Below are 56,456 nucleotides of genomic sequence, written 5' to 3' on the forward strand. Positions count from 1 at the left end.
AAGAACACCGCTTGACTGCCTCCTGCGGTGATGGCAGACAGCCGAACCGGACTGTCCGCATTCTGGAACATGGTCAGAGTCAGACTCAGGCGGTTGCCGCCCATCATGCTGTACCGTTCAAACACCCGGACACTGCACCGAGCATCGCCCTCTTTGAAATCACTGCCTGCCTCCAAATCTGCAGACCAACTGCTGTCTGGAATTTCATTTTCCAGCTTCCGGAGCAACTTGTCAAAGTTTTTGTTTCGGATGGTCTTTTCAAAGATTGCCATAATGGTTCCTCCGTTCTGACAATAAAATTCAGTCCCTTAATCTTGATACGAGCAGAGCCACGGGAAAATTGCGGAGAAATCGCTTGAAGAGAGGAATTTTGTCTGATTTGATTATAGCATATCTTTTGGAAGAACAAAATACTTTATGTACGCCGCCCGCAGGCGGCAAAAATCAGTCCGGGGGAAATTCCAGTTCGGCAAACTCCGCATCGGTCAGCAGCTTCAGCTTTTCGATAACCCCCTCCGACAGTTCCCGCAGGGCAGTTTCATCGGGCATCAGGTAGCACTGCATGAGCCGCAGTTCGTGGACAAGCCCCATCCGGGTGCCGGTGTTGTAGAGCATCATCAGCATCAGTTCCTCATGGTTAAAGTTCATGTTCAGCCCTCACTTTCCGGCATACCGTGGGATTGCACTCCGGGGCATCGCACTTTTCCTTTAGATTCATCAGCACCGAAGGGCGTTCCGGCTTTGTATCCAGAAACCCCGGCAGTTCTTTGAAGCCGATGCTGTCCACATAATGCACAGACACCTCGCCATTGCGTTTAAGTGCGATCACATCGCTGACCGACAGGCTGTGCCCCTCAAAATCCTGCGGACGGGAGAGGTTGAACATCTGAAATAGTTCTTCCAAAACCTCGTTGTTCGGCACATCCTGCCACATGGCGGGCAGATCAGCATAGTAGGTGACCTCGTAATGCTCCGGGTCTGGCGTTTTGCCCCGACGATGCAGTTCCCGCATGGAAGCAAATCTTTCATCGAGGATTTTTTCGTCATGCCGCAGCTGCATCACCATATAAACATCGCACCCTGCGTTCAGAAACTTCTGCGGGATGTCCGTCATGGGTTCATCGTCAAAATTCTGGTTCCATTTTTGCTGCATCATCCACCTCACAGTTCCGGTGCAGAACGTGCAGAGGATTTTGGCGCAGACGTATCACTTGCCAGTTCTGCCAGCTTTTCCAGTGTGGAAGGGCGATGGTCTGCACCCAGTTCCTCGGCTTCCGCAACCTTATCCATGACGGCATCGTAGTCCTGCAACAGCCGCCGCCCCTTTTCCATGTGGTGTGCTTCCAGAATCTGCTCACGGGCTTCCTGAATGGTCAGTTCCGGGGCATCCAACTGCCCGCCGTCCATCACGGAAAAATCGCTGTGGTAAATGGTGTAGTCCCATCCATCCTCACAGGACTGGATGGCAAGATAACCTTTGCCACCCAGTTCCCATGCGGCCTGCTCGTCCTGTGTCTGAATTTCGGGGTAGAAGTCTGCATGGTTCCGCTCCATGACCTCGGCAAACTGGCAGATGTGGAACACATTGCCCAGACCGCCCATGTCAAAGTGATAATCATCCAGATGTTCCACCCGTGCCGTAAAACTGCGCCCATCCGGGTAATCCACCTGAATCACTCCGCCATCGGGAATGCGGTAGAGGTCGTCATAGTGGCTGTTGATGAGACGAATATCCTTCGGCAGCGTTTCCGGCTCCCAGATGCGCCGCCTGCCGATGCCCGCCTGCGGGATGTTTTCGAGGATCTTTACGCTTTCCTGTTGGATGGCCTTACGGTCATCGTCCGAAAGTTCAAACAGATACCAGTTCCGGGCGGCAGGGATGGTGTTTTGTCCATCTGGCGGCAGATTCTTTTCCGAGATCTGCCCACTTTCCAGCGGCTCGCCAGTTACCTTGTTATAAGTGGCAAAGCCGACCCCTGCACCGTTTTCCCGGAGATGCAGATAGCGTTCATCGTTGATAAGGTAGACCGCTTCTTTTATCTGCTCCATCAGCACCCACCTTCAAATTCCAGCGAAAACTTGCTGCGGCCATCGGCTTCACAGGACAGCAGCACGGTGGCATTGTAGGTCTTGCCCTTGGCACTCTTGCAGTCTTTCAGGCGGACCCGGCCATCCCGCAGCAGCTTATCTGCCACATGAGCGTCCAGATGCTTGCCCAGACGCTTAAAGAACGCATTGTCCTTCCACAGTACGAAACGGCACTCTCGGTTCTCGCAGAACCAGCCCTTTTCACGCTCCACAACATTTGCACCGCAGTTCGGGCAGATACCAATAATCTTGTTTTTCATAAGCGCATACTCCGACTCAGGATCGCACACAAGAATGTCGTCATCCGTGACGAGAAAAGCATTGCAAATTTCTCGCTTTGCGCTGAACGACTTGCCAGAGCCGGGAGTGCCCAGAATCAGACCGTTGGGGTTTTTCAGCTTTTTGCGATCCACCATGATAAGGTTGTTGGACAGGGCGTTCAGGCCATAATAGAGGGCTTCTTTGCCATTGTCGAACAGCTCCTGCGTAGTAAACGGCACAAAAATTGCCGTGCTGCTGGTGGTCAGTCCCCGCTGAATTTCGATTTGGCAGTCTGCCAGCGGCAGCGAGGACATAAGCCCCTGCTCCTGCTGAAAATCCAGCCGACACAGTTCACAGTTGTGCTTCTGGGCAATGCTGACCGCCTGAAACACGTTGGTTTCCAGTTCCTGCTCGGTCTTGCCGGTGTTCAGCACCAGAAAAGTGACAAGGAACATCCGCTCGTTTTGCGACTGTAATTCTTTCAGCAGGGCTTTTGCATCCCGCCCGTAAGTCGCCAAATCGGACGGCAACACGTCCATGTCGTATCCGGCGCGGACGGCTTTTTTCTGTTCCTCGATCTTTGATCTATCGAGTTCGGTAATCGTGTGCTTGATGGTTTTGATGGCCTTGTTCTGGTCAACGGACTGGATGTGCATGGTAACGATCTGGCTGGAATCCATGTCCAGAAAATCCTTCAAGAGCTGGTCGCTGAGGTCGGATGCCGTGATGGACAGGAAGCTGACCGCCCCGAAGATGCCGCCCATCTGAAAGGTCCGGCTGTTCTTAAACGCCAGCGCAGTGGGTGCAATGGCATCCTTTACGGACAGACCACTGGGCACAAGGTCTTTCCAGTTGAAGTGGAACTTGTTGGCACCGTCCATGTTCAGCATCCCGTGCATCAGCCGCAGACGCTCCGTACCGTCCAGCGGCTTTGCCAGAACGCCCAGTCTGTGGAAATTGTTCATCAGGTCGTTCTGGATGTGCTCCAACCGGGGTTTGACCTGCGCCATGCTGTCACCCTCGATGCCGTAGGTCAGGAATTTTGTCTTTGTCAGGCCGTTGTTGCCCTTGGAAAGCTGCTGCCGCAGCATCTGGCTGTACTCGGCACGAACATCGTCAAAACCATCCTGCTGATACGGGATACGGATGGACTTTTCAAAGTCTGCACTGTCCGTAGCAGTGTTCACAAAGGACAGTTCAAAGTGGATGGAGCTGTCGAAAAAGTTGAGAAAACTGCACCATTCCTCAAAGATGGCGGTCTTGTCCTCCTGCTGCGCCAACTGATAGTTGATATCCTGATACTGGATGGTGCGGGTGTAGTAGCCGGGGCGGACACGGCAGGTGCCGTCCTCAAACATCCGCTGAAACGGGATGCTCTCCTGTGCCGTGCGGGGCACTGTGGACTTGGGCGGCTTTTTGCCGTCCTTATTCTTTTTCAGAAACGGAATCACGGGTGTCATCTCCCTTCATAAGCAGTGCATAGTAGTTGCGGGTCTTGTACGGACGCACCTTCGGGCGAACAAAACGTGCCTGAAGGTAGTACCGCAGAATCTTTTCGGCGGGCTGTCCGTTTTTCTGGTACATCGCCAGAAAGAACATGGGCAGCATGACCGCCATCATGCCGAGGGTAGCGCCGGAATTGCCTGCGGTGTCCCGCAGAACAAAGAACAGCGGCACGCCCACAACTGCCGCTGCACCAAAACAGATAAGCTGCCGGGCGGTCAGATTAAAGGCTACTTTGGACTTCACCTTGCTGAAATCGCGCGGCACGGAAATATACGCTGCCAAAAAAACACCTCCAATCAGTGGGCACCCAGTATGCTCTTGGCCACAGAACTGGTCTTGAACAAACTGAAACAAAGAAGAATCGTATAGCCGACAATGCTCCAAATGGAGTTGATGGCATCCCCGGATATGGCGACGTTCTGAAGCAAAACTGCGTAGATCGCCACGCAGATCAAAATCAGGAAGCCCTGAAATCCCAGCGCAAACAGCGAGCGAAGATAATTCTGTCCCACATGGGATTGCTCATGGTTGCCCCATGTTGCCATCGGGATGGGAGCCAGACTGACGGCCATATAGATTTCAATCATTCTTCCGTAGACGATGACGAAAATCACAATGGACAGGATGCGCATGGTAATGCCAATGAAGAAGGACTGCAAGAACAGCCCGAACAGTGGGCCTACGTCCATCTGCATCATGCTGGATTGCAGCATGGAAAGCCCGATGTCGTTGACCCTTGTGTTGCCGGAAATAATGCCGCTGGAATTTGCCACCACCTGCTGCGTCACATCGAACACCGCCATGATGATGTCGAAGGTGTTGGAGATCATCCAGACCGAAATGGCAGTTTTGAAGATCCATTTCATCAGCAGCGCAGGTTCAAATTGTGCCATGTTATTGTGCTGGGTGATCATCTCGATTAGTTCATAACAGGCAATAAAGGTCAGGATGATGCCTGCAATGGGCAGCACCACATTCCGGGAGAGGGCCTCGATCATAGCGAAAACGCGCGGTTCAAAACTGGATGGTTTGGTGCCGACCTGCTGTGCGATGTTGCCCACTTGGGTGTTGACGTCATCGAACAGGCCGGAAAGATTGGACATGATCGCAGCTGTCAGCAGTGACTTGATCCAATCGGAGATTGCTTTGAGAACGGTTTCCACTCAGCGCCACCACCTTAAAAGAAATGGTTGATGAGGGTCTTGAGCAGGTTGAGAACAAAGATGAGGTTCGTCAAAAAATTCATAGAAACATCTCCTTTTTGATAGAACGTATGGCTTGAAAATTCGCTCCACAAGTACAAAAACCGTTAGCCACGGTGAGTTGGAGCAATATGTATGGGCGGCAGATGCCGCCCGCAGTTTTTAGCCGAACAGACCGCTCAGCAGGGGGATCAGGGTAATGCCGATCAGGGCGACACCACCGCCAGCCATGAGCTGCTTCATACCCTGACTCTTTGCGGAGGGGTTATCACCGCCGTAACCTTCCATGAGGTTCACAGCACCCCACACGCCCAGACCAGCACCCAGTGCCACGACCAGAGTCTTCAGAACGTCCACTGCACTGTTGAAAAATTCCATAGCTATATCTCCTTTGCTTTGAAAAAATGACTCCGCACACACCTGAAATCTGTTTGTTCCTATCCCGCAAGCTGCGGTGAGAGTTGATTTACTGGTGTATTTCTTGGGTCAGTAGATGATTTCGTTGAATTGAACGGTAGAAGGGATTAGCCGAACAGACCGCTCAGCAGCGGGATCAGGGTGATGCCGATGAGGGCAACGCCGCCGCCAGCCATCAGCTGCTTCATGCCCTGACTTTTTGCGGAGGGATTATCGCCGCCGTAGCCTTCCATGAGGTTGACAGTACCCCACACGCCCAGACCGGCACCCAGAGCAACGACCAGAGTCTTCAGAACATCCACTGCACTGTTGAAAAATTCCATAATTGCATCTCCTTTGTTTTGAAAAAGTGACCCTGCACACACCTGAAATCCAGTGATGAACTGCCGCAAACTGCGGCAAGCGCTGATTTGCTGGCGCGCCTTTTGGGCCAGGGTAAAAAATAACCGCTCGTCTTTGTCAGGCGGGCGGGAGTGAATCAACATCCACGAGGACGAACTGGTCATCCGAGTGGATTTTTTCTTTATGGCTCAGATATTTTTCAATATCCAGAGCGTTTTTGGGGTTGGCATCCGATGTTAATTTGTAGTTCGGATGCTGGGTCAAATCGTACTTGTCGCTCAAAAATGGGCGGACACCGCGCAGCTGCAGGATGCACTTGCCACCATCCAGAACAGCAAGCTCATCCCGGCTCATCAGCTCGTGGCCGAGTTTCTGGTAGTTGGTGCCATAGCTTGGGCTATTGCCGCGGGTATCGGAATTGTTGTAGCTGTCGATGGTTTCCTTGCCGAGTGCTTCGGCAAGATCTTTAAGGGTAGTAGGCTCGCTGCCACCCAGAAATATCTGGCTGTCCATGTTGCCCACGATGGTATCCGCATTATCCTTGTAGATGGCTTTCAACTGGCTTCTGGTTTGCAGCACAAGGCAGGCCGAAATCTCGCGGCTGCGGATACTCTTGGAAAAGTTGATGGTGTTGAAGAATTTTAGCTTGTAGCCGTGCTTTAACAGGGCTTCTCCACATTCCACGCCGATACTACCTTTCGGATCTGTAACTACGAATGATACCGGAAAATTCTTGGAATCACATTGCAGCAGATTCGGCTTGATAAAGAACCTTGTCTTACCGCTGCCGGAGCCGCCGACTACCAGCACATTTTTGTTTCGGGCATTCTTGGGGTCCGGCGGGCGGTTGGACATCATCAGGCGTTCTGTTTTGGTTAGGATGATGTTGTCGGCGAACTTTGGTGCCATGAACGGCTCAATGTCCTTCGGAGTTCCCCACCGGGCAGAGCCGTACTCCATGCCATCGATCTCGACCTGCTGCGGATACTGTCCCGGTGCAATTTTCAGCACCGACAGAGTGTTCTCGTTCTGTTCCATTATCGTCCTCCTTGAATTTGATGGTGATTTCCTGCCCGGCACGGGCGGCATTCAACAGAGCTGCCACAAAGAAGCCGAAAAAGGCACCAGCTTCAAAAATGATAAACGAATAAATAAAATTCATAACGAACCTCCTATTGATTGAACAGTGAGAAGAATCCTCTCAGGGAGGACGAGGAGCGCAAGACGCGGTAACGGTATGCTTAGTGGAAACATTGGCATGAGTATGCGGTGCGGTATCGGTAGAAAAACAGTCGTACAGAGCATCCCGCAGAGAATGGAAGCAACGAGCATGGTAGTCGTGCAGATGGAGAACCAGAATCTTCAAAACATCAACGGCAGAACAGTAAAAGTCCTCCGTGACTTCTGCGAAACTCTCATAGCAGGTCATTTCGGTATTCATGCAGCACCTCTCAGTCAATGCAGATGCAGGGCAGCTTCTGGTCATCTGCCATCAGGGTGATGCTGTGGCTTTCCAGATACTTCTGGAACAAGTAGACCTCATCAATGGTCAGCGAGATGACCTCGCCGTCCATGTTGGTGCGAACCAGAATCACCGAGCCGGTCAGGTAGTGCTTGCCGCCCATCTTCAGCACCTGCGCCGGATTGTAGCAGAGCAGCAGCGAGGTGTCAGGGAGGTTCAGGCAAGCATCGTCCTCCTCAAAGCAGGGCAGAATGCCGGGAGCCTCATCCAGCGTGATGACGGTCAGCTCCATATCCGGGGCAATGGCTGCGAGGTAGACCTCGCCGCCCCGGTTTGCCGCCAGTGCAGCGCAGATACGCACGTCAATGGTGATCTCCTCGGAGCGGATGGTGCGGGTAACGTTGTTTTTCATAGGCATTTTCTCCTTTTGATTGCAAAAGAAAAAGACCCCATCGGGTCCTTCGTTACGGTATAAGTTAGCGTTCATTCTGCCGCTGCTGTTTGCGTTGCCACTGATCCAGCAGCTTGATGATAGTGTCCTCCATCTGTTTCGGGGTGTAGCTGCGTGGGAAATACTTCCGCAGGGTGTCGTTTTTGATGACCACTTTGTCCAGTTCGTCCTTTTTTTCTTCTCCCATAACGGCAAAGGCAACGTCATACGAGAAGTGCCCTTCCTGCGCCAGCTTTTTGAGCCGCTGCGCTTGGGAAAGGGATGGAGCATTCTGGGTGTCTTGCATCGCTTCTAAAAAATCCCGCTGTTGGCTTTCGTCCAGATAGGACAACTCCACAGCGGGATTAAAAGCAATTTTCTTTTCGTCTACCATATCCAGCAGTTCCGGGATAAGGTTGGTCAGGCGGATAAAACGCTGGACTTGCTTATAACTTTCGCCTGTTCCTTCAGCAACAATCTCTGTACTGCGTTTCCCGAAATAATCTGGGACAACTTGTCCCACATTTTTGGGTCGTCCAACAGTTCGTTCGATTGCTTCCAGCTTCATCTTGTAAGCGAAAGCCCTTTCACTGGGCAGAATGTTCTCACGTTGGAGATTGCTGTCCACCATGAGCAAAACAGCGGCATCATCATCCATCTGACGGACGATAACGGGCAGGGCATCCAGCCCGGCAAGCTGTGCAGCGTGCTGGCGGCGGTGCCCGGAGATGATCTCGTAGCCACCTTCCGGGCGTGGGCGGGCAATCAGCGGAGACAGCACACCGTACTGTTCCACGCTTTCTACCGTGCGCTGCATGGACTCGTCATCCAAAACCTTAAAGGGGTGGTTTTTGAAAGGAAACAGCTCTCCGATGGGGATTTGCTGCACCTGTTCCCGCTGCTGCTCCTGCCGGGATTCCTCGGTGGAGAAAATGTCATCTGCCCCTTTCAGCGACACGTTTAAGCTGCCTTTCGGCATTCGCCATCACCTCCTCGGTCAGAGATTTATAGGCTTCTGCCACCTTGCCTTTGGGGTCATGCTGGAAGATGCTTTTGCCCACAGCACTGATTTCCGCAGCACGGACAGACCGGGGAATGGTCTGGTCGAACACCTTGATCTTGCTGCCGTAAGCACCCCGAATCAGATTGTCGATCTGCTGCCCATAGTTGGTGCGGCTGTCGGTCATAGTCAGCAGGATACCCTCAATTTTCAGCTTGGGGTTGATTTGCCGCCGAACCTTCTGGACGGTCTGCAAAAGCTGTTCCAAACCCTTTGCAGACAGGTACTGCGCCTGCACCGGAATCAGGGTGGTGTCCGCGGCTGCCAAGGCATTGACAGTCAGCATCTCAAGGGAAGGAGTGCAGTCCAGCAGAATAAAGTCGTATTCGTGCTTTGCACTGTCCAGCACCTGCTTGAGCATCTTTTCCCGGTTCATGCAGTTGACGAGAGACACTTCCAGCTCTGCCAGTTCGATGTTCGCCGGAATCAGGTCAACGCCCTCCGCATGATGCAAAACGCCTTCACCGGGCGGAATGCTCTGATCGTTCATGGCTTTTGCCATCAGGGTGGAAAGGGTCGTGGGCAGTTCATCGGGCTGCTGCCAGCCCATGCTAATGGTAAGTGACCCCTGTGGGTCAGCGTCCACCAGTAGGACCTTCTTGCCCTCCATTGCCAGCCCGATGCCCAGATTTTCACAGGTGGTGGTCTTGCCGGTGCCGCCTTTCTGATTGACGATGGCAATCGTGGTTGCTTTCTTTGAAATTTTCATCACCTCCGATTCGCTAGGTCGTGGTTTGTTTGGTTCTGGTAGGAAAGCTGCATCGTGGTGGGTGCATTGTACAGAGAAGCAAGCAGATATTGTTTCATATTACGGATCGGGCTGCTGTTCTCTGCAAGGCACTTCAGCACAAAGCGGATATGGTCGGCATTCAGCTTCATAAACCGGCTGCGCACCACTTCGGCGGGCTTGTCGTCCCCGGCAATGCGCAGCATCTTGCGATTGGTGGCGCAGGTGTCAACCAGCAGATCCACGATTTGATAGATTGTGTCCTCATCGTCCGGGCAGAGCCGGAGCAGGATGTCTAACTCCAAAGACTGCGAAAAATATTCTTCCAGTTGTTCGTGTTTGCTCATCCCATCATCTTCTTCGGAATAGAAGGGATAAGTTTCACTCTTTTCAGTACTATTCTCCTCAGTCTTATTACATCGTGATTTTGCAGGGTCTTGACTTGCGCTTTTGAAGCCTCCAGAATCGTGAAAATCACGATTCTGGAATATTGATTTTGACGATTCTGCCGAAAAGTTTTTCACATACACCAAACTTGGCCTGCCCAAGCCTCGACGTTTTCGTTCAATCAGACCAAATTCTTCAAGTTCCCGCAGCAGCTTGGTCGCTTTGTTGTCTGCGCAACACAATGCCCTCTTGACATCCTCAATTGTGAAGATGATAAACACCCGGCCCTGCTCGTCCAGCCAGCCATTTTTAGCAGACAGGCTCATGCGGTCGAGCAGGATACCGTACAGTGTTTTGGCATCGGTTGACAGGTTTTGGAAGCGTGACTCTAAAAAGAGTGCTTTCGGGATGCGGTAGAATGAGAAAAGCTCTCCGACTTGTCCGTAGAAGTAATCAAGGGGCATGCGACAGTACTGTGAAACGGTGGCGGTACGATGTTGACATTGTAGGAAGCCTCCTCGCAATAGATTTGTGGAAAATAAAAAGCGCAATTCCGATTTTGAAAATCAAAATTGCGCTTTTTAGCTTAATAAATAAGAAGAATTTAACCTGTTTGGTGTCGAAAGGGGGATAAAACATCTTGACAACACCTAGAAACAGGATGTAAACTATACATCGTCAATGAAACTCGTTTAAGCAACAGCGTTGCTTTTGGGTGAGAATGTGTCTTTCTCGAAATAAAGCGTTCTAACGCCAAATATCGTCCATCCTCGCACCTTTGCGTGGGGGTGCGTGAGTGCGTGGTTCGGGAGAGCGCTTGCATGGCATGCAAGAGGTCACCGGTTCGATCCCGGTATTCTCCACCAGATCAGAAAGGCATCACACATTGTGTGGTGCCTTTTTTGTTGTTGCCAAACGAGTGAGGGCTTAGCTCACCCAGGGGAGCGCCGTGCATGGACTGCAAGAGGGTCACCGTGATCAGAATCGGCCCGGTAATCTCCACCAAAAAAGCACTGTACTTCGTAGGAAGTATGGTGATTTTTTTTTATACAGACGCAGAAAAAGGCGGGAGCTTCCCACAAAAGGGAAAGCCACCGCCTTTGTTGATCATCGGATGAGCCAGCCGTAATCCTGTCTGCAATCTACCACATGATCTGCATAAACCGTATGATCTACGATCTGGAAGATAAGCATATAGCGTTTTTCAAACAAGATAAATCGGTAAGCATTTTTAGGAATGTATTCGCCTTTGAGCCATGGGCAGCGCTGCGGCATCTGCTCCAGAGATTTTGCAGCCTTTTCAAATTCCACTGTAAGCCGCTCTGCTGCTGCAGGGTTGACCTGTGCCAGAAATGCGGCGTGGGACACCAGCATCTGAGCAGCCCGTGCTGACACGATCACGCGGTATTTATTTTGCTGCTCCATGTCCGGCGGCCTCCTTGATCGCACTGCGCATCATGGAAGTGACCTCGTCGATCGAATAGCCCTCGCTTCCACGCATCCGGTCCTCTTCCACGGAAAGCAGCTCTTCGCGGAGCTTCAGCATTTTTTCACGGCGGTTGTAGGTTTCGATGTCCATGACGACCAAGTCACCCTCGCCGTTTTTGGTGAGAAAAATCGGCTCAGCGGTTTCTCTGCACAGATCGGCGATCTCGTTGTAGTTCTGACGAATCGCTGCAGATGGACGGATATTCATAAAAGCACCTCCTGCTCCTGAACGATCTATAATAGTAAAATTCTAATTATATTATATCCATATTGTGCAACGAAGTCAATGCGAACAGCTGTCACTTCGTTCTCCGGTTCGATCCCGGTATTCTCCACCAGATCAGAAAGGCATCACACATTGTGTGGTGCCTTTTTTGTTTTGCATTGCAGCAGGAAAACACACAAAAATTTCTGCCCACTGCCGCAACCTGCGCGAAACGGGCTGTTTTGTGCGCGAATGGCAGACCACGGAAGGCGGAACTTGTGCTATAATATAAAAAACAGGGAAGCAGAAGGAACAGGGGGTGCAGCAATGAACCTGCAGACGGCGATCGTGGAAGACAGCAAGCCGGATGCCGAACGGTTGAAACAGCTGCTGAAAAAGGCATTTGAAAATGAGAACATATCCTGCAGCTGTTTTGCCAGCGGAGATGAATTTTTGCGGGCCGGCGGGCGCGAAGGGTATCAGGTGGTGTTTCTGGACATCTGCATGGAGGGCACCAATGGCATTGAAACGGCGCAGCGGCTGCGTGCGGCCGACCCGGACTTGCTGATCGTGTTTGTGACATCCTCGCCGGAGTACGTGTGGGATGCCTTTCCGGTACATCCATTCGATTATCTGCTCAAGCCTTATAAGGAAGAAAAGTTTGAGCAGCTGGCAGGGGAGCTGCGGCGGGTGCTGTGCCGTCAGCAGCCGGAGCTGGAGGTGCGCATTGCTCGGCAGATCGTGCGGCTGCCGCTGACCAAGATCTACTATGCTACGGCACAGAACCATTATGTGCGTGTGGTCACGGATGACGGCGAGTGCCGGGCCACGGCAAATTTTGCACAGGTGCAGGAACAGCTTCAGACCCAGCCGGAATTTCTGGTGTGCAACCGCGGCGTGATCATCAACATGTCCAAGGTGCTGCGGTTTGAGGGCGACTGCATTGAAATGCTGGATGGGACTCATCTGCCGGTGCGGCAGAAGGACAAAAACAGCCTGCTTGCCCAATTTACGCAGTACCAGTTCCGTGGTATGCAGCGGGAATTCTGACCCGGAAAGGAGAGCGCTTGTGAATTTTGCATTGTTTGGACGTTTTTTTCTGGAATTTGCAATGATGTATCCGGCAGAATACCTCTGCCTTGCCTCGCTGCAGGAGCACTTGCGTGCACCGCGTAAAACTTATGCCATCGGTGCGTCGGCGATCACACTGATGGGTCTGGCTGGCGCAGCGGTGTGCTGCATGCTGGACATGGAAACGAACTTCCTGCTCATCCCGCTGCTCATCATCAGCTTCTGGCTGCTGCGCTGGCGCACCGACCGGGAAGTATCGATCAGCCAGACCATGTTTCTGTTCTCGGTGTCGGCAGTGATGATGTCTGTGTGCACCCTGCTTGCCATTGTGCTGAACGCGGAAGCTGAGCTGGACAATGCACAGCCGGTGTTTCTGCCCAGCACCTCGGTCATCTGCCTGACTCTCTCGGTGATACTCAGCGCCATCTTCCGTTTTACGGCAGTGCGCTGGAGCCGGTGGCTGCTGCAGGAGTACCACGGCGAAGCCTTCTGGGAGTCGGCATGGCCGCTGCCGGCACTGTACGCGGCGTTTCTGGTGTTCTGTATGCCGAAGGAGATCGGCGTCATCCTGATGAACCGCATCCGCATCATCGCGGTGCTGGCAGTGAGCATCTCGCTGCTGGGCATCTTTCTGCTGCTGTACGAGATGTACCGCGTGGCAAAGGAGTATGCCCGCAGCTCCCAGCTGGACCGCGAAAACCAACTGCTGGCCGTGGAGTCCCGCCGCTATATGGAGCTGCGCAGCTATCTGGAACAGACCCGCCACCTGCGGCACGATTTCCGCCAGCACCTGCATGTGATCTCCGGCCTGACCGAGGCCGGGCGGCTGGATGAACTGAAAAGCTACCTGAGCCAGTACGAGAGCGAACTCAGCGATGCCAGACCCACCCTGTGCGTCAACGCTGCGGTGGATGCGCTTGCCGGCCACTACGACTACGAGGCCCGGAAACAGGGCATCCAGATCGAATGGAAGCTGGAACTGCCCAAGCTCCTGCCCCTGCCGGAGGCCGACCTGTGCACCATTCTTGGCAACCTGCTGGAAAATGCGCTCCATGCCAGCCAGAAGCTGCCGCCGGAAGAACGGCAGATTAAGGTGCTGGCCCGGATGCTCAGCCCGGCCATGATGGGCCTGATGGTGGAGAACCGCTACGATGGCGTGCTGAAAAAGCAGGGCGGCGTTCTGCACTCCACCAAGCATGACGGACAGGGCATCGGCCTTGTTTCCGTCGAAACTGCCGTGCACAGGTATCACGGCAATCTGACGGTGGAAACGGGCGGCAACGTTTTCCGGGCCAATGTGCTGCTGAACCTGTAAAATATTCCTGCCTCAAGGCACCGGCTTTTTTGCACAAGCCGGTGCCTTTTGGTTGCACTTTTCCCGGGAGATCATGATACTTATTTATAAAAGAAAAGGCAGGAGGGGAGCATATGGCAGCAGAAAGCAAAACCGGCTGTTTCTTAAACTTTCCTAAGAAATCTTTATCCGGCCCGGCCCTCCCCGACGGGAGGGCTTTTTGCTGTCCGCACGACGCATACGGTCAAGTTGAAAAATGAATAAAATTTACACATGGAATGAGATGATTTTAGGCTGAATGAGCAAAGAATCGAAAGAAGTCCCATAATCATATTGACATAATGGGTAATAGGGTGTAAACTACGTGCATCGGGTCGAGCAAATCCGAAAATTGAGATCATTCAGGGAGGAAACGGCTATGATGTGTTGTTGCGCAATGTGTTGTTGTACCGCAAACGCTTCCCGGACCGGCCGCCCTGCAGTATGGTATGCCGTGTGAGCATATCTGCATATTCTGTGTAGGAACACGCAGAAGGATCTGTCGCTGACCGCCTGGGAGCTTACTTGAAAAGGGAGCTTCCGGGCGTTTTGTTTTGACCCGCAAATCAGGATACAAGGGAGGAATCCGGCAATGGACTGGAATGCGATCCAGCAATATTTGCCGCTCTACCAGAAGGCCGCTGTACTTACCGTGCGGCTGGGCGTTGCAGGCATCATTTTTGCCATCATCATTGGCCTTGCCTGCGCAGTGATCCAGTATGACAAGGTGCCCGTTCTGCGGCAGATCGTGGGTGTTTACATCCAGCTGTCCCGCAACACACCGCTGCTGGTGCAGCTGTTCTTCATTTATTATGGCCTGCCCAAGGTGGGCATCCGCACCAATGCCGAGATCTGCGGCATTGCCGGTCTGGCGTTTCTGGGCGGCAGCTACATGGCCGAAGCGTTCCGCAGCGGTCTGGAAGCCATTGAGCCCATCCAGACCGAGAGTGCCTACAGCCTTGGCATGAACCGCTGGCAGACCATGCGCTACATCATTCTGCCGCAGGCCATGTCCACCAGTATGCCGGCTTTCATGGCAAATGTGATCTTCCTGCTCAAGGAGACCAGCGTGTTCAGCGCCATCAGCCTGATGGACCTGATGTTCACGGCAAAGGACCTGATCGGCATGTACTCCAAAACCATCGAATGTCTGTTCCTGCTGGTGGTGTTCTACCTTATCATTCTGCTGCCGGTGTCCATTGTGGGCAGCCTGATCGAAAGGAGGCTGCGCTATGCTGGATTTGGGTCTTGATGTCCTGTTCAAGGGCAAAAACATGGCTCGCCTGCTGGGCGGCCTTGGCGTTGCACTCAAGATCAGCGCCGTCTCGGTGATCATCAGCCTGCCGCTGGGCATCCTGCTGGGCGTGCTCATGACCTCCCGCAACCCCGTTATCAAGGCGGTCCTGCGGCTGTATCTGGAGTTCGTCCGCATCATGCCGCAGATGGTGCTGCTGTTCCTCGTTTACTTCGGCACCACCCGTGCCTTTGGGTGGAACCTTTCCGGCGAGACGGCATCCATCATCGTGTTTGTGCTGTGGGGCACCGCAGAAATGAGCGACCTTGTGCGCGGTGCGCTGATCTCCATTCCGAAGCACCAGTATGAGAGCGCCGAGGCCCTTGGCATGAGCCGTGCGCAGACCTACTGGTACATCATCATTCCGCAGACGGTGCGCCGCCTGATCCCGCTGTCCATCAACCTGATTACCCGCATGATCAAGACCACCAGCCTTGTGCTGATGATCGGTGTGGTGGAAGTGATCAAGGTAGCACAGCAGATCATCGAGGCCAACCGCACCGCCAGCCCCAACGCAGCGTTTGGCATTTATCTCACGGTTTTCGTGTTATATTTCTTCGTATGCTGGCCCATCAGTCTGCTGGCATCCTATCTCGAAAAGAAATGGAAGTGACCGTACATGGCAGAACCTATTTTGACTGTTGAACATCTGATCAAGGCCTATGGCGAGACCCCCGTGCTGGATGATATCAGCTTTGCTGTCAAGCCCGGCGAGGTCATCGTGGTGGTCGGCCCTTCGGGCTGCGGCAAAAGCACCCTGCTGCGCTGTCTGAATGGTCTGGAGCCCACCCAGAGCGGCCGGGTGCGGCTGGGCAATGAGACCGTTGCCTACGGCGGTAAAAATCTGACTCAGCTGCGCCAGCGCATCGGCATGGTGTTCCAGAGCTACGAGCTGTTCCCGCACATGACGGTGCTGGACAATGTGCTTCTGGCACCCACCAAAGTGCAGAAGCGCCCCAAAGCGGAAGTGCAGCAGGAGGCCGAAGCTCTGCTGGACCGTGTGGGCCTGCTTGCCAAGAAAAACAGCTACCCGCGGGAGCTTTCCGGCGGACAGAAGCAGCGCGTTGCCATCGTGCGCGCACTGTGTATGCACCCGGAGATCCTTCTGTTTGACGAAGTGACCGCTGCCCTTGATCCGGAAATGGTGCGCGAGGTGCTGGACGTTATGCTGGACCTTGCCAAGCAGGGCAAGACCATGATCATCGTCACCCACGAAATGCAGTTTGCCCGTGCCATTGCCAACCGTGTCATCTTTCTGGATGGCGGCAAGATCGTGGAAGAAGCTGCACCGGCCGAGTTCTTTGACCGGCCCAAGACCGAGCGCGCGCAACGCTTCCTGCGCACCTTCACGTTTGATGCTGTGAAATGAGTCACAGATCAAGATAAAGGCTGCGGGTGTTCCGCAGCCAAATGGGAAAGATTTTGTAAAGGAGTAATCATTATGAAACAGTCTAAGATTTCTCGTCGTTCCTTCCTGCTGGGTCTGGGCGCAGTTTCCGCTGCCGCTGTTCTGACCGCATGCGGCGGCTCTTCTTCTGCTTCTACTGCAACTGCAGCATCCGGCAGCAGCGTGGTCTACCGCACTCTGGATCAGATCAAGGAGTCCGGCACCATCAACATCGGCGTGTTCTCCGATAAGAACCCGTTCGGCTATGTGGACGAGAACGGCGAATATCAGGGCTATGATGTCTACTTTGCACGCCGTCTGGGCGAGGATCTGGGCGTAGAGATCAACTTCGTTTCCACCGAGGCTGCCAACCGCATCGAGTACCTGCAGACCGGCAAGGCGGATGTGATCCTGGCAAACTTCACCGTGACCCCGGAGCGCGCAGAGGAAGTGGACTTTGCTCTGCCTTACATGAACGTGGCTCTGGGTGTCATTTCTCCGGACAGCAACGTTATCACCACTCTGGACAACTGGAACGCTGACGACCAGATGATCGTCATTTCCGGCACCACCGCCGAGACCTACCTGACCAAGGAGTACCCCGACATTCCGCTGCAGAAGTACGATTCCTATGCAACGGCCAAGAATGCACTGGAGAACGGCAACGGCGTGGCATGGGCCAACGATAACACCGAGGTCATTGCATTTGCAAAGCAGAACACCGGCTACACGGTCGGCATTCCCTCTCTGGGCAGTCAGGACACCATTGCTCCCGCAGTGAGCCAGGGCAACACCACCGTTCTGGATTGGCTGAACGAGGAGATCAAGGCTCTGGGCGAGGAGAACTTCTTCCACAAGGACTATGAGGAGACTCTGGTGGATACCTACGGCCTTGACTATGAGGATGAGCTGGTCGTTGAGGGCGGCGTGACCGGCGGCGCAGATGCCGCATCCAGCGAAGCTGCTTCTTCGGAAGCCGCATCTTCTGAGGCTGCTGCTTCCGAAGCAGCTTCCAGCGCAGCCGCACAGTAAATAAAAACACCGAGCGGGCAGGAGAGGGCTGAACCTTTCCTGCCCGTTTTTGCATTGCACCATCTGCCGGAACGTGCTATACTGGAATAAAACAACTCCTGTCCGAAAAATCTGAAAAAGAGAGGATGTTCCCAATGAAACGTGCCTATACGAACGGGATCCTGCTGGATGGCACCGAGCAGATGCAACCGGAAGCGCACAAGATCCTGCTGACCGAGGATGATAAGATCACTGCCATTGCCGACGAGGGCGTGGATCTGGACGGTTATGAGGTGATCGATCTGCACGGAGGCTATCTGTGCCCGGGCCTGATCAACCTGCATGTGCATCTGGCAGGCAACGGCAAACCCAGCGCAAAGCCGCGGGACAATGCTGCGCTGGTGCGCAAAATTCTGAGCAATGGCCTGACCCGTGCGGTGGCCTACAGGCTGGTATGCAGCTACGCGAAGATGGAACTGCTGGGTGGCGTGACTACCATCCGCACCGTGGGCGGCATTGCAGATTTTGACACCCGCTGCCGTGATGATGCTGCAGCTGGCAAGCTGCTGGCACCGCGCATCCTTGCTGCCAACGAAGGCATTTCGGTGCCGGGCGGACATATGGCAGGCTCGGTGGCGGTGGCAGCCCATAACAATGCCGAAGCACTTGCTCAGCTCAGAAAGGCCAGCGGCCAGAAGGTGGATCTTGTCAAGCTGATGATCACCGGCGGTGTGCTGGATGCTACGGAAAAGGGAACCCCCGGCGAGCTGAAGATGAAGCCGGAAATGGTCAAAGCCGTCTGCGACGAGGCCCACAAGCTGGGCTATACCGTGGCGGCACACACCGAGTCGCCAGAGGGCGTAAAGGTGGCGCTGGAAAACGGCGTGGATTCCATTGAGCACGGCGCAAAGATGGATGATGAGACCATCCGGCTATACAAGGAGCGGGGAGCCTTTGTGTGCACCACTATCTCCCCGGCGCTGCCCTACGCACTGTTTGATACGGCGGTTTCCGGTGCATCGGAAAAGGACCAGTATAACGGCAAGATCGTGTTTGACGGTGTGGTGGAAAGCGCAAAGACCGCCCTTGCCAACGGCATCCCGGTGGCCTTGGGCAATGACGTGGGCTGCCCCTACATCACCCAGTACGATTTCTGGCGGGAGCTGTGCTACTTCCACAAATACTGCGGTGTAAGCAACCAGTTCGCCCTGTACACGGCCACCCTGCGCAATGCTCAGCTGGCCGGAGTAGGAGACGTAACCGGTTCCATTGAGCCGGGCAAGAGCGCAGATTTTATTGTGACAAAGCACAACCCACTGGAAGACCTGCGTGCGCTGCAGCATCTGGAACTGGTGGTCTGCCGCGGCCATGTGATCAAAAAGCCGAACCCCAAGCGGAACAAAACGGTGGATGCCCTGCTGGACCCGTACCTCGAATAATACTGAAAAAGCAAGGAGAGACGATCGGTCTTTCCTTGCTTTTTCGTTCACATGCCTGCCATCACGGCCATGATGCTTTGCCAGCTCTTGTTGCGGGCAGCGGGCACAGTGGTGCGGCGGCGTGCGGGCGCAGAGCCGGAAGAGACCGTATTCATGGCGGTCATCGGCACCGACGGATGGAAGAATACGGCTGTATCACCGGCCAGCCACTGGGCGGCAAGGCGGGCTGCCTGCGGGTCGGCCTGCAGGGTGCGGCGCTCGGCACCGGCCAGATGATCCGCCAGCCAGTAGAGGATGGCACCCAGCGGCAGGCTTGGCAGAACATCCTGACTCCAGTAGGTCCAGCGAGCACCGGCCCCTACAAAACTCTCCACGGTAATAACGGCACCGGTGCGGGCGTTCTGCGGGATGCTGCCCTGATAATTGATACCGGCGCACTGGCGAAGCTCGGCGGTGATGCGCTGGGTGCGGGCCATATCCAGCCGGTCCTCACGGCAGTAGGCGCGGAAATCGGTCTCGTCGATCAGGCCGTCGGCGCTGGAAGGGAAGCGGCCCACCAGCTGCCCATCGGCGTTGTGGCACAGCTGCCAGCCCTTGCGGAACAGCTGGAAGTTCAGGCAGCGGCGACCCATGGTGGAGTAGCACAGAATGGAGGTGCTCTCACCGGGCAGTTGCTTCAGCTCCAGGCAGGCATCGTTGCCGCAGGTGTCCTGCAGCTTTACCGTTAAAAGCAGCTGCGCGCCGGGGTGCTGAGCTGACATAGCGTTGTGCATGGCATCAAAATAACGGTTGGCATCCATGATCGGTTCCCTCCTGAAACTATAACACAGCAGTTCGTTGTATAACGGATGGGCACTGCGCCAAACGACCCGGTGCACAGCAGGCGGCTTACGCAGGAATGTTTTATTGACTGAACATAGTATAGCATACTTCGCAACAAAAAACAACTATAAGTTTGCTGAAAAACAAAATATTTCCGCGCATCCTGCAACAGTGACCCGAAACATGGTTGTTGCAAGAGTGAATCAGTTGTGTTCTGTATCAAAAACAGCCCACAGACGGCAAGGCCAAAGCCTCCCATCTGTGGGCTGTTCTGGTAAAATATGGTTCAATCGCCCAGTTCACGGATCTCGTTCTGGATCAGCCGCCCGGCCGCGCGGGCCAGTTGGTCCATGCCGCGGATACGGGCCATGTTTTTGCCGTAGATCTGTGCAGCGGCACCGGCAGAGCTGTCCTCACCCATGAACACAGCCGACACCCGGATGCCCATGCGCTGCAGCGCACGCACCTGCGCGGCAGTGTCAGCCACACCGGCAGCGTCCTCGTAACCGCAGCCCAGCGGGTTTTCTGCACTGGGCGGGATGCGGCGGCTGTCGTTGGGCGAAGCGTCCGTCAGCACGATGAGCAGATGCCGCGGCGCAGGACCGGGCACATACTGCAAAAGGTCGCCTGCGGCCCGCAGGGCAAGGCCGTCACGGTTCCAGCCGGAAGCAAAATATCGGTTGATGTTTTGCAGGTTTTTGTCTGCAAAGCCTTTGAGCACCCGCAGTACGGTGTAGCCCCGCAGGCTGCTGAAGCTGGACACCCGCACCGGGATCCCGCAGGCCGCAAGGCTCTGGGCCAAAATGGATCCTTGAGCCGCGATCACTTCCTGACAGTGCAGGCGGGAAGCGGATGCGTCCAATAAAAGGTCTACCGTAAAAGAGGGCTGGTTCTCTTCCTCGGCACACAAAAACACCCGGTCATCGTTCAAAAGTGGTGCGCGCCAGATGCGCCCAGCGTTCAGGTTGCCACTGCGGGCAACACGGGCGTTGGGCTGCTGGTGCACAAGGATGCAGTTGCGGATCTGCTCGGTGAGCCGCAGCACCACACTGCGGTGCAGTTCCCGATTTTTGGCGTAATAAGCGCGGTTGCGGTCGGCCTGCAGCTCAGCCTGTTCAGCCAGATGCTTTGCTTCCGGTGTGGGAGCCTGCTCCGGGCTTGGCACACCGGCACTGAACCACAAATGGCACCCCAGATGGTCGCCCACGCAAAGCTCCTGCTCAGCCTTGCGCAGCCGTTCCGGCGGGTAGAGAGAGCGGCCGAAGCAGCTTTCGATGTAGGCTCTGTCCTGCGCGGCATTCTGCTTCAGGGTGATGTGGGCCCGGCGCTTGTCCACCGCCAGCCCGCCGCCCACAGCATCCACGGAGCTTGAGTGTTCCACGGTCACGCGGTCCGTTTTGATCATCTGGGTGGGCATGGCTTTGGTGGCAAGCTTTTCCAGCAGGCCGTCCAGATGCAGATGCAAAGCTGCTCTCTGGTGCACAGTGCCGTCGAACAGGTTGAATTTTGCGTAGATCGATAAAATTTCGGCTTTCAGCTGTTCCGGCTCCGGCACATGCTCCGGGGCCAGCGCGGCGGCAAGGCCGGACTCGTAAGGGGTCATCACCGGGTCGGTGCGGCCCAGCACACGCCGCCAGCGTGCGGCCTGCATGGTGTAGACCAGCTGATTTTTTGCCATCCACTCCTGCCGCGAAAGCTTGTATTGAATCGCAAAAAAGTAATCTGCATGGGCATGGCGCAGCGCTTCCAGAACCGGGCGGCGGGGCAGCTCCAGCCGATAGGCTGCATTTTCCAGATACAGCCATGTCATGTCGTCCAGCATGGTCTGCCGCAGATCACCGTCCCATGCGTCAAAGACGCTGCGGATCAGCGCGTCACCGTAATATTTGTGGATGAGGCCCACGACAGTGTTCATGTAAAAATCGGTGGTGCCGTCGGTATAGCGGGCCAGAAACAGCGGCTCAAAGCCATAGGCTCCTGCAGCAGCCCAGACCTGATTGGCCGCACGCCGCTCCTGCGCGGTGTAACTCTGGGCGTCCATCAGCCAAAGAGCTTGGCGGCATCCAGCTTGGCCGGAATGCGCGCTGCGATTACATCACGGATCAGGCCCTGCTCATAGGAGTCAAAGGCCTTGTTGGTGATGCCCATATCCAGTGCCGCGCCTGCCGGGATGCCGCGCCGGATCAGCCGCAGGGCATCCAGCATACCGCGCAGATCCAGCGCCTTGGTGGAAATTTCTGCACTGTCGCATTTTTTCTGCAGGTCAAGGAACAGCAGTGCAAACTGGCGCACATACTTGGAAGCGAGATCGGGGAACTGCGTCCGCAGCAGCTTTTCCAGATCGTCCTGCGTAATGGTGGGCATCTGGATGACCACGAAACGGGAGGTGAGGGCCTCGTTCAGCTCACGAGTGCCGGCATAACCGTAGTTCATGGTGGCAATAAAGCGGGTCTCCTCCGCCAGCGGGATGCGGTCGTAGCCGGGCACATCGATGGCGCGGCGGAAGTCCAGCACCGCGTGCAGCACGGCCAGCGCTTCGTTTTTGGCCATGTTGATCTCATCCAGCACACCAAAGCCGCCGCACTGGGCGCAGCGGTATACCGGGCCGGGCCGGAACACCACCTGACCGTCCGCAAAAGTGTCCATGCCAATGAGGGATGCTGCGTCCATGTTCACATGGAAGGAGATGTCCCATGCGGGACGGCCAAAGGCGGCGGCAAGGTTCTCGGCCAGCACGTTTTTGCCGGTGGCTTTTCCGCCTGCCAGCAGCAGGTTTTCGCCGCAGAGCAGCGCCGCCAGCGCCTGCTCCCACACCTGTTTGCCGTAGTAGGTAAAGGCAGGGGAAGGAATGCGCGGGCGCAGTGCGTCCGGCAGGGCATGGGCAGCGCGGTACTGTTGGACTGCTTCCAGCAGAGCGGGGTCTACCCCTTCCTGCTGCAGAGTTTCAAGGAGATCAGACATTTGTACAAACACCTCGATTTTGCCGGTTGTCTGGCACAAACCGGCTGTTCAGCTTTATCATAGCACAATCGTGGGGATTTGTGTAGGGGGCACGTGGCGAAAAAATAGCAAAGAGAGGCGGCCCCAAACAGGGACCGCCTCTCTTCATGAAGAAAGAAGAAATGGAAAAACGCTTAAGTTGTGCCGGAAAACCGCGCTGGATCAGGCGTTATCCAGACCCGCCATCTGCTTGACGGCCTTCATGGCGAAGGTCAGGGTGCGGCCCATGGCCACACCAGCCATCAGGCAGGGGTAGTTGTTGGCAAAGAAGCTGCCGGACATATCACCGGTGATATACAGGCCCTCCATGGGCTGGTTGTTGTTGTCCAGCGCCTGACCCTTTTCGTTGATGGCAATGCCCTGCTCGGTGGTCAGCAGAGAGGCACCCAGCCAGCAGCCATAGAAGGGCGCAGTGCGGATGGCACTCAGGCGGTAAGCGGGCTTGCCGAAATCCTCATCGTTCTGCTTGTCGTACAGCTCATTGTAGCGCTCCACGGTAGCAAGGAAGGTGTCCTTGGCAGCACCGGTAAAGCCCATCTTGTCAGCCAGCTCGTCCAGCGTATCGCACTTGAACAATGCACCGGCCTCAATAGCCTCGTCCATCTTACCCTGAATGTACTTCTCGCCGCCGTTGCGGGTCTGGGCAGAGCAGCCGATGGTGTGGAAACGTTTTGCGTCCTCCAGAATGTTGGCATCGCAGATCTGTGCGTAGACGCGGCCCGGCTGGTGGGCGGCAGCGTAGACGATATCGTTGTAGGGGCAGCTCTCGTTGGCAAAGCGCTCGCCGTTGCGGTTCACCTTCAGGAAGGGCTGGGTACCGGGGTTGTACTGGCGGATCTTGCCGGGGAAGGCCTTGCCGCCAAAGGCGGAGTCGCTATCCACATAGCCGCCATCCACGCCGGGGGCAACAACGCCGCGGTCAAACAGCATGGGAGCGGCTTCCTTGTCCAGATTGGCACCGGCCCATACAGCAGCGCGGATGCCGTAGCCCTTGTCGGCGGGGGAGTAGGAGCAGGCGGTGGTCACGCTGGTGCCCAGCGGGTCCAGCTGCTCCATCATGTAGGGGTTGCCGGGGAAACCGCCGCAGGCCAGCAGCACGCCCTTGTTGGCGTTGTAACGGATAAAGTGGTCATCCTCGGCGCTCTGGGCGATGATGCCGGTAATGCGGCCCTCGCTGTTCTTTTCCAGCTTGGCCAGACTGGTCTTGAAGTCCACATCGTAGCCCAGCTCCTGAATGTACTGCAGCAGCAGCTCGTTGCGGGCCAGACCAGATGCGCTTTCGCTGGCCATGTAGTTATGCTCCTGCACAGGGAAGAGGTAGTCGGTATTGTGCTCAGCATTCTCTGTGGGCCATGCAGCCTCGCTGCCGGAGGTGAAATCGCACACCCAGCCGTACTTATCTTCCAGAATGCTGCGCATGAAGTCGTGCATAGCGGCAGACTCATTGATCCAGGTCTTGACGACGCGCTGGTCACACTTACCGGAGGCGTAGCGGGAGATCTCGCTCAGCAGCTTTGCCTTATCGGTGGCGGGTTCGCCAGCCTCCTTAGCGGCAGCAGAATCAACAGCGCCGTACCAGTGACGGGTGTCCTGCACGTTGGCGTTCTGCTCGATAACGCGGAAATTCAGGCCGTTGGCAGCAGCATAGGCGGCAGCGAACATACCGCCGTTGCCTGCACCCACAATGAGGATGTCGGTGTCCACGGTCTCAGTGATGGCAGTCTCGTCGATATCAGGCTCTTTGCCCAGCCAGTCGTTTGCGTCGCCTGTGGGCAGCTGCACGCTGGACACCACGGCCTCACCCTTTGCCTGTGCGTAGCAGCTCTTGGCAGCCTTCATCACGGCATCGGAGGTGATGGTGGAGCCGGAAACACCGTCGATTTCGGCAGAACCAGCAGCCAGCAGCTGTTCACGCAGCTCATCGGCAGCGGCAGCGCCGAAAGAAGCGGTCTCGCCGGAGGTATCCACCACCACGTCGGTGACAGCGCTGTCGGAGAAGGTCATGGTGACCTTGACGGTGGAGGAGATGCCCTCGGCAGTGCCCTCGTAGGTGCCGGGAATGTACTGACCGGCGGCACCGGAGGCAGTGGAGCTGGAGGCGGAATTGCAGGCGGCCAGAGCACCGGCAGTGACACCGCTCATGGCGGCGGCAGCGGCGATCTTCAGAAAGCCTTTGCGGGAGATCTTATTCATAGGGATGCTCTCTTTCTCTTTTCTCTTCTTATCGTGCAGCAGGGTGAAAACCACTTTGCTGAATCTTTAACAATTGTAGCGTAGAGTGACGCACTTTACAATTCAATTGTGTTATATTATAATTTAGAAAATCCTAATGTAAGAAAGCGAGGATGCGCAGATGAACCAGAGTGCACTGGAAGGATTTGTGAAGATCGTAGAGATGGACAGCTTTTCAGCAGCAGCAGAGGCACTGTATCTTTCGCAGTCAGCGCTTTCGCAGCAGATCCGCACGCTGGAGGGGCAGCTGCAGTTTGAACTGTTTCAGCATGTACCGCGCCGGGTGATCCTGACCCCGGCAGGCCGGGACTTTTACCCCAAGGCAAAGCAGCTGACGGCCTTGTATCAGGAGGCAGTGCGCCATGCCCGTGCGGTACAGCAGCAGGAAAATCCGCCGGAACGGCATCTGGTCATTGCATGGAGCCATGAGGCGATGCGGATGTTCGGGTACGACCTGTTTTCTCTGACGAACGAGCTGTGTCTGCAATACACGTCTATTATGATGCAGTGCGCCAGTCGCAGCGAGGTCTGGCGCAGTCTGAAAAAAGGGGACGCGGACCTTTCTTTCCAGCTGGAAAGTGCGGAATTTTACGCGCAGGGGTTCACTTTCATCCCGCTGCTTTATGTGCCGGAGCTGTGCATTCCCATCCACCCGCCCGCCGATATGCCGGTGGGCAGGCTGAGTCTGGAGCAGGCGCTGCAATACCGCTGGCTGCCCGTCAAAGAGATGTACCAGACCGTCTACGAGACCAGCCTGCTGCAGGAGGGGCTGGAGCGCGGAGTGAACTTTACGCCGGTGGGCGGCATCCGCAGCGCATCCTATGGGGATCCTGCGCTCAAGATGGTTCCTGCAGTCTATTACCGCAGACCGGATCTCAGCTTTGCGCGGGTGCTGGACTGGGGCAGGGGACACCGGTTCGGCATCGTGCTGGGACAAAAGCGCGAGGATCCGGTGGTAATGGCCTATGTCCGCGCTTTGCAGCAGCTGCTGCCGTCCCTCTCGGAAAAGCTGTTCGGCCTGAAGCTGGAAGCGGTGGAAGAATAAAGAAAAAAGAAAACCCTCTCAGGCGCATTCGCGCCAGCTCTCCCGAAGGGAGAGCTCTATTGCAGCTGACCGGTAACTGCTGAAAAGCTCCCCCTCTCGGGGGAGCTGGCATCGCGTAGCGATGACTGAGAGGGTAAACAAATAGCACCTGCTGCCTTCCTTTCCGAAGGCAGCAGGTGCTATTTTTGTGCTTATACTGCGATGACGGGCAGCTTACTCCACCACGTCCTCGAACTGGCTGTTGTACAGGTCGGCGTAGAAGCCGCCTGCTTCGATCAGCTGGTCGTGGGTGCCCTGCTCCACAATGTCGCCATCTCGCATCACAAGGATGAGGTCGGCATCCCGGATGGTGGAAAGACGGTGTGCGATCACAAAGCTGGTGCGGCCCTCCATCAGGCGGTCCATGGCGGTTTGGATGCGCTGCTCGGTGCGGGTATCCACACTGCTGGTGGCCTCGTCCAAAATCAGGATGCGGTTATCTGCCAGAATGGTGCGGGCGATGGTGAGCAGCTGCTTCTGGCCCTGACTCACGTTGGAAGCGTCTTCGTTCAGCTCCATCTGGTAGCCGCCGGGCAGGGTGCGGATGAAGTGGTCGGCGTTGGCAGCCTTGGCGGCGGCGATCACTTCTTCGTCGGTAGCATCCAGACGGCCATAGCGGATGTTCTCCATGATGGTGCCCTTGAACAGCCATGTGTCCTGCAGCACCATGCCGAAGCCCTCGCGCAGAGCGCTGCGGTCAAAGTCACGCACATCGTGGCCATTCAGGGTGATGGAACCGGAATCCACATCATAGAAGCGCATGAGCAGCTTGACCATGGTAGTTTTGCCCGCGCCGGTAGGGCCGACGATAGCCACCTTCTGGCCGGGCTTGACCTCACAGCTGAAATCGCGGATGACGGTCTTGTCCGGGGTGTAGCCGAAGCGGACATGGCTGAATGTCACCTGACCGTTGATGCAGCCGGGGTCGGCCCGGCGGGCCGGGTCTGCCTGCTGATCCTCTTCCGGCTCGTTCAGAAACTCGAACACCCGCTCAGCGGCAGCGGCCATGCTCTGCAGCATGTTGGACACCTGAGAAAGCTGCTGGATGGGCTGGGTGAAGTTCTTGACGTACTGGATGAAGGCCTGAATGTCACCGATGGTAATGGTGCCGTTTGCCGCAAAAATGCTGCCCACGATGGCCACTGCCACATAGCCCAGATTGCCTACAAAGTTCATAATGGGCATCATCAGGCCGGAGAGAAACTGGCTCTTCCATGCGGATTCGTACAGCTTATCGTTGGCGGCGTTGAAGTCGTTCAGCACCACGGCCTCACGGTTGAAGGCTTTGACCACGTTGTGGCCGGAGTAGACTTCTTCCACCTGACCGTTCACAACGCCCAGAATGGCCTGCTGTGCCTTGAAGTATTTCTGGCTGAACTTGACCACGATGAGCACCAGCACCAGCGAGACCGGCAGGATCAGCAGGGCGATCAGAGTCATCTTCGGGCTGATGGACAGCATCATGACCAGCACGCCGATCATGGTGGTCACACTGGTGATGAGCTGGGTGATGCTCTGGTTCAGGCTCTGGCCCAGCGTGTCCACATCGTTGGTGATGCGGGACAGCACCTCGCCCACGGTGCGCTTTTCAAAGTAGGCAAGGGGCAAGCGGTTGATCTTTTCGCTGATCTGCTTGCGGAAGTCGTAGCAGACTTTCTGGGAAAGGCCGGTCATGAGCCAGCCCTGAATAAAGCTGAAGGCGCTGCTCAGCAGGTACATGCCCAGCAAAAACAGCAGGATGCGGCCGATATACACAAAGTCGATGCTGCCGGTGCCGCGCAGCTTGGCGATCCAGCCGGTGGCAAGAGCCGTGGTGGCCTTTGCCAGCACCTTGGGACCTGCAATGTTGAAGATGGTAGAAAGAATGGCAAATACAATGGCGGTAACGAGCGAAAGGCGGTAGCGGCCAAGGGTGCGCACAAGCTGCAGCAGGGTGCCCTTGAAGTCCTTGGCGCGTTCGGTCGTCATGCGTCCGGGTCTTGGCATATCACTCACCCTCCTTTTCGGTATTCAGAGATTTGAGGTCCAGCTCCTTCTGGCTCAGCTGGCTGCGGGCGATCTCCTGATACTCCGGGCAGGAAGCCATCAGCTGGGCATGGGTGCCCTTGCCCACCAGACGGCCTTCGTCCAGCACCAGGATCTGGTTTGCGTGCAGCACAGTGGAGATGCGCTGTGCCACAATGATAACGGTAGCGTTATCGGTCTGGGCTTTCAGTGCACGGCGCAGGGCAACATCGGTCTTAAAGTCGAGGGCAGAAAAGCTGTCGTCGAACAGATAAATTTTGGGGTCCTTGGCAATGGCGCGTGCAATGGAAAGGCGCTGCTTCTGGCCGCCGGACACATTGGAGCCGCCCTGTGCAATGGGGCTTTGGTAGCCCTCGGGCTTTGCGTCGATGAACTCGGTGGCCTGCGCAATGGCAGCAGCCTTTTTTACATCGGCATCGGTGATGTGCTCCCCGCCGAACTTCAGGTTCGAGTCGATGGTGCCGCTGAACAGCACGCCCTTCTGGGGCACATAGCCCAGCAGGTCGTGCAGCTGTGCCTGCGGCATATTGCGCACATCGATGCCATCCACGGTCACGCTGCCGCCGGTGACATCATAAAAGCGGGGGATGAGGTTGAGCAGGGTGGATTTGCCGCAGCCGGTAGAGCCGATGATGGCGGTGGTTTCGCCGGGCTTTGCGGTAAAGCTGATGTGCTCCAGCGCATCGCTGTCCGCACCCGGGAAGCGGAAGCTCACATCGTGGAACTCTACCTCACCCTGCCAGTTTTCGTGCTCCTGCGCGGGCTTTGCAACAGCTTCGTCCGGGTCGTTGATGGTGGCTTTGGTGCGGATCACCTCGTCGATGCGCTCCGCAGCCACACCGGCGCGGGGCAGCATGACGGCCACCATGGCCAGCATCAGGAAGGACATGACGATCTGCATGGTGTAGGTGATGAATGCGATCATCTCGCCCACCTGCATGGTGCCGTTGTCCATGGCCTTGCCGCCGAACCAGACGATCAGCAGGCTGGTGCCGTTCATGATGAGGGTCATAAAGGGCATCATGGCAACCATGGCATGGTTGGTGAACAGCTGGGTGCTCATCAGGTCTTTGTTGGCCTTGTCGAAGCGCTCCTCCTCAAACTTTTCACGGCTGAAGGCACGCACCGGCATGATGCCGGTCAGAATCTCGCGGCTGACGAGGTTCAACCGGTCCACCAGCTTCTGCATGATCTTGAACTTGGGCATGGCCACACTCATCAGGAAGAGGATGAGCAACAGCAGAACGGCCACATCCAGCACGATGATCCAGGAAAGGCCGGTGCTGCTGTTCAGCACATGCAGCACGCCGCCAATGCCCAGAATGGGCGCATAGGCCACCATGCGCAGCAGCATGACGCAGACGAACTGCACCTGCTGGATGTCGTTGGTGGTGCGGGTGATGAGAGATGCGGTGGAAAAATTCTCGATCTCTGCATTGGAGAACCCGATGACGCTGGCAAAGGTCTCACGGCGCAGGTCACGGCCAATGGCGGCGGACACACGGGAGGCGAGGAAGCCCACCGCAATGGACACAGCCACCATCAGCAAAGTCAGGCCCAGCATCTGGCCGCCTACGCGGTAAAGGTAGCGCATCTGCACATCGTGGGCGATGCCCTGTGCCTCGTATTCCAGCTGCACCAGCAGCATGGACTGGCTTTTGAGGTTCTCCATCAGGGTATCATCCAGACTGGCAAAAGCACCGGCCAGCTGCTGCTGAACAGCTTCGCGGGTGAAGCCGGGCATCTGGCTCATAGCGGCAAACTGGGCGCATACGGTGTCCAGATCTTCGGCAGTGGGGGTGACGGTCTCGCTATCCGTGGTGGTGCTCTCAGAGGATGCCGCCTGCATGTCAGCAAGGCCGGTCATGCCCATGGTGTCCTGCCCGGCGGGGGCGTTCGCTGCCTGCGCGGCGGCCATATACAGCACGATGTCCGGCGTGGTGACGGCATCCTCCAGCGCGGTGCGCTCGTCATCGGTCAGGTCGGTGCGCAGCTTCAGCACGCCGTCGTCCTGAAGATAATACCCGTAGGCGTTCTGGAGCGCATCGGCATCCTCTTCGCTCATCAAAAGCGTGAGGGCGTCCAGCGTGCTCTGGCGTATCGTTTCCGGCAGGGGGCTTTCAATGCCGCCCTGCTGGATGCCGGTGTCCACGATCCTGCTGGTGTAGTCCGGCAGCGAAAGATCGCAGTACGCCTGCACGAACAGCAGCGCGAACACCACAAGACAGACGGCCCAGTGCCGGGCCAGCTGCTTGAAAATTTTCGTCATAGTTCGGTTCTCCCTTCGTTGTTTTTTGCTTCACGGGAAGCGTTTTCCGCAAGAATGGCATCCATCAGTGCGCCGCGCAAAGTATTCATCTGCTGAACCTGCTCCGGTGTCAGCCGGGCCATCACGCAGGCAAAATAATCGCTGAGTGCATCCTCACACCGGGCACAGGCGGCGTAGCCCTCCGGCGTGATGCGCACCAGCGTTTTGCGCCGGTCAGCCGGGTCCGCTTCGCGCAGAACAAGGCCGTCCTGTTCCAGCTGGCGCAGGCTGCGGCTGATGGCTGGCAGCGGCTGGTGTGCCTCCCGGGCAAAATCGGAAACATACACCGCTCCGTTCTGCCCGCGGGTACTGATCGTGTGAGCCAGACCCTCCAGCATGGGAAAGTGGCACTTGGGACAGCCCCGCAGAGCCGCCTTCATGCCGGCCCGGGACGCCTTGCTCAGCCGTCCGAAAAAATGGCACAGGCCGTGAAAGCTCGCCGCGGCTTCGGTCTCGTTCAACATTTTATCCCTCCTCATTGCAAAATGCTTAACAGCTGTTAACTATTAACGCCTGACAATAATATTCCTCCGGCACCCAGAATGCAAGGGCAGTTTAGGATAATTTTAAAAAAGTTCACAAAAAGGGGAGAACGGCAGAAAGCCTGAACCGCCCGGCAGCTGCATAAATAGAATAAGAAACGTTTCTGCGGGAGGGGCGGCGGCAGTGGAACAGAACCTGACAAGAATTTTTACACTTTTTGGCGGCTTGGCACTGTTTTTATACGGCATGGATGCGCTCAGCCACAGTCTGGAAACAGCGGCAGGCAGCCGCCTGAAAAGCCTGCTGGCCGCTGTGACCGGCAGCCCGGTGCGGGGCGTGCTGGCGGGGGCTGCGGTCACGGCGGTGCTGCAAAGCAGCTCGGCAGTCACGGTGATGGTGCTGGGCTTTGTAAGTGCGGGCCTGCTGACCCTGCGGCAGGCGGTCCCGGTGATCTTTGGCTGCAACATCGGAACCACCGTTACCGCACAGCTGCTGGCTTTCCGGCTGGAAGATATGCGCGGCCTTGTGCTGCTGGCCGGGCTGCTGCTCTGCTTTGCCTGTGCGGGGCGGAAGGCCCGGGCCATTGGCCGGGCGGTGTTCGCCTTTGGCCTGCTGTTCGAGGGCATTGCCGATATGGGCACTGCTATGGAACCGCTGGCGCAAAGCCCGGTGTTTGTGCACTGGCTGGGTCGGGTGCGACAGCACCCATGGCTGGGGCTGCTGGCGGGGCTTGGCATGACCCTGACAGTGCAGAGCAGCTCGGCTACCATTGCCTTGCTGCAGAACTTTGCAGCCCGCCCCGGGCTGGACGGCAGCAGTCTGCTGGGTCTTGCGGGTGCGCTGCCAGTGCTGCTGGGCGATAACATCGGCACCACCATCACGGCAGTGCTGGCATCCTTGAGCGCAAACCGGGACGCAAAGCGGGTGGCTGCGGCCCATGCAGTGTTCAATCTGACCGGCGCGGCGGTGTTCTGCGCCGGTCTGCCGTTGTATGTGCGGCTGACGGCTGCACTTTCGCCCAAAGGGCCGGAGCTTGCCGTGATCGCCCGGCAGATCGCGAATGCGCACACCTTGTTCAATGTGGTGTGCACGCTGGTGTGGCTGCCGCTGACCCCGCTGATGGTGCGGTTTGTGTGCCGCCTTGTGCCGGACCGGGCAGTGCGGTAAGTTTTTACTGGACAAACATACCAATTGCGCATATACTGAAAGGGATGAAACCTACCGCGGAACAAAAAGGAAACATTGCTATGCGACAGAAAATCGGAAGAGTGTGTATGGTGCTGGGCGCGCTGCTGATCCTTGCGGCAGCAGCCCTGCTGGCCTATAACAAGTGGGATGCATCCCGTGCAGACAAGGCCTCGCAGGAGGTGCTGGGCGAGCTGGAGCAGACCCTGAACGCTGCCATTGAGGAAAAGGCAAAATCGGATACCGTGGCGCTGCAGCCGGAGCTGGACCCCACGCAGGAAATGACCGTGACCGAACTGAACGGCTGGGATTACATCGGCTATCTGTCCATTCCGTCCATCGGGCTGGAACTGCCGGTGATGAGCCAGTGGAGCTATGCGGGCCTGAAAATCGCACCGGGCCGTTACTCCGGTTCCACCTATGCGGATAACATGGTGGTCTGCGCCCACAACTATGCAAAGCATTTCAGCCCCATCAAGTGGCTGACCGAGGGCGCGCAGGTCTATTTTACGGATATGGACGGTATGCGCTGGACCTACGAGGTTTCCTATGTGGAAAACCTGCAGCCCACGCAAATTGAAGAAATGACCGAAAAGACGGAGGAGTCCGATGAATGGGATCTGACCCTCTTTACCTGCACCACCGGCGGCAGCGCCCGGTGCGCTGTGCGGTGCGTGCGGACGAGTTACCCGGCGCTCACAACGGAGACCGCAGAATAAGATGCAAAAAATCCCCTGTGCACTGGCACAGGGGATTTTTCATATCCGGTATTCAGTGGGCGGTGCCCATCTTCACAGGGGATTACTTGCTCTGAATGTACTCGTCAATGGCCTTTGCAGCAGCCTTGCCTGCGCCCATGGCCTTGATGACGGTGGCTGCGCCGGTCACGGCATCGCCGCCGGCGTACACACCATCGCGGCTGGTTTTGCCGTCGTCGCCGTCGGTAACGATGCAGCCGTGCTTGTTGGTTTCCAGACCCGGGGTGGTGGAGCGGATCAGCGGGTTGGGGCTGGTGCCCAGACTCATAATGACCGTGTCCACATCCAGCTCGAACTCGCTGCCCTTCTTTTCGATGGGGCGGCGGCGGCCGGAAGCATCCGGCTCGCCCAGCTCCATCTCAATGCAGGTGATGGACTTGACAAAGCCCTCGTCGTTGGCGTGGATCTCCACAGGGTTGCACAGGGTCTTGAAGATGATGCCCTCTTCCTCGGCGTGCTCCACCTCTTCCTTACGGGCGGGCAGCTCAGCCATGCCGCGGCGGTAGACGATGTACACGGTCTCGGCACCCAGACGCAGGGCGCTGCGGGCAGCGTCCATAGCCACGTTGCCGCCGCCCACAACGGCGACCTTTTTGCCGGTGCGGATGGGGGTCTTGCTGGTGGGCAGATAAGCCTTCATCAGGTTGGAGCGGGTCAGGAACTCGTTGGCGGAGTACACGCCCTTCAGGCTCTCGCCGGGGATGCCCATGAAGCGGGGCAGACCGGCACCGGAGCCTACGAACACGGCCTCGTAGCCGTACTCGTCCATCAGCTCGTCGATGGTGAGCACCTTGCCAATGACCATATTGCACTCAAAATCAACGCCCATCTTCTTCAGGCCGTCGATCTCCTGCTGCACGATGGCCTTGGGCAGACGGAACTCAGGGATGCCGTACATCAGCACGCCGCCGGCCACATGCAGGGCCTCGTAAACGGTGACCTTATAGCCAAGCTTTGCCAGATCGCCTGCGGCGGTCAGGCCGGCAGGGCCTGCGCCGATAATGGCCACCTTGTGGCCGTTCCATTCGGGCACGATGGGGGCGGTGTGCACATTCTCACGGTGCCAGTCGGCAACAAAGCGCTCCAGGCGGCCGATGCCCACCGGCTCGTTCTTGATGCCGCGGGTGCACTTGCCCTCGCACTGGCTCTCCTGCGGGCATACACGGCCGCAGACAGCGGGCAGGGAAGAGGAACGGTTGATCACCTGATAAGCGGCTTCAAAGTCGCCCTCGGCCACATGGCCGATGAACTCGGGGATATCGATGCCCACAGGGCAGCCGGTCTGGCAGGGTTTGTTCTTGCAGTGCACGCAGCGCTTTGCTTCGTTCACGGCCATTTCTTCGGTGTAGCCAAGTGCAACTTCCTTAAAGTTCTTGTTGCGCACATTGGGGTCCTGCGTGGGCATGGGGCACTTCTTCGGGTCCATATTGAAAGCCATCTTATTTTACCTCCTGATTGAGCAGATTGCATGCCGCTTCACGGGCGTGTGCCTCAAACGGGCGGTACATGGTGCCGCGGGCCATTGCCTCATCAAAATCCACCAGATCGCCGTCAAAGTCGGGGCCGTCCACGCAGGCGAACTTGGTCTCGCCGCCAACGGTCAGGCGGCAGCCGCCGCACATGCCGGTGCCGTCGATCATGATGGGGTTCATAGAAACGATGCTCTTCAGGCCATGCTTCTGGCAGGTCTTGACCACGAACTTCATCATGATCAGCGGGCCAATGGTGATGACCAGATCGTACTGGTTGCCGGCGGCCACCAGCTCGTCCAGTGCAGCGGTAACAACACCCTTGGTGCCATAGCTGCCGTCGTCGGTCATAATGCGCAGCTCGTCGCTGCAGGCTTTGAACTCGTCCTCAAGGATCAGCAGGTCCTTATTGCGGAAGCCCACCACGCTGTGCACCACACAGCCCTGCTCGTGCAGCTCACGGGCAATGGGCAGAGCGATGGCGCAGCCTACGCCGCCGCCCACGACACATACCTTCTTCAGGCCTTCCACCTCGGTGGCGCGGCCCAGCGGGCCTACAAAGTCGTGGACACTCTGGCCCACCTGCAGGCTGTTCAGCTCCATCGTGGTACCGCCCACGATCTGAAAAATGATATCCACAGTGCCCTTTTCGCGGTCATAACCGGCCACGGTCAGGGGGATGCGCTCGCTGTCCTCAAACGGGCGCACAATGATAAACTGGCCCGGCTTTGCCTTTTTGGCGATCAGCGGGGCTTCAATGACCATCTTCGTCACGGTGGGATTCAGCGCGACTTTTTCAGTGATCTTATACATTGTGTTTGCTCCTTTATGCTGGCTTTTCCTATTTCTGCGCACGAAAACGCGCCTGTATGCCCTCAGCGGCATAACAGACGCAGCTCTTACAGGCGACAAAATGACACTCTCCATTATAATGGTTTACAAAAGGGAAAGCAAATCAATTTTCTTCGTGTATGTCATGACAAACTTGAATGATGACACAGGTGAAGCCCGCAAAAGTGAAGATTTTTGAATACAGACAGGCGGGTTTCCAACTTTTTTGCAGAAAATGCAAATTTGTGGTTGACAATTGCCGGGCGGTACGGTATAATAATCAGCGTCGCCGGTAAACAGTCCGGCACAAACACATGGAATGTGCGGCCGTAGCTCATCTGGTAGAGCGCCACCTTGCCAAGGTGGAGGTAGCGAGTTCGAGCCTCGTCGGCCGCTCCATTTTGTGGAAGTTTAGCTCAGCTGGGAGAGCATCTGCCTTACAAGCAGAGGGTCAGCGGTTCGAGCCCGTTAACTTCCACCATTTGGCCCGGTAGCTCAGTTGGTTAGAGCACCAGCCTGTCACGCTGGGGGTCGTCGGTTCGAGCCCGATCCGGGTCGCTTCGTCGAAAGTCCTGCAGTTCATCGGGCGGTCTTGCAAGCAAGACTGCCGTGATGAACGCCAGACTTTCTCCTCTTCCCCACAAAATCTTGCTTCGCAAGCTTTCGCGGGGGCCCCGAAATTCGTGAGAATCGCTCGGGAGGGTGCAGGGATAATTGCACCGCTTATGCCTCTGTAGCTCAGTCGGTAGAGCAGGGGACTGAAAATCCCCGTGTCATTGGTTCGATTCCGATCGGAGGCACCAGCTAAGGAAATCCAGCAGGGTTTCCAATATGCGGCCGTAGCTCATCTGGTAGAGCGCCACCTTGCCAAGGTGGAGGTAGCGAGTTCGAGCCTCGTCGGCCGCTCCAATACGAAGCCATCGTTGATGCAGAAATGCAAAAACGATGGCTTTTTTGTTGTTCCCCGTTACGGCTCCTTCCTGCGAAAAAAGAAAAGCCGGAAAATCCGCAGATTTTTCGGCTTTTGCAAATATGAAAATAATGATTCCGCTGATATTGTCGGGGCGCGATCCGTGCGCGGAGACAATTTTAAATCGTTTCTTACAGGATCACATTTTTAATGAGCAGCGAAATGCTGCCGTCGTCGCTGTGCAGAAATTCCACCTCGTTGTCCGAGTTGAGCAGTTCGGTGGGAATCTTCACCTCAATGCCGTTGGCGGTGTGGATGCTGCGGCTCTCCATGCGGCGGATGCGCGCAGGGGTCACGGTCACGGGCTGTTCAGGCGCTTCCAGCACATCACTCTTTTCCACATAATCATCAAAGGGCACGGCGGCAAGGGGATATTCCTCTTCCAACTGCTGACGCACCTGCTGGATGGATACCTGATTGTCGTTGTCTGCGGCCTGATTGGCGATCAGCATCGCGACCTGAGCCTCTACGTGGGGCTGATCTGCGTAGTTTTCCTGCACGGCCTGCACGGCGGCTTCCTGAATGGCCTGCAGCTTTTTCTTTTCCGGCTGGGCGGTGGTGTACTGGAACACTACCGTGGAAAGGTAAAAATCCTTGTGGCCGTCGATGTCGAACTTTTTTTCCAGCAGCTTCATGGAGTAGTCGGTCAGATTGACAAGGGCACCTTCCTCCACCTTGCCGCTCTGGCTGGGCAGGCAGGCCCGCTGCTGTATGATGGAGTTCACCGGGGCACCCTCCACATTCTCGGTGTAGTGGGTGTAGCCGTTTTTGTAGTTCAGCTTCAGAATGCCCAGCCACGGCTCGCCATCGCGGGTAAAATCCACCACGGCAAGGTCTGCCCCCGGAATGGTGGTGTGCGCGTGCATGTAGTCGAACAGAACGCCCGCGATGCGGCAGGAGAGGTCCACAAAATCGTGGTTGTGCTCCAGCTCGTTTTTAAAGGCGGAATCCGGTAGCGGGCGGCACTGGCGGATATCGTCGCTGGCAAGCAGCTTTTCGATGTGGTACTGGAAATAGGCGGTCTTTTCGGCGGTCATTTCCATGCCGCTGCCGCTGAGTACAGGCGCATCCATGGTGGTGTCCAGCACGTGCAGAATGGCCTGATGAATGATGATCTCCATGGGAGTTACCTCGTTTTTATAAGAATCTCTTTGGCATACAGTATAGCACAGCCCGGCCCAAAAGGCGAGAGCACATCTTGTAAACCGCCTGCAGGAATGCTACAATAAGGGCAGAAAACCACGCAGGAAAGGGGACAAAAACCATGGAATTCCGTGATAAGCCAATGGAAAATCTCATCCGCCTTCAGGAAAAGGACATCTGCAAAAATGCCCGCGCACTGCTGCTGGACGGTGAGAGCATCGTGGGTGCCTACAAGACGGTGCGCGATCAGGTGATCTTTACCACCCACCGCATCATCATGGTGGATATGCAGGGCGTTACCGGAACCCGGCAGCAGATCTTTGTGCTGCCGTACCGCAAGGTGCTGCACTTCGGCATTCAGACGGCAGGCTTTGGCGACCCGGTGCAGGCATCGCAGCTGACCGTCTGCTTTGCGGACGCACACGAGGCAAAGTTCGGCTTTATCGGCCAGCAGGAACTGTTTGCGGTCGCCAACGCCATCAGCCGGTGCATCCTGTAAATAACTCCTTTAAAACAGCAGGCTCCCCGCCCGAGACCGGACAGGGAGCCTTTTGCTGTATATGAAATGGGAGAATGGCAGAATTAGCAGCGGCTTGTTTTGCGCACCAGCTGTTCGTGCATGAACACCATGAGCACCAGCAGTGCCAGCAGATAAAATGGGAACAGTGCAGGAGTGATATTGTTTGCCAGCAGGCCGAACAGCGGCGGCATGGCCAGATTGCCCACATAGGCGCTTGCCATCTGGATGCCAATGACTGCCTGCGATCTGTCTGCACCGAAGTGCTCCGGCGTGGAGTGGATGATGCTGGGATAGATGGGCGCACAGCCAAGCCCCACCAGAACAAGACCGCACAGGGCAAGCACCTGCGGCCCGGGCAGCAGCAGCGCCAGCACGCCTGCGGACAGAATGCACTGACCCATGCGGATCATCTGCGTATCGTTGAATTTCAGGGTCAAAAAGCCGCAGGCGGCGCGCCCGGCGGTGATGCCGATGTAGAACAGGCTGGCAAAGCTGGCGGCAGTGTCGGCGGCAACGCCTTTCGTCAGTGTGAGGTAGCTGCTGGCCCACAGACCGGCCGTGGTCTCCAATGCACAGTAGCAGAAGAAGCACAGCATCACCTCTCTGGCACCCGGCAGACGGAATACCTGTCCAAGGCTCAACGCCCGCGTCGAAGCAGTTTCGGTGTCGGTGCCTGCAGTACGGCTCTGCCATAGCGGCAAACTGAAAAAGAGCACTGCGCTCAGCAGGATCTGGAACAGGGCAATGTACCGGTAGCCGGATGTCCACGGCTCGCCGCCTGCCAGCACCCGGCCCATGACCATGGGGCTGATCATGGTGCCGATGCCCCACATGCAGTGCAGCCAGCTCATGTGGCGGCTTTTATAATGTAAGGCAACATAGTTGTTCAGGGCCGCGTCCACGCTGCCTGCACCCAGCCCATAGGGCACGGCCCACAGGCAGAGCATCCAGAACTGTGTGGAGACCGAAAAGCCGAACAGCGCGGCAGCTGTCATGGCCACACTGAGGGCGGTCACTTTTCCGGTACCCAGCGCACGGGTGAGCCGGTCGCTGTTCAGGCTGGAAACAATGGTGCCAAAGGAGATGATCATGGAGATCAGCCCCGCATAGGACACCGGCACACCGAGCGCCGGATACATGGAGGGCCACGCCGACCCCAGCAGGGAATCCGGCAGGCCCAGACTGATGAATGAGATGTAAATGATCGGAAGCAGAAGCTGTACCATAAATCTTGAGTTCCTCCGGGAAGCGTGTTATACTTGCAATGCATCTTATACTTTGCTGATGTAATAATATCACACATCGGAGCGGAATATTAGGATAAAAACGCCCGATTGATACAACAAAACCGGCGCGGATGCGGATGTGCACCTTGACGGAAAGGAGATGGCTGATCGTGGCATTTCAGACCAGCTGTGCAGCAGCGGGCGGGCTCAACTGCCTGCCGGATGTTGTGGCGGATGACGAGGGCAGGGAACTGGTGCAGCACGGCAGCGCACTGTTTCCTATTGCCTGTTATGAAGAGGACCTCAAAAGCTACTCGGTAGCATGGCATTGGCATGAAGAGTTTGAATACATCCTTGCCGTAAAAGGCCCGCTGGCGGTGGACGTGAGCAAAGCCCGGCTGGTTTTGCAGACCGGGCAGGGCGTGTTTGTCAATTCCGGAGTGTTCCATGCGGTGGAGCAGGCTGAGACCGGGGATGCCCTGCTGCATTCCGGGGTATTCCATCCGCGCCTGATCGGCGGCATGGATACCATCTTCTGGCAAAAGCTCGTACATCCGCTGCTTCAGCCGGGAGCGCCGGCGTTCTTTCTGCTGGACGAGGCAGACGACGGGCAGAAGGCCGTGCTCTGCCATTTGCGGGAAGTCTGGGACGCAGTGGCCCAAGAGGTCTTTGACTATGAGAATCAGGCGCGGTACCATCTTTCGGCGGCGGTGCATCTGCTGGGAATGCAGTGCGAGGGTGGAAAAACAAAGGTCTCTCAGCAGGAGCAGATCGCGGCCCAGCGCATGAAACAGATGCTGCGTTTTGTGGAAGAGCATTATGCTGAGGAACTGAACGTGGAGCGCATTTCCGACTGCGTGGCCCTGAGTGAGAGCGCCTGCCTGCGCAGCTTCCGGCAGCTGCTGGGGATCACACCCATCCAGTATGTCAAGCAGTACCGCATTGAAAAGGCCGCCGAGCTGCTGCTTTCCACCAGCATGAAGATCGGCGAGATCGGTGCCGACTGCGGCTTTTCAGATACCAGCTACTTTACAAAGACCTTCCGGGAGATCAAGCACTGCACGCCCAGAGAGTACCGTCAGAAGTTTGCAGGAAGAGAGCAGTCTCTTTCAAGGCGGGACGGCGGCAGAGCCAGTGCACCGGCTGAAACAGCGTTATAAAAAGGAGAATCGGAAACAATGCAGCGTAGTTTGACCAAAGGCCCCATCACCGGCAGCATTTTGCTGTTTGCTCTGCCGCTGATGCGGGCCTATCTGCTTTCGGCCACGCCGCTGGGTGTTACCGGCATCTGGCTCAGCGTGCCCATCGGCTGGGCGCTGGCAGATATCATCGGCATTGGGTACTATTTAAAAAAGAATCGGTGACAGCAGGGGGGAGAGAAGATGGTCGACCATATCAGGATCCGCGGCGCGCGGGTGCACAACCTGAAAAACGTGAATGTGGATGTGCCGCTGGGCAAAATCGTGGGTGTGGCGGGCGTGTCCGGTTCGGGCAAGTCCAGCCTTGCGCTGGGCGTGCTTTACGCCGAAGGCTCCCGCCGGTATCTGGACGCACTTTCCACCTATACGCGCCGCCGCATGACGCAGGCGGCAAAGGCATCGGTGGACGAAGTGCTGTATGTTCCGGCTGCACTGGCACTGCATCAGCGGCCCGCTGTGCCGGGCATCCGCAGCACCTTTGGTACCGGCACGGAACTGCTGAACAGTCTGCGCCTGATGTTCTCCCGTCTTTCCAGCTATCCCTGCCCGCAGTGCGGCCGCTGGCTGGAACCCAGCCTTGCCGTGGCGGCAGAAAAGCCGCTGCTCTGCCCGCAGTGCGGTGCCAGCGTGCGTGCGCTTTCCGCTGAAGAATTTGCCTTCAACAGTCAGGGGGCCTGCCGTACCTGCAGCGGTACCGGCATGGTGATGACCGTGGACGAGAGCACCCTTGTGCCGGACGATTCTCTTACGATCGACGAAGGTGCCGTGGCCCCGTGGAAGAGCCTGATGTGGTCGCTGATGGTGGATATCTGCCGGGAGATGGGCGTGCGCACCGATGTGCCCTTCCGCGACCTGACCGACCGGGAAAAGGATATCGTTTTCCATGGCCCGGCGGAGAAAAAGCACATTTTTTATCATAACAAAAATTCCAATCAGGCCGGGGAGCTGGATTTTACCTATTTCAATGCCACCTATACCGTGGAGAACGCCCTCTCCAAGGTCAAGGATGAAAAGGGCATGAAGCGGGTGGAAAAGTTCCTGCGGCAAGGCATCTGCCCGGACTGCGGCGGCACCCGGCTGTGTAATGCGGCTCGTACCCCAAAGCTGCGGGGCATCACGCTGGACAAGGCTTGTCAGATGACTCTTGTGCAGCTTACCGATTGGGTGGCGGGTGTGCCGGACAGTCTGCCGGAAGAGATGCGGCCCATGGCCCGCAATATCTGCGAATCCTTCCAGACGGCAGCGGCACGGCTGCTCTCGCTGGGCCTTGGCTACCTGACGCTGGACCGCTCCGCTTCCACTCTTTCCACCGGTGAGCGCCAGCGGATGCAGCTGGCCCGTGCGGTGCGCAACCGTACCACCGGTGTGCTCTATGTGCTGGACGAGCCGTCCATCGGCCTGCATCCTTCTAACATTGAAGGCCTGACCGATGTGATGCACGACCTTGTGGCCGACGGCAACTCGGTGGTGCTGGTGGATCACGATACCCAAATTTTGAAGGAAGCTGACTGGCTGATCGAGATGGGGCCGGAAGCCGGTGCAAAGGGTGGACATGTGATCGCGCAGGGCAGTATTCCGGAAATTGAACAGAACGCGGCTTCTCAGATCGGCCCGTTTCTTGCAGGCAGGGCGGGGGTGAACGCCCGGCCTCATGTGCCGGAAAATGAACTGTTTGCACAGGGCCGCATCCATCTGGCAACCTCGGCCATCCATACTGTGAAGCCGCTGGAACTGGAACTGCCCAAGGGGCGGCTGACCGTGGTTACGGGTGTGTCCGGCAGCGGCAAGACCACCCTGATTTTGGAAAGCCTGGTCCCGGCCTTGCAGGCAAAGGTGAACGGTACAGCCCTGCCAGCGCATGTGAAAAGCGTGGAGGCCGAGGAAATCGCGCAGGTGAAGCTGATCGATGCAACGCCCATCGGCATCAATGTGCGCTCCACCGTGGCCACCTATGCCAATGTGCACGATGAGCTGCGCAAGCTGTTTGCCAAAACGCAGGATGCCAAAAACCACGGCTATAAGGCGGGCGATTTCTCCTACAACACCGGTAAGCTGCGGTGCCCCACCTGTGACGGCACCGGCGTCATCAGTTTGGATGTGCAGTTTTTGCCGGACGTAGAAGTGCCCTGCCCGGACTGCGGCGGTTCGCGTTACAGCCGGGAAGCGGCGGCAGTGAAGCTGCCCACGGCGAACGGCGAACCAGCCTCCATGGCCGACCTGATGGACATGGATGTGTCCACTGCATTGGAAGCCTGTGCGGACTGCAAGCTTGTGCGCCAGCGCCTGCAGGTACTGAAAGAATTGGGCCTTGGCTACCTGACCCTTGGCGAGGAGACACCCAGCCTTTCCGGCGGCGAAGCCCAGCGGCTGAAGCTTGCCAGCGAGATGGGCAAGGGGCAGGCAGACAGTGTGTTCGTGTTCGATGAACCCACCATCGGCCTGCATCCGCTGGATGTACAGACCCTGCTGGGTGTGTTCCAGAAGCTGATCGGGAACGGTGCCACCGTGGTGGTCATTGAGCATGATCTGGATGTGATCCGCAATGCGGATTACCTTGTGGATATGGGGCCGGGCGGCGGCGATGCCGGCGGACGCATCGTGGCGGCAGGTACGCCGGAACAGGTGAGACAGAACCCGGAGAGCATCACCGGGCGGTATATCTGATAGAAAAAGCAACGCCCGCCGGGTCTCCCCGGCGGGCGTTCTCTGTACGGCGATAAAACTTACCGCTTGATATCGTAGTTCATGTTCATCAGGTTGCGGATAGTGCTCACATCATCGGTGATGTTGGCATCGCCGTGGATGGTGTGCTTGATGGCACTGCTTGCCACCGCAAAGTTGATCATATCCATGGCTCTGTAGTTGTGCAGCATGGCGTAGATCAGGCCGCTGGCAAAGGCATCGCCGCCGCCCACGCGGTCAAGGATATTAAAGGTGAACAGCTTGCTCTCGAAGGTGTGGCCGTCGTACCACATGAAAGCCTTCAGGCTGTTCTCGCTGCCGCTGTGCGCATAACGCACATGGCGGGCAATGCACTTGAGGTTGGGATACCGCTCGATGAAGTGCTGGAAAATCTCGTCCTGCTGCTCATAGCTGGGCTGCAGAGGCACGCCGTCCTTCCAGTCGCCCTTGGAGTGGTCGCTCTCATCCTTCCACAGGTGGTACGGCTCAATGCCAAGCAGCACATCCACATAGGGCAGGCACTCGGTGCAGAAATCGCGGGCTTCTTCCCAGCTCCACAGGGTGGAGCGGAAATTGCCGTCGAAGCTGACGGTCAGGCCCTTGTTTTTGGCGACCTTGAGCATATCCAGAATGAGGGTGCGGCAGTTGGGTGCCAGTGCCGGGGTGATGCCGCTCAGGTGCAGCCAGTCGTAGCCGTCCAGCAAAGCATCCAGATCCACCTGCGAGAAATCGTACTCAGTAATGGCACTGTGCTTGCGGTCATAGATGACCTTGGACGGGCGGATGCCGTAGCCGGTCTCCAGATAATAAGTACCAAGACGGTTGGAAGGAGTCTCGTTCGGCTCGGTCAGGATCATAGGGGTGCAGTGCACGTCGTTGGAACGCAGCCAGCGCACGGCGCTCTTGCCCAGACTGTTGTTGGGCACCACGCTGAAGAAGGTGCTGTCCACACCAAGGTTAGCCAGTGCCAGTGCAATGTTGGCCTCGCTGCCGCCGTAGCTGGCCTCAAAGCCGGATGCCATACGGATCTTCTCGTAGTTCGGCGGGGTCAGGCGCAGCATGATCTCACCGCAGGTGATGAATTTCTGGCCGGTGGTATCGTTGCCAAGGATCGGGTTGAAATGTTCCATAACGCTCCTCCTGATATTTACAGCTCATCAGAGTTCTGTTAACACATCGTTGTATCCATTATAATCCGGCCCGGATGGGATTGCAAGCATTTCCGCGGGGATGCAAGAGAAAATAATCAGCCTTTTTTGGGAGATTTGACGAATTCATACCCCTGTCAAATCGAAAGAAGGCGTATACTCTTCCTTTGCGCTGCTCTTCTGCTGCATGTAGCCCTGCGCCAGTCCCTTGTCCATGGCATAGTTGACCACCCGGCGGTATTCATAGGTGGTAATGCGCCGTCCGATGCCGTGCTCTGCGGCCTTGTAAAACGGTGTGTACTGGCTCATGACGCTGGGGATGAAGCATCCGGGGTCTGCATCGTTCCACGCGGCCATCTGGTCAAGCACCGCAAAGCTGTCGTCAACATGGCCGGGCAGGGCAAGGTGCCGCAGAATGACCCCCTTTTGCAGGATGCCCTCTGCATTGAACACCGGGTGCCCGGCCTGTGCCATCATGGCTTCAATGGCGGGCTTTGCCTGCGCAAAATAGTCCGGTGCAGAGGAAAGCTCTGCCGAGAGGGCGGAGGAGACGTATTTCAGGTCGGCCAGCCAGATGTCGATGTATCCGCGCCATGCTTCCACGCTTTCCACCGTTTCGTAGCCGCCGGTGTTGCATACGATGGGCAGATGCAGGCCCTTAGCCCGGGCAATATCCAGCGCGGCAATGATCCAGGGCCGCCACTGGCCGGGTGTGACCAGATTGATGTTGTTGGCACCCTGCTCCTGCAGATTCAGGAAAATCTCTGCCAGATGTTCCACGCTGATCTCCTTGCCAAGGCCCTCGGCGCTGATGGGATAGTTCTGGCAGAAGCAGCATTTGAGGGTGCAGCCGGAAAAGAACACCGTGCCGCTGCCCTTTGTGCCGCTGATGCATGGCTCCTCCCAGTAGTGCAGGGCAGCGCGGGCTGCTTTTAAGGTGCCGCCCGCGCCGCAGAAACCGGTGCGTCCGGCAGCACGGTCGGCCTCGCACCGGCGCGGGCAGAGGGTGCAGGAAGAGGGAACGGAGACGAAATCGCTTTTCGGCATAATATCCAAAGTCCTTTGCTGAAAGTTTGTCAGCCCCAGTATACCACTTTTCGCCCCGGACGTGCTATACTATAAGATAAGGAAAAAATAATACATATGGAAAGCAACATCTTTGCAAGGTCCTTGTGGCGGACTGCGGCAGAGAGAACGTTGTGATGGAGGAGACCATGCGCACCGAAACCGATGAGATCCGCGATAATCTCAAGTACCTGACCCTGCTCTCGCGGGATTATCCTTCGCAGGCGGCGGCAGCCAGCGAGATCATCAGCACGCAGGCACTGCTCAAGCTGCCCAAGGGTACCGAGCACTTCATGAGCGACCTGCACGGCGAGAATGAAGCTTTTGTGCATATTCTGAATTCCGCTTCCGGTGTCATTCGCGAAAAAGTGGATCAGGTGCTGGGCGATACCGTGCCAAAGCATACCCGCGCCGAGCTGGCAACGCTGATCTATTACCCCAACGAAAAGCTGCCCCAGCTCAAGGCACGCTGTACCAGCGAGGAAGCGCTGGATCAGTGGTACACCGAAACGCTGCTGAGGCTTATTGATATCTGCCGTCTGGTGTCCTCCAAGCATACCCGCGACCATGTGCGCAGATGCCTGCCTGCCAGCTGCGGCTACATTCTGGACGAGCTGCTCCACGCCCATTTTGAGGATCACGACAAGGATCTGTACTACGGCCAGATCGTGGGCAGCATCATTGAAAATGGCCGCGCCGACCGCTTTATCGTGCGGCTGTGTGAGCTGATCAAGCATCTGGCAGTGGACAAGCTGCACATCGTGGGCGACCTGTTCGACCGCGGCCCACGCCCGGATATCATCCTCGATCTGCTCATGCGCCACCACAATGTGGATATCCAGTGGGGCAACCACGATGTAGTATGGATGGGTGCCGCTGCGGGCAGCCCCATCTGCATCTGCACGGTGCTCAAGACCACGCTGGCTTATCATAACCACGGAATGCTGGAGGACTGCTACGGCATCAACCTACGCCATCTGCAGCGCATGGCCGAGCAGTTCTACGGCAATGATGATCTTTCCATCTGGATGCCTCATACCGATGCGGCCCGCGGCCCCTACACCAGGGGAATGCTGCACCGCTGTGCCGTGATGCACAAGGCCATCAGCATTCTGATGTTCAAGCTGGAGTGCTATGTCATTGACCGCAACCCGGACTTCCAGATGCTGGAGCGAGATTATCTGCGCCGCATCGACTGGGAAAAGCACACGGTAAAGATCGGCGAAAAGGAGTATCCGCTGCGGGATACCTCGTTCCCCACGGTGGACCCCGCCGACCCGGCCGCACTGCACCCGGATGAACAGCTGGTGCTGCGCAAGCTGGTGCAGTCCTTCCGCCAGAGCGAAAAACTGCAGCAGCATGTGGAATTTCTCTATGCAAAGGGCAGCGTGTACCACATTGAGAACGGCAACCTGCTCTACCATGGCGCTGTGCCCATGACCAGCCGCGGCACCTTTGCCATGGAGCGCTTTGAGGGCCGCTACTACTCCGGCCGCGCACTGATGGACTACTGTGATGCCCGCGCCCGCCGGGGCTACTATGCACCGGAAGGCAGCGCTGCCCGCCAGAGCGGACAGGATTTTTTGTGGTATCTGTGGTGCGGCAAGCTTTCGCCGCTGTTTGGCCGCAGTGCCATGACCACATTTGAGCGGCTCTATGTAGAGGACGCTTCCACCCACACCGAGGTGAAGGACCCCTATTATACATGGTATAACGATGAGGCCGTCTGCCGCCGCATTCTGGCCGAGTTTGGCCTGCCCGGTGCCAGTCACATCGTCAACGGCCATGTGCCGGTGCGGGAAAAGAACGGCGAAAGCCCCATCAAGGGCGGCGGACGGCTGGTGGTGATCGACGGCGGTTTCTGCCGTGCCTACCACGAAAAGACCGGCATTGCGGGCTACACGCTGGTGTATTCCAGCCGCACCATGTCCCTGCGCACCCATCAGCCCTTTGAAAGTGCTGAGAAAGCGGTGAAGGATAATCTGGATATCATTTCCCAGAAAAACATTCTGGAGACCGAAAATCATCGCATTCTCGTGGAGGACACCGACGAGGGCGAGGTGCTGCGGGAGCGTGTGCACGACCTCAAGCAGCTGGTGGCTGCCTACCAGCTGGGCTGGATCACTGAGACTCGGTGCGAAGACCACATCTGGTAAAGAAAGCGCAACAGCAATGTATCTGGTTTTTGTAAAATACCTGAAAAAGAAATCAAAATTTTGGAATATCCTGCGCGAAAATGGGCAAAACAGAAAATAATAAAACAACATCAAGCGGGGCTTTGCTTTTTTGTGAAAGTTGTGTATAATAAGATAGCTGTACGTGTACGGCCTTATGGCCCATGCACATCAGGCAGCTTTTATGGAAAATGCTTTCAGGAACCTTAACAGGCCCGCGGCTGCGGGCCTCCGACAAGGAGATCATAAAATTGGAGAAATTTGTTATTACGGGCGGCAAGCCCCTGCACGGCGAAGTTACTATTTCGGGTGCCAAAAATGCGGCGGTGGGCGTCCTGCCTGCAACCATTCTGGCAGCGGATGTCTGTGTGATCGAGAATCTGCCGGATATCAGTGATGTGGCGGTGAGCCTGAAGATCCTCAGCGTTCTGGGCGCACAGATCAAAATGATCAACCGCAACACCTACGAGATCGACACCACCCATCTGACCGGCACCAACGTCCCGGACGACCTGTCCCGCCAGATGCGCGCCAGCTACTACTTTCTGGGCGCACTGCTGTCCCGTTTTGGCAAGGCTCAGGTGGCCATGCCCGGCGGCTGCAACCTCGGCCCCCGCCCCATTGACCAGCACCTGAAGGTGTTCAGTGCTCTGGGCGCAGAGGACAGCGTGGACTACGGCATGATCAGCGTGCGCGCCAAGGAGATGAACGGTGCACACATCTTCTTTGATAAGGTCAGCGTGGGCGCTACCATGAACGGTATGCTCTCCGCTGTAATGGCCAAGGGCCAGACCATTCTGGAAAACTGTGCCAAGGAACCCCATGTGGTGGATCTGGCAAACTTCCTGAATATGTGCGGTGCGAACATCCGCGGCGCAGGCACCGATGTGATCAAGGTGCGCGGCGTGGAAAAGATGCACGGCTGCACCTACAGCATCATCCCGGATCAGATCGAGGCTGGCAGCTACATGGTGGCTGCTGCTGCCACCGGCGGCGATGTTCTGGTGAAGAACGTCACCCCCAAGCATCTGGAACCCATTACCGAAAAGCTGCGCCGTGCAGGCGTGGAGGTGGAAGAATTTGACGATGCTGTGCGTGTGCGCCGCACCGGCGATATTCTGCCGCTGAAGATCAACACGATGCCGCATCCCGGCTTTCCCACCGACATGCAGCCCCTGATGGGCGTGCTGCTGAGCGTGGCCAAGGGCACCAGCACCGTGACCGAGAGCGTGTGGGACAACCGCTTCCGCTATGTGGACGAGCTGCGCAAGATGGGTGCCAACGTGCAGGTGGACGGTCAGGTGGCTGTGTTTGAGGGCGTGGATAAGCTCACCCCTGCACCGCTGCGCGCACTGGATCTGCGTGCAGGCGCTGCCATGGTGGTGGCTGCGCTGATGGCAGACGGCACCAGTGAGATCGAGGAGATCGGCCACATCGAGCGCGGCTACGAGAATATCGTGGAAAAGCTGCGCGGTCTGGGTGCAGACATCAGCAAGGTGGAGCGTATGCCCGCTGCACTGGATCAGGCACTGTAACTTATAAAAAGCAAACAGCCTGCTGCATATGCGGCGGGCTGTTTTTGAGTGTATCAGAGGTTTTTCATGGCAGAATTCATCTCGTTATATTCGGGTTCCTCCGGCAACAGCAGTGTGGTGCGCTGCGGGCAGCGGTATCTCATTGTGGATATGGGCAAGGGCGTGCGCACTACCTCGGCGGCGCTCAAGGCGCTGGGCCTTGCCGCCAGTGACTGCGACGGCATCCTTGTCACCCACGAGCACAGCGACCATGTGAAGGGGCTTTCCACCTTCCTCAAAAAGAACACGCTGCCGGTGTACGGTGCAGCGGCAACGCTGGATTTTCTGGACAGCAACGGCATCGTACCGGCCAGCTGTGAGCTGCACGAGCTGGAAGGCAGGGAAGAGGACGTGGGTGCGTTTGGTGTGCAGAGCTTTCCCACCAGCCACGATGTGCCCTGTGTGGGCTACCGCATCCACACCCCGGACGGCAAGACCATGACCATTGCAACCGACCTTGGCGTGCTCACGCCGCCGGTGCACGAGGCGCTTTCCGGCTGCGACCTTGTGGCACTGGAGAGCAACTACGACCTGCACATGCTGCGCAGCGGGCCATACCCTTATTACTTACGGGCACGCATTGAAAGCACCCGGGGCCACCTTTCCAACGACGAGTGCTCGGCAAAGCTGCTGGAACTCGTTCAGGAAGGGTGCAAAAAGTTTGCGCTGTGCCATCTTTCGCAGGAGAACAACACGCCTGCGCTTGCCCTGCAGACCGTGTTCAACACGCTGGGCGCGGCGGGCGTTGTGCCGGAGAAGGACTGCATCGTGCAGGCACAGCGCCGCAACGAAATGAGTCCGGTATTAGAGTTTTAAATAAAACAAACGGCAATGCATTTGCATTGCCGTTTGTTTTATTCAGCTGCTTTCTGTGTGCGGATGTCATCGCCTGCAAAAAGGCAGGGGACAAAGGCAGAAAGGCGGCTGGAAATTTTTTCGGTATACAGCTTTTCCAGCAGAGCACCGTCAGTGATGTTGGTGGTGACGATGGTGGGCAGCTTTGCACCCAGCCGGTTGTTGAGCAGACTGTACAGGCTGCTGATGAGGAAGGCGGAGTTGAACTCCGAGCCAAGATCATCCAGAATGAGCAGATCGGCCCCGGCAGCGGTCTGCATCAGCGTTTCCTCCTCGCCTGCCGGGTCTGCACCAAAGTGCAGCCCTTCCAGCTTGGAGAAAAAGTCCGGGCTGGAAACATAGATCACATCGTAGCCCTTTTCCAGCACGATGCCCGCAATGGCAAGGGCCGCGTGGGTCTTGCCAAGGCCCGCATTGCCAAACAGCATCAGGCTCTCGCTGTGGTGGTCAAACTCTTCCGCGTAGCTGCGCAGGTCTGCCAGCATATCGGCCATGTAAGGGCGGATGGCACCGCCCACCTTTTCATCGGCACGGTTCGGGTAATAGCGCAGCTCCATGGTGTCAAAGCTTGCAATGGACAGGCTGGACAGCGCCTCGATCTCCTTGCGGCGCAGCTGCTGCATCACCTTGTGCACGCACTCACAGGTGCGGCCATTCACGCTGCCGGTGTCCTGACATTTGGGGCAGACAAAGCGCGGCTCCAGTGCATCAGCGGGCCGTCCGCTTTGTGCCAGCAGGGCGGTCAGCTTCTGCTTTGCATCGGCAAGGGCGGCGGCAGCTTCGGTGCGGTCCTTGCCCGCAGCACCGGCCAGTGCGCAGCGGATGCCCCGCACCCGCACCTCTTCTTCTGCATGGCGCAGGGCGGGAATGGCGGCTTCGGCTTCGGCGCGGGCATCCTCGGCTCTGGCTCTGGCCACCTGCCGCCGGGCGGCCACGGTGCGCATGGCTTCCTGATACAGTTCGTTTTTGGTACGCATGGCTCCTCCTTATTCCGGCTTCTTTTTCAACGGACGGCGGCGGGCAGCGTTCTTGAGGAAATCGTTGCCGCTGGGGGCTTCGCGGTCTACCCGGAGGTTCCGGCTTGCGCCTGCAGCAGCCACCGGGCTGCGCACATCGTGCACGGTGCGCAGGCCCTTGGCGTTCCATGTTTTGAGGATACTGTTCCAGTACCACAGGTCGCGCTTGGCCCCGGCCTGCACAGCAGCTTCCTGCACCATGGCATCGTCGTAGCCGTAAACCTCGTACCAGCGTGCAATGGCCTTGCGCCCGCCAAGGGTCAGCTCGCTTTCCGGGATGTTCAGAAGGCCGCTGACATACTGCTCGCGACTCTGGCGCAGTGCCAGCAGTTTGAGGTGGGCATCGGCCTGTTCACCGGTCTCCACGCCCTCGGTGCGCCACACCTTCAGCTCATGCACTACGGCGGCCATGGTGCTGCGGCCGGTGCTGGCAACATAGGCGGTGCACAGCATCACGGTCTCCGGCGCAAAGCCCTCCTGCATATAAAGGTTGACCAGCTTTTCCATCTCCCTGTGGGTCAGCGGACGGGCAAAGCCGGTCTGTGCGCAGTCGATCAGGCTGGAGATCATGGGGTCGGTGCGGCTGGCCGCAGCGATCTCGGCCCAGGTCATGGGTGCGGGGGCGCTGGGTTCCTCGCCCGGTGCGGCGTTCTCTTCGTACCGCTCCAGCAGGCCAGCGCCTGCCCAGAAGGAGAGGGCGCTCTCGGCGCTGATGCGGCTGCGCAGCTTGAGGTCGGCACAGATCTTGTCCGGGTCGGTGATGCCGGTCGCCAGCACATACAGAGCCACGCGCACATTGTATTCTTCGGCGATGCCCAGTTTGGAAAACACCAGCTGCGGCACTGCAATGGTATCGCCCTTGAGTTCTTTTAAACGATAGATCATGTTTTATTCCTTCGGCTTGTCCGGCTCGGCTTCGGCGGCAGGCGGCTCCCACGGGTCGCTGTCCATCATGCTGGGACAGTTTTTCCAGCGGTCAGGATCGGCATTGAACGCGTCCTGCAAAAAAGCGGCTGTGGCCTCCCGGCCCTCGTCGGTGAGCGGAAACACCTTCTGCACCCGCAGGGCAGGGTCGGTCTTTTCAATGGTCCAGGGGTCCGGCCAGTAGTCCACGGTGAGGATGCTTTCCTCTTTTGTGGCACCCTCGCCGCCGTCCGGGTCCGGCACGGTGCGCTTGCCGGGGATCATCCGGTATCGCAGACCGTATTCGTTGCCGCTGTAGGAATTTTTGCATTTGAAGTAATGCAACAGGGGAACAAAGATCATGGCAGAGTCCTTTCGTATTTTGCAGGGAGCGGCTGTAAGCAAAAACGGCAAACCGATATTCCACGGTTTGCCGTTTGTTTTTGGAGCAGGGTACGGGACCCGAACCCGCCGCCTGCTGCTTGGGAAGCAGCCGCTCTACCGGATGAGCTAACCCTGCAAGTTGCTCATTTATTGTAGCAAAGAGGGACGGGATTGTCAAGGGCCGGAGAATGTCAGTTTTTCTGGGCATCGGTCAGGTCCAGCACTGGCGTGAAGGGGTCGAACACAAGGCCGGTGATGCCGTCCGCCACCAGCAGACGCCTGTTCTGGCCCAGCAGCGGCACCACGGCGCAGCCTTCCAGCAGCTGGCGCTCACAATCGGCCAGCAGGGCACAGCGGGCGTTGCCGGTCTGCTGGGCACTCTCGGCCAGACGCTGAGAGTAGATGGGGTCGGACCAGCCGGTCAGGCCGCCGCCCTCGGCCGTGAACTGCTGCAGCATCTGGTATACGCTGCCGCCTTCGGCGCGGATGGGAGCCAGCGCAATGGTGTAGCTGCCCGCTGCAAGGCGTTTGTCGAACTCCTCCTGCGGAACCTCTTCCACCGAGAAGAAAAGGGAGCAGTCCTTCTGCCATGCGCCGTTGATCTGCTCGGCCAGTTCGGTCAGGCCGGCTTCCTTCGGCAGCAGGATGGTCACGCCGGAAAAATCCGAGCTGGCCATGCCCTGCCGTGCATTCAGGTACAATGTACGGGGATCGGTGATGGTGGGCAGCGGGTTCCCGGCAGACTTGCGGTAATCGATGCCGTCCACGGAAAGGCCGGTGGGCACAAGACCTTCGGCAGCGGTGTACAGACCGGAAGAGGGCACATCCACATTCTCCCGGGCGATGCCGGCAAGCGCCTGCCGCAGTTCCTGATTGGCAAACATAGAATCTTCGGCGCTGTTGAACAGCAGTGCCCAGGTGGTGTCGGAGTAATCCACCGACTGCAGCGAGGTATCCTCGCCGGTGTCGTCCAGCGCGGCGGAACATTTTTCGTCTGCAATGAGCTGGGCGGCGCTCTTGCCGGTGCTGCCGGTGTTCTGCACCAGACGCAGGCTGCCGATCATGGGGGAGGAGACATCCCGGCGCAGGAACAGGCCGCTGGCCGTCCAGTTGTAAAGATAGAAGCTGCCGCTGGAAAGGGTGGTCTTGGCGGTCAGGCCGTAGGTGCCGCGGGTGCTCTCAAAAAATGCTTCATCGCAGGGCATGGCACCGGGCAGGGTGAGTTTGGCAAGGAAGTTGTCGTCCTTTTCACTCAGGCGGAACACCAGCGTCAGCGGGCCGGCGGCCGAAACGCCCAGCGTGCTGGCATCGGCTGTGCCAGCCAGCACGGCAGCACTGTTCTCAAGGGCGGCAAACTCCACGGCATAAGGGGAATTTGTCTGCGGCTGGAATATACGCCGGAATGCAAACACAAAGTCTTCGGCAGTGATGGTGTGATCCGTGGAAGCGCCCTTAACGGCCTTGTAGGTCAGGCCGTCCTTGATCTGGAAGGTGTAGGTCTTGCCATCGGAGGAGACCGTCCAGCTCTCGGACAGATCGGGCACGATCTCGCCATCCGCTTTTTTGCGGACAAGCCCGCTGTAAAGGTTCTCGCAGGCGATCACGTCCGGGGCAGCAGAAGCTACCTGCGGGTCAAGGTTTGCGGGAATGGTATCCACGAACCATGTAAAGCTTGGCGCACTGGAACTGCTGCCGCAGCCGGTGAGCGCAAGCAGGAACGCAGCAGCAAGCACTGCTGCGGTAATACGGAAGAACTGTTTCAAGGGGATGACCTCATTCTATGGTATTTGCGAAAAAAGGCTTCTTGTATACAAAAAGCACTCTACTTCGACAAGTGTAGCAGAAACAGCGGCAAAATACAATTGCAGAATTGTGAATTTACCTTACTTTTTGGGGCAAAAAGGGCGTTTTTCCGTTGCCAATTGCGGCTAAATGGACTATAATGGTACAGCGAAACATCTCTGCACCCGTTTTGAGGTGCGTTCTGAATACGATATTATGGAGGAGGAACTGTTTTTATGCAGAAGGATCAGCAGAAACTGATTGAACTCATCAAAGGCAAAAAAGTGGCCTTCATTGGTGCCGGTGTCAGCCACAAGACCCTGATCAAGGAGTTTGTGGAGCTGGGTGCCCATGTGACCCTGTGCGACCAGAAAAAGAGCGTGGAGGACTTTGGCGATTACGCTGCAACCATCAAGGAGCTGGGCATTGACCTGAGCCTGGGCGAAAACTATCTGGATGGCTTCAAGGGTCAGGATATCATCATGCGCACCCCGGGCTTTGTGGGCTACTTTGAAAAGCCCCTGCAGGATGCCATGGCCGCAGGCACCATGGTCACCAGTGAGGTGGAGTTGTTCTTCGACTTCTGCCCCTGCGAGATCGTAGCCGTGACCGGCTCCGACGGCAAGACCACCACCACTACCCTGATCTCCAAGTTCTACGAGGCCGCAGGCCGTAAGGTGCATCTGGGCGGCAACATCGGCGCAGCTCTGCTGCCCATGCTGCCCGAGGTGGCTCCCGAGGATGTGGCTGTGGTGGAGCTTTCCAGCTTCCAGCTCATCAGCATGCATTCCAGCCCCAACATTGCCGTGGTGACCAATGTCACCCCCAACCATCTGGACCACCACAAGGACATGCAGGAGTACATTGATGCCAAGCGCAACATCCTGCTGTACCAGAAGCAGCCCTGCCGCGCTGTGCTGGGCTATGAGAATGAGATCAGCCGTTCCATGCAGTCCGACTGCAAGGGCAAGCAGGTGTGGTTCACCCGCCTGCACGATACCGACAACGGTGCCTTCCTGCGCAAGGAGGACAACATGCTCTGCATGGCCGAGGATGGCGTTGTGACCCCCTTCCTGGCCCAGAAGGACGTGAAGCTGCGCGGCCTGCACAACATTGAAAACCTGCTGGCCGCTGCCGCTGCCGTGTGGGGCGAGGTGCCCGTGGAAGCCATCCAGAAGGTGGGCAGCACCTTTACCGGTGTGGAGCACCGTATTGAGCCGGTGCGCACGCTGGACGGCGTGCTGTACTACAACGACTCCATCGGCACCAGCCCGACGCGCACCATTGCCGGTCTGCGCAGCTTTAACCAGAAGGTCATTCTGATCGCTGGCGGCTACGACAAGCACATTCCCTATGAGCCGCTGGCACCGGAAGTGGTGGCCCACGTGAAGAACCTTGTGCTGATGGGTGCCACCGGCCCCCGCATCGAAAAGGCTGTGCGCGAGGACCCGAACTTCAACGAAGCAGAGCTGCCCATCCAGCATGCCGACAACATGCAGCACGCTGTGGAGCTGGCCCGTGCCTGCGCAAAGCCCGGTGACATCATCATCCTGTCCCCGGCCAGCGCATCGTTTGACCTGTACCCCAACTTTGAGGTGCGCGGCCGCGAGTTCAAGAAGATCGTCAACGAGCTGAAGTGATCGCGCAGGTCAGCACAAAAGCCCACCGCGCCCGCTTTTTAAATGCCTGCGGGGGGAAATGGGTGCTGGGGGCGACCCTGCCGCTGGATCTTGCCCTTTTTAGCAAAAGCCAGCCGTGGCGATTCTACGCAGGACCTACACTGGCGCTGGAACTCAGCGGCAGCACCGCATGGGCAGCAGGGCACGCAAACCCGGAAGAGCTGGCCAGCTTTCTGGCTTTCTGCGGGTGTGAGAGCATCATTTTAGACGAAAACGAATGCCCACCGCCTGCCGGGTGGTGCAAAGCTGAAACGCTGACTGTATTCGGCCTTGCACCCGGCAAGGCTCTGCCGCTGCCCGCTGCAGACGAGACGCTCTGGGCCGGACTGACCCTTGACAGAGAACCCTCTGCCATGGATGTGGCACGGGCGCTCTACCCGGCGGATACGGCAAAGCAGGAGGACTTTTACTCCGAGCTTTGCACAAAGCGCACCCGCGGCAAAGCCCTTGTGTGGGCGCTGCGGCAGGGAAGTGAAACGATCTGCACGGTAGGGGCCTATGCCCTTGCGAACAGGCAGGCCTACATGGCCTGCGGGCAGACAGCCCAGCCTTTGCGGGGCAAGGGCATCGGCGGGCGGCTCATTGTGCAGATGGCGAACGAGCTTGCCGCCAAGGGGGAGCACCCGGTGTTTCTCTGCAGCCCGGAGCGGGTGCACTTTTATACCCGGCTTGGCTTTGAAAAGCTGGGGGAATATGCAAGATATGAACAAACTCCTTCAGTCAAAACCTGACGGTTTTGCCAGCTCCCTCAATGAGGGAGCCTTTGGCAGGACGGAAAAGCTTTCTGCATAAGTGAAACGTTCTGGTTTCGTCAGGAGCTCCCTCCCTG

Annotated in this window: 51 protein-coding genes, 6 tRNA genes and 2 pseudogenes; 25 read left to right on the plus strand and 34 right to left on the minus strand. The window is 57.2% G+C overall.

The features are described 5' to 3' along the window. From WMO17_RS04765 to WMO17_RS04840, 16 genes and pseudogenes are all read right to left on the minus strand, one after another. The coding region (locus WMO17_RS04765; protein ID WP_349137578.1) for a DUF6054 family protein at positions 1 to 272 on the minus strand (272 nt) is incomplete at its 3' end. A gap of 172 nt (positions 273 to 444) precedes the next feature. After that, entirely contained in the window at positions 445 to 648 is a 204-nt protein-coding gene (locus WMO17_RS04770; protein ID WP_015536785.1) for a transposon-transfer assisting family protein, read from the minus strand. After that, positions 638 to 1,156 (minus strand): YodL domain-containing protein, encoded by a 519-nt coding sequence (locus WMO17_RS04775; RefSeq protein WP_349137579.1) that lies wholly within the window; start codon positions 1,154 to 1,156, stop codon positions 638 to 640. The genes WMO17_RS04770 and WMO17_RS04775 overlap by 11 nt, the downstream gene beginning before the upstream one ends. A gap of 5 nt (positions 1,157 to 1,161) precedes the next feature. Further along, positions 1,162 to 2,049, minus strand: coding sequence for an LPD16 domain-containing protein (locus WMO17_RS04780; RefSeq protein ID WP_117476774.1), 888 nt, complete (start codon positions 2,047 to 2,049; stop codon positions 1,162 to 1,164). A 278-nt stretch (positions 2,050 to 2,327) separates the two neighbouring features. Next, positions 2,328 to 3,809 (minus strand): annotated as a pseudogene (locus WMO17_RS04785) (VirB4-like conjugal transfer ATPase, CD1110 family); the annotation flags it as partial. Then, positions 3,775 to 4,137 (minus strand): PrgI family protein, encoded by a 363-nt coding sequence (locus tag WMO17_RS04790; protein ID WP_154266063.1) that lies wholly within the window; start codon positions 4,135 to 4,137, stop codon positions 3,775 to 3,777. The gene WMO17_RS04790 and the pseudogene WMO17_RS04785, both read right to left, overlap by 35 nt. A gap of 14 nt (positions 4,138 to 4,151) precedes the next feature. Then, positions 4,152 to 5,018 carry a VirB6/TrbL-like conjugal transfer protein, CD1112 family gene (locus tag WMO17_RS04795; RefSeq protein ID WP_227619714.1) on the minus strand — a complete coding sequence of 289 codons (867 nt, stop codon included), beginning with the start codon at positions 5,016 to 5,018 and terminating at the stop codon, positions 4,152 to 4,154. A gap of 201 nt (positions 5,019 to 5,219) precedes the next feature. Next, a complete protein-coding gene (locus WMO17_RS04800; RefSeq protein WP_015565185.1) occupies positions 5,220 to 5,435 on the minus strand; it encodes a Maff2 family mobile element protein in 216 nt (71 codons plus the stop codon). A gap of 146 nt (positions 5,436 to 5,581) precedes the next feature. After that, positions 5,582 to 5,797 carry a Maff2 family mobile element protein gene (locus WMO17_RS04805; protein WP_291017160.1) on the minus strand — a complete coding sequence of 72 codons (216 nt, stop codon included), beginning with the start codon at positions 5,795 to 5,797 and terminating at the stop codon, positions 5,582 to 5,584. A 136-nt stretch (positions 5,798 to 5,933) separates the two neighbouring features. After that, positions 5,934 to 6,779 (minus strand): annotated as a pseudogene (locus WMO17_RS04810) (TraM recognition domain-containing protein); the annotation flags it as partial. A gap of 488 nt (positions 6,780 to 7,267) precedes the next feature. Then, a complete protein-coding gene (locus WMO17_RS04815) occupies positions 7,268 to 7,690 on the minus strand; it encodes a hypothetical protein (RefSeq protein WP_015565190.1) in 423 nt (140 codons plus the stop codon). Positions 7,691 to 7,754: 64 nt separating this feature from the next. Then, positions 7,755 to 8,687 (minus strand): ParB/RepB/Spo0J family partition protein, encoded by a 933-nt coding sequence (locus WMO17_RS04820; RefSeq protein ID WP_015565191.1) that lies wholly within the window; start codon positions 8,685 to 8,687, stop codon positions 7,755 to 7,757. Continuing rightward, complete coding sequence (locus WMO17_RS04825; protein WP_015565192.1) at positions 8,644 to 9,477, minus strand: ParA family protein; 834 nt, start codon at positions 9,475 to 9,477, stop codon at positions 8,644 to 8,646. The genes WMO17_RS04820 and WMO17_RS04825 overlap by 44 nt, the downstream gene beginning before the upstream one ends. After that, positions 9,477 to 10,346, minus strand: coding sequence for a DUF6017 domain-containing protein (locus tag WMO17_RS04830; RefSeq protein ID WP_349137580.1), 870 nt, complete (start codon positions 10,344 to 10,346; stop codon positions 9,477 to 9,479). The genes WMO17_RS04825 and WMO17_RS04830 overlap by 1 nt, the downstream gene beginning before the upstream one ends. A 643-nt stretch (positions 10,347 to 10,989) precedes the next feature. Further along, positions 10,990 to 11,307, minus strand: a complete 318-nt coding sequence (locus WMO17_RS04835; RefSeq protein WP_097775322.1) for a type II toxin-antitoxin system RelE/ParE family toxin — start codon at positions 11,305 to 11,307, stop codon at positions 10,990 to 10,992. Further along, positions 11,291 to 11,578 carry a type II toxin-antitoxin system Phd/YefM family antitoxin gene (locus WMO17_RS04840; RefSeq protein WP_097775323.1) on the minus strand — a complete coding sequence of 96 codons (288 nt, stop codon included), beginning with the start codon at positions 11,576 to 11,578 and terminating at the stop codon, positions 11,291 to 11,293. Before WMO17_RS04840 ends, WMO17_RS04835 begins: the two co-directional genes overlap by 17 nt. Before the next feature lie 324 nt (positions 11,579 to 11,902). On the opposite strand from WMO17_RS04840, the gene WMO17_RS04845 reads away from it, so the two are divergent. The 8 genes from WMO17_RS04845 (at position 11,903) to WMO17_RS04880 (ending at position 19,110) form a co-directional block, all read left to right on the plus strand. Further along, positions 11,903 to 12,625 carry a LytR/AlgR family response regulator transcription factor gene (locus WMO17_RS04845; RefSeq protein WP_097775324.1) on the plus strand — a complete coding sequence of 241 codons (723 nt, stop codon included), beginning with the start codon at positions 11,903 to 11,905 and terminating at the stop codon, positions 12,623 to 12,625. 19 nt (positions 12,626 to 12,644) lie between these two features. Next, a complete protein-coding gene (locus WMO17_RS04850) occupies positions 12,645 to 13,961 on the plus strand; it encodes a sensor histidine kinase (RefSeq protein ID WP_242961887.1) in 1,317 nt (438 codons plus the stop codon). A gap of 113 nt (positions 13,962 to 14,074) precedes the next feature. Then, positions 14,075 to 14,200 (plus strand): hypothetical protein, encoded by a 126-nt coding sequence (locus WMO17_RS04855; protein WP_349137581.1) that lies wholly within the window; start codon positions 14,075 to 14,077, stop codon positions 14,198 to 14,200. Between the two features lie 371 nt (positions 14,201 to 14,571). Further along, entirely contained in the window at positions 14,572 to 15,231 is a 660-nt protein-coding gene (locus WMO17_RS04860; protein WP_005945726.1) for an amino acid ABC transporter permease, read from the plus strand. Next, complete coding sequence (locus tag WMO17_RS04865; protein ID WP_298637809.1) at positions 15,212 to 15,886, plus strand: amino acid ABC transporter permease; 675 nt, start codon at positions 15,212 to 15,214, stop codon at positions 15,884 to 15,886. The genes WMO17_RS04860 and WMO17_RS04865 overlap by 20 nt, the downstream gene beginning before the upstream one ends. Positions 15,887 to 15,892: 6 nt before the next feature. Continuing rightward, complete coding sequence (locus tag WMO17_RS04870; RefSeq protein ID WP_005945732.1) at positions 15,893 to 16,642, plus strand: amino acid ABC transporter ATP-binding protein; 750 nt, start codon at positions 15,893 to 15,895, stop codon at positions 16,640 to 16,642. Positions 16,643 to 16,714: 72 nt separating this feature from the next. After that, complete coding sequence (locus tag WMO17_RS04875) at positions 16,715 to 17,692, plus strand: substrate-binding domain-containing protein (RefSeq protein WP_082210876.1); 978 nt, start codon at positions 16,715 to 16,717, stop codon at positions 17,690 to 17,692. Positions 17,693 to 17,826: 134 nt separating this feature from the next. Continuing rightward, complete coding sequence (locus tag WMO17_RS04880) at positions 17,827 to 19,110, plus strand: amidohydrolase family protein (protein ID WP_349137582.1); 1,284 nt, start codon at positions 17,827 to 17,829, stop codon at positions 19,108 to 19,110. A gap of 47 nt (positions 19,111 to 19,157) precedes the next feature. Here WMO17_RS04880 and WMO17_RS04885 read toward each other — a convergent pair whose 3' ends face one another. From WMO17_RS04885 to WMO17_RS04900, 4 genes are all read right to left on the minus strand, one after another. Next, the gene (locus tag WMO17_RS04885; RefSeq protein WP_097777578.1) at positions 19,158 to 19,910 is read right to left on the minus strand and encodes a hypothetical protein; all 753 of its coding nucleotides are present in this window, start codon (positions 19,908 to 19,910) and stop codon (positions 19,158 to 19,160) included. Positions 19,911 to 20,218: 308 nt separating this feature from the next. After that, entirely contained in the window at positions 20,219 to 21,973 is a 1,755-nt protein-coding gene (locus WMO17_RS04890; RefSeq protein WP_349137583.1) for a hypothetical protein, read from the minus strand. Next, the gene (locus WMO17_RS04895) at positions 21,973 to 22,893 is read right to left on the minus strand and encodes an AAA family ATPase (RefSeq protein ID WP_207699006.1); all 921 of its coding nucleotides are present in this window, start codon (positions 22,891 to 22,893) and stop codon (positions 21,973 to 21,975) included. The genes WMO17_RS04890 and WMO17_RS04895 overlap by 1 nt, the downstream gene beginning before the upstream one ends. A gap of 201 nt (positions 22,894 to 23,094) precedes the next feature. Beyond that, positions 23,095 to 25,125: an FAD-binding protein gene (locus tag WMO17_RS04900; protein ID WP_349137584.1), complete on the minus strand. Its 2,031-nt coding sequence runs from the start codon at positions 25,123 to 25,125 to the stop codon at positions 23,095 to 23,097. A 160-nt stretch (positions 25,126 to 25,285) separates the two neighbouring features. Here WMO17_RS04900 and WMO17_RS04905 point away from each other — a divergent pair, with 160 nt between their 5' ends. Beyond that, the gene (locus WMO17_RS04905) at positions 25,286 to 26,209 is read left to right on the plus strand and encodes a LysR family transcriptional regulator (protein ID WP_349137585.1); all 924 of its coding nucleotides are present in this window, start codon (positions 25,286 to 25,288) and stop codon (positions 26,207 to 26,209) included. 213 nt (positions 26,210 to 26,422) lie between these two features. Here the strand turns inward: WMO17_RS04905 and WMO17_RS04910 are convergent, their stop codons facing one another. From WMO17_RS04910 to WMO17_RS04920, 3 genes are read right to left on the minus strand one after another with little or no spacing between them, the layout of a single operon-like run. After that, complete coding sequence (locus tag WMO17_RS04910) at positions 26,423 to 28,234, minus strand: ABC transporter ATP-binding protein (RefSeq protein ID WP_349137586.1); 1,812 nt, start codon at positions 28,232 to 28,234, stop codon at positions 26,423 to 26,425. Between the two features lies 1 nt (position 28,235). Beyond that, complete coding sequence (locus WMO17_RS04915; protein WP_097775333.1) at positions 28,236 to 30,542, minus strand: ABC transporter ATP-binding protein; 2,307 nt, start codon at positions 30,540 to 30,542, stop codon at positions 28,236 to 28,238. After that, positions 30,539 to 31,045, minus strand: a complete 507-nt coding sequence (locus WMO17_RS04920) for a MarR family winged helix-turn-helix transcriptional regulator (protein WP_242702969.1) — start codon at positions 31,043 to 31,045, stop codon at positions 30,539 to 30,541. The genes WMO17_RS04915 and WMO17_RS04920 overlap by 4 nt, the downstream gene beginning before the upstream one ends. 202 nt (positions 31,046 to 31,247) lie before the next feature. Here WMO17_RS04920 and WMO17_RS04925 point away from each other — a divergent pair, with 202 nt between their 5' ends. Then, positions 31,248 to 32,231: a Na/Pi cotransporter family protein gene (locus WMO17_RS04925; RefSeq protein ID WP_349137587.1), complete on the plus strand. Its 984-nt coding sequence runs from the start codon at positions 31,248 to 31,250 to the stop codon at positions 32,229 to 32,231. An 80-nt stretch (positions 32,232 to 32,311) separates the two neighbouring features. Then, positions 32,312 to 32,968 carry a sortase gene (locus WMO17_RS04930; protein WP_097781677.1) on the plus strand — a complete coding sequence of 219 codons (657 nt, stop codon included), beginning with the start codon at positions 32,312 to 32,314 and terminating at the stop codon, positions 32,966 to 32,968. 82 nt (positions 32,969 to 33,050) lie between these two features. Here the strand turns inward: WMO17_RS04930 and gltA are convergent, their stop codons facing one another. Both gltA and WMO17_RS04940 read right to left on the minus strand, forming a co-directional pair. Continuing rightward, positions 33,051 to 34,445: an NADPH-dependent glutamate synthase gene (gltA, locus tag WMO17_RS04935; RefSeq protein ID WP_005945766.1), complete on the minus strand. Its 1,395-nt coding sequence runs from the start codon at positions 34,443 to 34,445 to the stop codon at positions 33,051 to 33,053. 1 nt (position 34,446) lies between these two features. Further along, positions 34,447 to 35,289, minus strand: a complete 843-nt coding sequence (locus WMO17_RS04940) for a sulfide/dihydroorotate dehydrogenase-like FAD/NAD-binding protein (protein WP_044954207.1) — start codon at positions 35,287 to 35,289, stop codon at positions 34,447 to 34,449. A 341-nt stretch (positions 35,290 to 35,630) separates the two neighbouring features. Between WMO17_RS04940 and WMO17_RS04945 the strand changes: the two genes are divergently transcribed. From WMO17_RS04945 to WMO17_RS04965, 5 genes are all read left to right on the plus strand, one after another. Further along, positions 35,631 to 35,706, plus strand: a tRNA-Gly gene (locus WMO17_RS04945). A gap of 6 nt (positions 35,707 to 35,712) precedes the next feature. Then, positions 35,713 to 35,788: transfer RNA gene (locus WMO17_RS04950), tRNA-Val, on the plus strand. Between the two features lie 3 nt (positions 35,789 to 35,791). Then, positions 35,792 to 35,865: transfer RNA gene (locus WMO17_RS04955), tRNA-Asp, on the plus strand. Between the two features lie 169 nt (positions 35,866 to 36,034). After that, positions 36,035 to 36,110, plus strand: a tRNA-Phe gene (locus tag WMO17_RS04960). A gap of 30 nt (positions 36,111 to 36,140) precedes the next feature. Next, positions 36,141 to 36,216, plus strand: a tRNA-Gly gene (locus WMO17_RS04965). A 192-nt stretch (positions 36,217 to 36,408) separates the two neighbouring features. Here the strand turns inward: WMO17_RS04965 and WMO17_RS04970 are convergent. Further along, the gene (locus WMO17_RS04970; RefSeq protein WP_005945773.1) at positions 36,409 to 37,398 is read right to left on the minus strand and encodes a nucleoid-associated protein; all 990 of its coding nucleotides are present in this window, start codon (positions 37,396 to 37,398) and stop codon (positions 36,409 to 36,411) included. 143 nt (positions 37,399 to 37,541) lie between these two features. Between WMO17_RS04970 and WMO17_RS04975 the strand changes: the two genes are divergently transcribed. Then, positions 37,542 to 37,919, plus strand: a complete 378-nt coding sequence (locus tag WMO17_RS04975) for a PH domain-containing protein (protein WP_097775338.1) — start codon at positions 37,542 to 37,544, stop codon at positions 37,917 to 37,919. Positions 37,920 to 38,002: 83 nt separating this feature from the next. Here WMO17_RS04975 and WMO17_RS04980 read toward each other — a convergent pair whose 3' ends face one another. Further along, a complete protein-coding gene (locus WMO17_RS04980) occupies positions 38,003 to 39,166 on the minus strand; it encodes an MFS transporter (RefSeq protein WP_349137588.1) in 1,164 nt (387 codons plus the stop codon). Positions 39,167 to 39,336: 170 nt separating this feature from the next. Here WMO17_RS04980 and WMO17_RS04985 point away from each other — a divergent pair, with 170 nt between their 5' ends. The 3 genes from WMO17_RS04985 to WMO17_RS04995 are packed head-to-tail and all read left to right on the plus strand — an operon-like array spanning position 39,337 to position 43,029. Further along, on the plus strand, positions 39,337 to 40,326 hold the full coding sequence (locus tag WMO17_RS04985; RefSeq protein ID WP_242961888.1) for an AraC family transcriptional regulator: 990 nt from the start codon (positions 39,337 to 39,339) through the stop codon (positions 40,324 to 40,326). Positions 40,327 to 40,344: 18 nt separating this feature from the next. Beyond that, positions 40,345 to 40,530, plus strand: a complete 186-nt coding sequence (locus WMO17_RS04990) for a hypothetical protein (protein WP_349137607.1) — start codon at positions 40,345 to 40,347, stop codon at positions 40,528 to 40,530. A gap of 18 nt (positions 40,531 to 40,548) precedes the next feature. Beyond that, positions 40,549 to 43,029: an excinuclease ABC subunit UvrA gene (locus WMO17_RS04995; RefSeq protein WP_349137589.1), complete on the plus strand. Its 2,481-nt coding sequence runs from the start codon at positions 40,549 to 40,551 to the stop codon at positions 43,027 to 43,029. Between the two features lie 59 nt (positions 43,030 to 43,088). On the opposite strand, the gene WMO17_RS05000 is transcribed toward WMO17_RS04995, so the two are convergent. Both WMO17_RS05000 and WMO17_RS05005 read right to left on the minus strand, forming a co-directional pair. After that, a complete protein-coding gene (locus WMO17_RS05000) occupies positions 43,089 to 44,177 on the minus strand; it encodes a sugar kinase (protein WP_005945787.1) in 1,089 nt (362 codons plus the stop codon). Positions 44,178 to 44,321: 144 nt separating this feature from the next. Then, positions 44,322 to 45,242 (minus strand): radical SAM protein, encoded by a 921-nt coding sequence (locus tag WMO17_RS05005; RefSeq protein WP_337679814.1) that lies wholly within the window; start codon positions 45,240 to 45,242, stop codon positions 44,322 to 44,324. Positions 45,243 to 45,397: 155 nt separating this feature from the next. On the opposite strand from WMO17_RS05005, the gene WMO17_RS05010 reads away from it, so the two are divergent. The 3 genes from WMO17_RS05010 to WMO17_RS05020 all read left to right on the plus strand — a co-directional run bounded on the left by WMO17_RS05010 (position 45,398) and on the right by WMO17_RS05020 (position 49,824). Further along, positions 45,398 to 47,416, plus strand: coding sequence for a fructose-bisphosphatase class III (locus WMO17_RS05010; protein WP_005945791.1), 2,019 nt, complete (start codon positions 45,398 to 45,400; stop codon positions 47,414 to 47,416). Positions 47,417 to 47,685: 269 nt separating this feature from the next. Continuing rightward, the gene (murA, locus tag WMO17_RS05015; protein ID WP_242702968.1) at positions 47,686 to 48,969 is read left to right on the plus strand and encodes a UDP-N-acetylglucosamine 1-carboxyvinyltransferase; all 1,284 of its coding nucleotides are present in this window, start codon (positions 47,686 to 47,688) and stop codon (positions 48,967 to 48,969) included. Positions 48,970 to 49,035: 66 nt separating this feature from the next. Continuing rightward, positions 49,036 to 49,824: an MBL fold metallo-hydrolase gene (locus WMO17_RS05020; protein WP_349137590.1), complete on the plus strand. Its 789-nt coding sequence runs from the start codon at positions 49,036 to 49,038 to the stop codon at positions 49,822 to 49,824. Positions 49,825 to 49,862: 38 nt separating this feature from the next. Here WMO17_RS05020 and WMO17_RS05025 read toward each other — a convergent pair whose 3' ends face one another. The 5 genes from WMO17_RS05025 to WMO17_RS05045 form a co-directional block, all read right to left on the minus strand. Next, the gene (locus WMO17_RS05025; RefSeq protein ID WP_154260476.1) at positions 49,863 to 50,840 is read right to left on the minus strand and encodes an ATP-binding protein; all 978 of its coding nucleotides are present in this window, start codon (positions 50,838 to 50,840) and stop codon (positions 49,863 to 49,865) included. Positions 50,841 to 50,849: 9 nt separating this feature from the next. Beyond that, positions 50,850 to 51,764 carry a DnaD domain-containing protein gene (locus tag WMO17_RS05030; protein ID WP_154260478.1) on the minus strand — a complete coding sequence of 305 codons (915 nt, stop codon included), beginning with the start codon at positions 51,762 to 51,764 and terminating at the stop codon, positions 50,850 to 50,852. Between the two features lie 3 nt (positions 51,765 to 51,767). Further along, a complete protein-coding gene (locus WMO17_RS05035; RefSeq protein ID WP_005945802.1) occupies positions 51,768 to 52,145 on the minus strand; it encodes a hypothetical protein in 378 nt (125 codons plus the stop codon). Between the two features lie 81 nt (positions 52,146 to 52,226). Further along, positions 52,227 to 52,302 (minus strand) — tRNA-Gly (locus WMO17_RS05040). A 55-nt stretch (positions 52,303 to 52,357) separates the two neighbouring features. Further along, on the minus strand, positions 52,358 to 53,929 hold the full coding sequence (locus WMO17_RS05045; RefSeq protein WP_349137591.1) for a peptide ABC transporter substrate-binding protein: 1,572 nt from the start codon (positions 53,927 to 53,929) through the stop codon (positions 52,358 to 52,360). Between the two features lie 255 nt (positions 53,930 to 54,184). Between WMO17_RS05045 and murD the strand changes: the two genes are divergently transcribed. Next, positions 54,185 to 55,588 (plus strand): UDP-N-acetylmuramoyl-L-alanine--D-glutamate ligase, encoded by a 1,404-nt coding sequence (gene murD, locus WMO17_RS05050; protein WP_005945808.1) that lies wholly within the window; start codon positions 54,185 to 54,187, stop codon positions 55,586 to 55,588. 62 nt (positions 55,589 to 55,650) lie between these two features. Continuing rightward, positions 55,651 to 56,358: a GNAT family N-acetyltransferase gene (locus WMO17_RS05055; RefSeq protein ID WP_349137592.1), complete on the plus strand. Its 708-nt coding sequence runs from the start codon at positions 55,651 to 55,653 to the stop codon at positions 56,356 to 56,358. The last annotated feature ends 98 nt before the right edge of the window (positions 56,359 to 56,456 follow it).

The sequence above is a fragment of the Faecalibacterium faecis genome, from assembly GCF_040096475.1.
Taxonomy (GTDB): domain Bacteria; phylum Bacillota; class Clostridia; order Oscillospirales; family Ruminococcaceae; genus Faecalibacterium; species Faecalibacterium taiwanense.

What these genes read in the sequence shown, in the direction of transcription:
- WMO17_RS04995 (WP_349137589.1), top strand. Translation starts at nt 40,549, where the DNA reads ATGGTCGACCATATCAGGATCCGCGGCGCGCGGGTGCACAACCTGAAA.
- WMO17_RS04895 (WP_207699006.1), bottom strand. Translation starts at nt 22,893, where the DNA reads ATGTCTGATCTCCTTGAAACTCTGCAGCAGGAAGGGGTAGACCCCGCT.
- WMO17_RS04990 (WP_349137607.1), top strand. Translation starts at nt 40,345, where the DNA reads ATGCAGCGTAGTTTGACCAAAGGCCCCATCACCGGCAGCATTTTGCTG.
- WMO17_RS04875 (WP_082210876.1), top strand. Translation starts at nt 16,715, where the DNA reads ATGAAACAGTCTAAGATTTCTCGTCGTTCCTTCCTGCTGGGTCTGGGC.
- WMO17_RS04930 (WP_097781677.1), top strand. Translation starts at nt 32,312, where the DNA reads ATGCGACAGAAAATCGGAAGAGTGTGTATGGTGCTGGGCGCGCTGCTG.
- murD (WP_005945808.1), top strand. Translation starts at nt 54,185, where the DNA reads ATGCAGAAGGATCAGCAGAAACTGATTGAACTCATCAAAGGCAAAAAA.
- WMO17_RS04880 (WP_349137582.1), top strand. Translation starts at nt 17,827, where the DNA reads ATGAAACGTGCCTATACGAACGGGATCCTGCTGGATGGCACCGAGCAG.
- WMO17_RS04890 (WP_349137583.1), bottom strand. Translation starts at nt 21,973, where the DNA reads ATGGACGCCCAGAGTTACACCGCGCAGGAGCGGCGTGCGGCCAATCAG.
- WMO17_RS05005 (WP_337679814.1), bottom strand. Translation starts at nt 45,242, where the DNA reads ATGCCGAAAAGCGATTTCGTCTCCGTTCCCTCTTCCTGCACCCTCTGC.
- WMO17_RS04940 (WP_044954207.1), bottom strand. Translation starts at nt 35,289, where the DNA reads ATGTATAAGATCACTGAAAAAGTCGCGCTGAATCCCACCGTGACGAAG.
- WMO17_RS04830 (WP_349137580.1), bottom strand. Translation starts at nt 10,346, where the DNA reads ATGCCCCTTGATTACTTCTACGGACAAGTCGGAGAGCTTTTCTCATTC.
- WMO17_RS04780 (WP_117476774.1), bottom strand. Translation starts at nt 2,049, where the DNA reads ATGGAGCAGATAAAAGAAGCGGTCTACCTTATCAACGATGAACGCTAT.
- WMO17_RS04820 (WP_015565191.1), bottom strand. Translation starts at nt 8,687, where the DNA reads ATGCCGAAAGGCAGCTTAAACGTGTCGCTGAAAGGGGCAGATGACATT.
- WMO17_RS04910 (WP_349137586.1), bottom strand. Translation starts at nt 28,234, where the DNA reads ATGCCAAGACCCGGACGCATGACGACCGAACGCGCCAAGGACTTCAAG.
- WMO17_RS04900 (WP_349137584.1), bottom strand. Translation starts at nt 25,125, where the DNA reads ATGAATAAGATCTCCCGCAAAGGCTTTCTGAAGATCGCCGCTGCCGCC.
- WMO17_RS04920 (WP_242702969.1), bottom strand. Translation starts at nt 31,045, where the DNA reads ATGTTGAACGAGACCGAAGCCGCGGCGAGCTTTCACGGCCTGTGCCAT.
- WMO17_RS04870 (WP_005945732.1), top strand. Translation starts at nt 15,893, where the DNA reads ATGGCAGAACCTATTTTGACTGTTGAACATCTGATCAAGGCCTATGGC.
- WMO17_RS04860 (WP_005945726.1), top strand. Translation starts at nt 14,572, where the DNA reads ATGGACTGGAATGCGATCCAGCAATATTTGCCGCTCTACCAGAAGGCC.
- WMO17_RS04970 (WP_005945773.1), bottom strand. Translation starts at nt 37,398, where the DNA reads ATGGAGATCATCATTCATCAGGCCATTCTGCACGTGCTGGACACCACC.
- WMO17_RS04800 (WP_015565185.1), bottom strand. Translation starts at nt 5,435, where the DNA reads ATGGAATTTTTCAACAGTGCAGTGGACGTTCTGAAGACTCTGGTCGTG.
- WMO17_RS05030 (WP_154260478.1), bottom strand. Translation starts at nt 51,764, where the DNA reads ATGATCTATCGTTTAAAAGAACTCAAGGGCGATACCATTGCAGTGCCG.
- WMO17_RS04885 (WP_097777578.1), bottom strand. Translation starts at nt 19,910, where the DNA reads ATGGATGCCAACCGTTATTTTGATGCCATGCACAACGCTATGTCAGCT.
- WMO17_RS04915 (WP_097775333.1), bottom strand. Translation starts at nt 30,542, where the DNA reads ATGACGAAAATTTTCAAGCAGCTGGCCCGGCACTGGGCCGTCTGTCTT.
- WMO17_RS04770 (WP_015536785.1), bottom strand. Translation starts at nt 648, where the DNA reads ATGAACTTTAACCATGAGGAACTGATGCTGATGATGCTCTACAACACC.
- WMO17_RS05010 (WP_005945791.1), top strand. Translation starts at nt 45,398, where the DNA reads ATGGAGGAGACCATGCGCACCGAAACCGATGAGATCCGCGATAATCTC.
- gltA (WP_005945766.1), bottom strand. Translation starts at nt 34,445, where the DNA reads ATGGCTTTCAATATGGACCCGAAGAAGTGCCCCATGCCCACGCAGGAC.
- WMO17_RS04815 (WP_015565190.1), bottom strand. Translation starts at nt 7,690, where the DNA reads ATGAAAAACAACGTTACCCGCACCATCCGCTCCGAGGAGATCACCATT.
- WMO17_RS04775 (WP_349137579.1), bottom strand. Translation starts at nt 1,156, where the DNA reads ATGATGCAGCAAAAATGGAACCAGAATTTTGACGATGAACCCATGACG.
- WMO17_RS04905 (WP_349137585.1), top strand. Translation starts at nt 25,286, where the DNA reads ATGAACCAGAGTGCACTGGAAGGATTTGTGAAGATCGTAGAGATGGAC.
- WMO17_RS04840 (WP_097775323.1), bottom strand. Translation starts at nt 11,578, where the DNA reads ATGAATATCCGTCCATCTGCAGCGATTCGTCAGAACTACAACGAGATC.
- WMO17_RS04865 (WP_298637809.1), top strand. Translation starts at nt 15,212, where the DNA reads ATGCTGGATTTGGGTCTTGATGTCCTGTTCAAGGGCAAAAACATGGCT.
- WMO17_RS05000 (WP_005945787.1), bottom strand. Translation starts at nt 44,177, where the DNA reads ATGGAACATTTCAACCCGATCCTTGGCAACGATACCACCGGCCAGAAA.
- WMO17_RS04975 (WP_097775338.1), top strand. Translation starts at nt 37,542, where the DNA reads ATGGAATTCCGTGATAAGCCAATGGAAAATCTCATCCGCCTTCAGGAA.
- WMO17_RS04855 (WP_349137581.1), top strand. Translation starts at nt 14,075, where the DNA reads ATGGCAGCAGAAAGCAAAACCGGCTGTTTCTTAAACTTTCCTAAGAAA.
- WMO17_RS04805 (WP_291017160.1), bottom strand. Translation starts at nt 5,797, where the DNA reads ATGGAATTTTTCAACAGTGCAGTGGATGTTCTGAAGACTCTGGTCGTT.
- WMO17_RS04825 (WP_015565192.1), bottom strand. Translation starts at nt 9,477, where the DNA reads ATGAAAATTTCAAAGAAAGCAACCACGATTGCCATCGTCAATCAGAAA.
- WMO17_RS05035 (WP_005945802.1), bottom strand. Translation starts at nt 52,145, where the DNA reads ATGATCTTTGTTCCCCTGTTGCATTACTTCAAATGCAAAAATTCCTAC.
- WMO17_RS05020 (WP_349137590.1), top strand. Translation starts at nt 49,036, where the DNA reads ATGGCAGAATTCATCTCGTTATATTCGGGTTCCTCCGGCAACAGCAGT.
- WMO17_RS04980 (WP_349137588.1), bottom strand. Translation starts at nt 39,166, where the DNA reads ATGGTACAGCTTCTGCTTCCGATCATTTACATCTCATTCATCAGTCTG.
- WMO17_RS04835 (WP_097775322.1), bottom strand. Translation starts at nt 11,307, where the DNA reads ATGGAGCAGCAAAATAAATACCGCGTGATCGTGTCAGCACGGGCTGCT.
- WMO17_RS05025 (WP_154260476.1), bottom strand. Translation starts at nt 50,840, where the DNA reads ATGCGTACCAAAAACGAACTGTATCAGGAAGCCATGCGCACCGTGGCC.
- WMO17_RS04845 (WP_097775324.1), top strand. Translation starts at nt 11,903, where the DNA reads ATGAACCTGCAGACGGCGATCGTGGAAGACAGCAAGCCGGATGCCGAA.